Origin of the sequence: Desulfitibacter sp. BRH_c19, from assembly GCA_001515945.1 — a bacterium.
In the GTDB taxonomy this organism is placed as follows: Bacteria; Bacillota; DSM-16504; order Desulfitibacterales; family Desulfitibacteraceae; genus Desulfitibacter.
The window spans coordinates 230,686-276,163 of the sequence record LOER01000046.1 but is presented as its reverse complement, the minus strand read 5'-3'; the positions used below and the strand labels follow the sequence as shown (position 1 = coordinate 276,163).

Below are 45,478 nucleotides of genomic sequence, written 5' to 3'. Positions count from 1 at the left end.
CTGGCTTTTTGCTCGGAATATCATTTTCAAAGAATGTTTTCGTTCCTTGCAGGTGTTACACTATCGGAATACATTCGCCGCCGACGCCTCACTCTTGCAGCATTTGAATTTAATAATAATAGCATTAGGATAATTGATGTTGCAATTAAATATGGATACAATTCACCAGATTCTTTTACAAGAGCTTTTCAAAGTCTACACGGGATAACACCGTCAGAAGCGAGAAATAGTGGTCAATCACTAAAAGCCTATCCACGAATGGCCTTTCAGTTATCAATTAAAGGAGGAAGTGAAATGAACTATCGAATTGAAGAAAAAGAGGGATTTTGTATAGTTGGTATCAAGAGAAGGGTTCCTATAATTTTCCACGGGGTTAATCCAGAGATTGCCTCTATGTGGAAAACTTTAAATGATCAAACGATAAATAAACTTAAGGAGCTTTCTAATGTCGAGCCTTTAGGGCTACTTCAAGCATCCACGAACTTTTCTGAAGGCCGAATGGAGGAAAAAGGGGAACTTGATCATTACATCGGCGTTGCTACAACTAATGAATGTCCAGATAACCTGACACAACTTAAAGTTCCTGCCTCAACATGGGCTGTATTCGAATCAGTTGGACCATTTCCTGATACACTGCAAGATGTCTGGGGACGCATCTATTCCGAATGGTTTCCATCCTCAAATTATCAACAAACAGAAGGGCCGGAAATCTTGTGGACCGAGAATAAAGACGTAACTTCACCTACTTTTAAAAGCCAAATATGGATACCGATTTTGAAAAAGTAGTTTTTACTCACTAATTGTAGTATCAAATGCCAAAGAATGGTATTGTTATTAATACAAGGTCATCGCTATAAGAAAGACAGTAGTTTCCAATGGAACCCAAAAGAAATGGTATTAACATCCTAAGGGCAAAAAGCTCTAGATTGAAAAAATCAAATATAGAGTGGTTCATTATATCAGTAGTAACTTAGACATACAGTAAAGTATTTTTATGATATAATTTATTTGTTTAAAATTTAATTAATATTTAAATAAGCATTAACGAAGGAGTTGTTATTTTATGTCTAAAAACAGTACGTTAGAGATTGTAGCAAATCGGGAGGTAGATACAAAATAATTCGGTGTATAAACCTCCCAAAAGTTACAATTAAACCTTTAGGAGGAATAAAAATTGAGCAAAATAGACATTAAAAATTTAGGGCTCAGTCAAAGGTTTGTTAATGAGTCTACTTTATACGGAGATCTTTATATTGGGCGAGTAATTTCCCAGTACAAAGATTTATACAAGGTTGCCACCGAAAATGGTGAGCTAAGAGCAGAGATTTCTGGGAAATTTCGTTTTGATGTAAGAACTTTGTCTGATTACCCTGCGGTGGGTGATTTTGTTATGCTTGATCGAAATGAAGATGCTAGCGGAAATGCAATTATTCATCACGTCCTGACTAGGAAAAGCGCCTTTATTAGAAAAGCTGCAGGAACATCAAATGATGAACAGATTGTAGCTGCGAATATTGATACGGTTTTTATCTGTATGTCGCTTAACAATGATTTTAAGCTTCGTAGAGTAGAACGCTACCTTGGAATTGCATGGGATAGTGGTGCAGTTCCAGTTATTGTGCTCACTAAGGCTGACCTATGCAATGATCTCGATCAAAAGCTGTCAGAGCTTGAAACTGTTGCTTGTGGGGTTGATGTTCTTGTTACTTCAAGTATGAGTGAGGATGGATACTTATCTGTCAAGAACTATCTTGGTAGTGGCAAAACTATTGCATTCATAGGATCGTCAGGTGTTGGAAAATCAACCTTAATTAATAGGCTAATTGGCGAAAATGCTCTTGAAACCAAAGAAATCAGAAATGATGATAAAGGTAGGCATACTACTACCAGGAGAGAGATTATTCTACTTCCGAGTGGAGGCGTAGTTATTGATACTCCGGGGATGAGAGAAATTGGGATTGATAGTGCTGATCTATCAAAAACCTTTGCTGATATTGATGAACTATCAACAAGATGTAAATTCCATAATTGTACTCATTCTAGTGAGCCAAACTGTGCGGTACAAAAGGCTATAGACGATGGCGTTCTGTCTGAAGATAGGCTTACAAGCTATTTAAAGCTAAAAAAGGAAGCTAAGTATGAGGGATTAAATTCCAAACAGATTGAAACTGAAAAGATTACCGCAATGTTCAGGGAAGTGGGCGGAATGAAAAATGCACGAAAGTTTATAAAAGGCAAAAATAGAATACGATAGCTCGTCTTGATAAACTGTTACCGTTTGTTATGGGCGCAATAAAACAAAACTTGGCTTGCGCCAAGTCCTTAGACGCAGGCGCAAGCCTTAGTCTTTGTGAATACTATCTACCTTGTTTGAACTTATACTTGCTGATAGTACAAAAAAAGCTCGCCAAAGGCGAGCTTTTTGGTGTCATCAATGCTGCAAACAAGTTTTTTTTAAAAGTCCTCTTCAATATGAGGTGGATAGGTAAGGATAATTCTTTCCAATATGTCATTTGAATTAACTTTTTCAGGATTAACAATACCATCTTCCATATTAAAATCAAAGATTATGGCCGCTCCTTCTTCAATTTTAAATACACCAACTAATTCGCCATAACCATGGCCGCTTTCTGGTTCAGTATATTTTGCTCGATAAGTATCAAATACCCGTTCTGCATCATCTCCAACTTTTATACCTAGATTAATTTCTGCTCCTTGCGCATCTGAACTAATCTCCAATACCTTTCAACAAGGTTAAACGACTTAGAAGAAGGGAAATAGGACAATAACTCGAATTAATTATGAATATGAATAAAATTATATTTAGGGAGGAAGAATGCCATGAAATTTTGTTGGGTTACAATAGCGGTTAAAAATATGGAGGATTCCTTAAAGTTCTATCGAGAAATAGTAGGTCTTGTAGTGGATAGAAAATTTGAGGCTGGGCCAGGAGTTGAGATTGCGTTTTTAGGGGACGGAGAAACGAAGGTCGAGTTAATTTGCAATGAGGCCAATAAAGAAGTTAATATTGGACAAGATATTTCACTAGGTTTTGAAGTAAAATCAGTTAAAGAAATGATGGCATTTGTTCAAGAAAAAGGCATAAGTATTCATAGCGGGCCATTTCAACCAAATCCACATGTTAAGTTCTTCTTTGTGATTGATCCCAACGGAGTAAAAATACAATTTGTAGAAAATATTTAAGAAGCATTTTAAAATTTGAATGTACTATTATGTAGATGTATGCTATAACGTGGTTTACGGCAAAGTGTAGATATAAAAAAGAAGTAGGTTAACAAAAAGTAGCTCCTCTTCTAATCGACAAGAGGGGCTTTTTTATGTGGAAGTAGCGAAATACATATGCTGAAATTACAAGAATTAATAAACGCTTTGAAAGGAGGTGTTAAGAAATGAATATGTTTTTAGAACTATTTTTAGTTGTCTTAGTTATGACTATAAGTAATGCCATAGGAACGTTAAAGACTATTTTTACAGCGAAAAAATATTTTAGACCTGTTTATGTCATAGTTTTTATAGATGCGATTATCTTTGCGACAGTAATTACCAAAGTGACTTCAGATGGCGAATATTTATATATATTAGCTTTTGCGGTAGGAAAGATGCTTGGAGTCCTAGTTGGGGGAGCAGTCGAAGAAAAGATTGCAATCGGAATGATCGAGGCTGATATCACGGTGAGTGATAAGGATAGGATGATTACTATCTCGGATCAGTTGAGAAAAGCCGGTTTCTCGGTAAATACCATGGTTACTTACGGAATCAATGGGAACAAGAGATATGTTATTGAAATTACGGCCAAAAGAAAAGATATTGGCCATATTAAAAAAGTATTGGATAGTGTTGATTGTAATAATCCCACCATGACCATCAAAGAAGTCTCCAATGTTTTTGGAAAGGTATGTAGTAGCAGTAACTAAGGCTTAGAAATTGTATACCCCTAAATGGAGGATAGAGGATCTTTCAAATATTAAGATGGAGCTAATTCTGTTTACTGGTAATTTATCATTGCAGAGTTTAAAGCTTGGAAGAAACATTGACTCTTTTCTTCTGAGATTGATAAACAGGATTCTTGAACTTAGGTGGAGTTAACTTTAGGAGGCTTAGTGGCGGTAGTCACTCGGATAAAAAACCCTGATTATTTAGACTAATTTTATTCCTGAGTCACTACTGTTCAGCTGCTGAAAGATATTCAAGTATTAAATCATGAATGATGGTTGGGATTCTTTCATAGACATCCTTTGTTAAGACTCTTTCAGTTACTTTATGCAGATCTTTGCCCCATGGACCAATGTTAATGACTGGCATTTTCAAGCTAGAGAGTTCTTTAAATGGAATATGATAGATGACATCCCAGCCAGGACTATTGACTTTTATTGATTTAATATCTTCTTCTTTACCCGCCCAAGAAGCATAGGATAAATCAGAGATGCCCATAAAAAAACCTTGGGATTCATATGTTAATTTATATTTCTCCCATGCAATCCTGTTGATGGTTTTTTCAAAGGAAAAGGGTATCTTCTGATCAATAAACTCGTTATTGATATGTGGATAGTATGGACCAGATAGCGCTACAATAATCGACGGACCTTCTAAATTAATCCACTCAATAATAAATTCAATGAGACGTGTAGTTGCTTCTGGAAGGTTAATTATATTTTCATGTAATATTTCCACCATTTCCTCTTGAAAAGCACTATAGGCTTCTTCAAAGAGTACTTTGTTGTTATCCATCGCCAGATTATAAATCATCTCAAAAGTATAGACTTTAGGAGTAAAGGATATTTCCTCTGGTTCTTCTCCAATTAAATTACAATAATTTTCATAAGCATCTTGAAAGTGAATTAAGGTATCTCTTGAGGTTCTTTTAGATAGAGAAACCAATGTATCCATAATTTTCTTAGGAGACCTGGTAAAGGTCAACCAGTTGAAATAACCTGTAGCGGCCTCTGGAATGGAGGCGTCATAGGCTTTTTTTCGATCTTTGAGATTAACCCAAACTGGGGGTGGGGTGGCTTCATGATCATGCACATCACAAAGCTGTACATTGAGTTCAGTTTTTCTCTGTAAATCTGCAAGTACTAAGGATGGATTAAAGCCATTAAATGGTTCTCCAATATGACTCTTAACGCCTTTTACATAAAGTACAGGCATAATCTTCCCAACAGAACCTTCATAAAATATGGCCTTGCCTTTAGTATGATTAAAATAAGGTTCACTATTAATTGTTAGAATATACTCTAATTGATATTTTTCTCTTAAAGATGTCATTAAAGGAATTGCACTAAGCATACCTCTTGATAGGGTTTCTTCATCCGGCACACTAAGCAAAAGAATATTACCGGAAAAGTCTTTTTCTTCTGAAAAATGAGCACTTAAGACCAGCTGAATTGCAGCACCAGACTTCATATCTGCAGTACCGCGACCAAAAGTCCATTCTCCAGAGTCAAGATCTTTCCTCGCTTGCAGGGGGAGGTGACGCTTCTTAAATGCCACTTCTAATTCATCAGGTCTTAGGGCAATAGATTTTAACGTTCCATATTCTTCAATATCTATAGCGTCGTGATGATGAATCATGACGATAGTCTTATTACCTTTTCCATTTACTAATGACCAAACAACACTTCTCTGATGAGGGTCATTATCAATGGGATAAGTGCCACAGAGATCACTATTTTCATAGAAATAGGGTTGTTCCTTAATCCAGTGTAGAATCTGCTCCTCAATATAGGTTTCCCTTAAAGTATTGGTATCACTTTGTGTTGCCAAAAGGCGAAGAAATAATGGACGAATCTTCTCTTCAAACATAATGACTCCTTTCTGTAAATTACTTATATTCGTTTGAAACGGAATGAGTATAAAGCATTACGTTTGTGCGGGTTATTTCTGCTTATAATCATAATAATGAAAGGTACAATAGCTCGAACTATTTCTACGTGTTATTCGATATTAACTTGCATATTCCTGCTAATAGCATTTCACCTTTCTCTTATGCCCACTATATTTTTCATATTTCAGAACTGCCGGTTGTAGCTTCAGGATGGCTATTATCAGGGATTGGTGGACTAAGTGGCCAACTTTAGGAGCATGGAGGAGGGGCAAGGGGCATTGTCTTTGCTGTGTTAGTAGCAACTTTTATTCCTATGGTTGTGAATAATGTAGGTGGGGGCAGTACTGGTTGGGCATGGCTTGTTCCCCAATCATGGTTTCGCATTACCATACCATTTGGGGATAATAACTTTTGGCTTCTAGCCGTTTTTATTATAATATCTGCTATACCTATGATACTAGCATAATAAAGGGACCATCTTAGCTTGGGCTCTAGGTATGGCCTTTATTGGCGGTGCAATTGGCATAATTACACCCAATATATCTGACAGTATAAGTGAAATGTTAGTAAGTATGAGTGCTTGGGCAGAAATGATGGCAAAGCTTGGTAATAGAGAAGGCTTCATTGGCAGCTTCTATCTATATATTAGGGCTTATGGGTGGGATGCCTGTCTATGGAATTATAACTGTACTCAAGCTTAAAAAGGAAGAAGCAGAGCATTTTACTGAGATAGTATTGGCAAAACCAGCGATAGTGAACTCGTTCACCAAAGCTGAACATTGGGGAATCAGATGGAGACTCTATTCCACCTGATTTAGAGCCCACTTATAGAAGTGGGGGTCTTAACCCATATAAAATATTTGTGGAATTAACGGCATGATCTACCATATAATTAACTTTTTGCTATATCTGATAAAAAAACTCTTTATAATAGAGGTAAGAAGCAAGTCTTTGTCAAATCCATACTATAACAGCAAAACTATTAAGCTTGTTGGTACAAACTTAGGTATGTAACATTACAGCACCAAGGCTGATAGTATTAAATCTAACAAGAATGAATAGGATATAAGAGGTAGATATATAACTCTAAAGACTAAGCGGAGGAACGCTAATTTATAAAAAGGAGGAGTGAGAGAATGGAGAATAGGAGACTAGTAATGATACCAGGTCCAACACCGGTCATAGACTCTATTCAGAAACAGATGGGAAGGCCAACAGCGGCTTTTGGTGATCCAGACTTTGTAAAGGATTACAAAGAGGTAATAGCTGACCTTAAAGAAATGTGGGGTACAGAAGGTGAAGTCTTTGTTATAGCTGGTAGTGGAACTATTGCCATGGAGATGGCAATTGCAAACACTACCAAAAAGGGTGACAATGTATTAATAATATCTCATGGTTACTTTGGTGACAGGTTTATTGACCTATGTGAAAGAAAGGGTATACATGTCGATGTATTATCTAGTGAATGGGGTAAAATAGTACCCGTGTCGGAAATTGAAAAGAAGTTAAGTGAAAAAACATACCAGGCACTTACTGTCACCCACGTTGACACAGCAACAGGAGTCTGCGCTCCCATCGAAGAGATTGGTAAGGCAGTTGCCAAATTCGAGGAGACCTTATATATAGTTGACGGAGTTTGTGCAACAGCAGCTATACCAGAGTCGGTTGATAAGATGGGAATAGATGTATTATTAACTGGATCTCAGAAAGCATTTGGAGTACCACCAGGGCTGGCTATTGTTTGGGCTGGACCGAAAGCCATGGAAAGAAGGGGTGTTTTAGGAACAATACCAGAATTTTATGCAGACTTTGATAAATGGCTACCAATTATGAACAATCCTGCATTGTATTTTGCTACACCTGCCGTTAACTTGGTATGGGCAATGAAGGAAGCAATCAGAATAATTAAAGAAGAAGGCTTGGAAAATAGATATGCAAGACATATAAAAGTTGCAAAAGCTATGCAGTCTGCCTTAGAAACTATAGGGCTAAAAGTATTAGCAGAACCTGATTGCAGGGCAGTTACATTATCAAATCTAATTTATCCAAAGGGTCTAGATGATGCAGAATTTAGGAATATTATGCTAAAAGAAGGAGTAGTTGTTGCTGGTGGACTTGGACCATATAAGGGCAAAATGTTTAGACTAGGCCATATGGGAAACACAGACACCCATGAGTTGGTAGCTGTTATGGCTGCAATAGAAAGAACCTTGTATAAAATGGGTGTTAATATCGAACTTGGCAAAGGTGTGGGAGTTTTACAAAAGGGACTGCTTGAATAGTAATAAAATAGTAATAAAACCGCAAGAACCTTGACATCCCCATGTCAAGGTTTTTGCTTGCTAATTATTGAAAGAATATTGAATATAAGAAAGACTTTAAGTAGTTTTATGATATACAAAATGAAGTTTGTTCATTATGCATTGAAGTGAGGAATCAAAAGTGTTAATATAAAACAGATTATGGTTATTAAATTTAGAATTTATAAATAATAATGCGACTTAATAAAGGGAGATGCGAAGCATGATAAAAAATATAATAGTAAGAAGGCCCTCACAAAACTTTGCTGATGGTATTACAACATCTGGTTTGGGAAAGCCAAATTACGAGTTGGCACAGAAACAACATGAAGATTATATTGAAGCGTTTAAAAAATGTGGATGTAGCGTGATTATATTAGAAGCAGATGACAGGTATCCTGATTCAACATTTGTTGAGGATGTTGCAATTGTAACAGAAAAATGTGCCATAATTACAAAACCCGGTGCAGATTCTAGAAAAGGAGAGGAAATAGAGGTAATTGGAGCTTTAAGGGCTTTCTACGACAACATAGAGTACTTAACAGATGATGCATGTCTTGATGGTGGGGATATTTTACGGATTGATAATCATTTTTATATAGGAATTTCAAAAAGAACAGACTCAGAAGGTGCAAAGCAACTTACTGGGATATTAAATAAATATGGTTATACTGCTTCAACAGTACCAGTAAAGCATATTCTTCATCTTAAAACTGGTGTAGTCTATGTAGAAAACAATACGCTGATTGCTACGGGCGAGTTCATAGATAATGTGGCATTCAAAGATTTTAAAATGATAAAGGTAGATGAAGATGAGGCTTATTCAGCAAACTGTATATTGGTAAATGGTTATCTTATAATTCCGAAAGGTTTTAAAAAGACAAAAAAAGCTCTCTTAGGTGCAGGCTTTGAAATTATTGAAGTTGATATGTCAGAGTTTGAAAAAATGGATGGAGGACTTACATGCCTTTCATTAAGAATACCTATGGAGAATTCACCAAATCACCCTTGACTCTCCCGTTAGGGGAGCATTTATATTGAAACCATAAACAAATAATGTGTATGGAGTGAGAAATTGTGTATCGAATAGGACTATTCTCAAAAATCAACAAAGTAACTGTCAAAACTCTAAGATATTATGATGAAATGGGGTTACTAAAACCTGCTTTTGTAGATAGAGAAAATGGTTATCGGTACTATACTTCTGAGCAACTGCCAAAGCTCCACAAGATTATAGCTCTTCGTCAAATCGGGTTTTCAATCGATGAAATTCTAGCAATATTAAACGGCCGAAATATTGCCGGAGTTTTTATGGAACGAAAACTGGAGCTTGAAGAATTAATTGAAGACAACCAACAACAGCTCTCACAAATTACGCATTATCTTGAAAAAATGAAGGAGGATTTCAATATGAGTTATGAAGTTGTATTAAAAGAGCTTCCGGAGGTTCTCGTCTATTCTAAACGGATGGTTATCCCAAATTATGATTATTACTTTGATATTATTCCAAAGATAGGGGAGGAAGTAAGCAAGGCTAACCCTGATCTGAAATGTGCTGTACCAGAATATTGCTTTATTATTTATCATGATGGTGAATATAAGGAAAAGGATATTGATGTGGAGTATTGTGAAGCAGTTACATCTATGGGAACTGACACAGGCACCATCAAATTCAAAAAGATAGATAGAGTTCCAACTGCAGCTTGTGTATTACATAAAGGACCATATAGAACAATTGGTAATGCTTATGCCCATTTGTTTATGTGGATAGCTGATAACAATTATACACCTTGTGAAAACCCTAGAGAATCATATATTGACGGAATCTGGAATAAGGAAAATGAGAACGATTGGCTCACAGAGTTGCAGGTGCCAATAATTAAAAAATAGGCTAATTTCTATATTTAAGAGAATCACTCCTTCGAGGGTGATTTTTTATTCTAGGTATATCCGCTAATAGTATCTTAAGAAGAATTTTGTATACAAATACATTTTACCTTTACAGGAATGGATTTAACTCTTATAGTAAAGATAATTTATATCTTTATGATTGCAGTATTTAAGATTGTTAGCTGATTATTTTGGAGAAATCTAGACGATAAGTGTATTTTGTAATATATTTGAGTACTATAAACAATAGGGAAAGTTAGATTATAATATTAGATTAGACTCTCACTAGTGACTGGGGGGAATTTATAAAGATATAAGTTTTCTTACTCTGTATGATGAGGAGGTAATAGAATGGAAAGAAAGATCAATAAAGTGTTAGTAGCTAACCGTGGTGTGCCAGCGGTAAGAATCATGCATACCTGCCGGGATCTAAAAATAAAGAATGCTGCAGTTTATAGTACTCCAGACCGTCTTTCACAGCATGTCCACATGGCAGATTCTGCAGTACATATTGGTGATGCGCCGCCGGGTGATTCATATCTAAATATTGATAAAATCATAGACGCTGCCCTAAAGACAAGCTCAGATGCTGTACATCCAGGGTGGGGTTTTCTCGCTGAAAATGATCTTTTTGCTCGAAAAGTGATGGAGGCAGGGTTAATCTGGATCGGGCCGCCACCTGAAGTGATTCGCGCAATGGGGGATAAAATTGAATCAAAAAAAGTAGCTGCATCCATAGGTATTCCTGTAATACCAGGAAGTGATAACCTTACTACTGTTGAAGAGATCACACATTGGATGGAAAGTGAGAGAGTTGACTTTCCCATTATGATTAAAGCCTCTGCAGGGGGTGGAGGTAAGGGAATGCTCAAGGTTGAAAACAATGAACAAATTGGGGAAGCTCTTTCACAGGTTCGCTCCGAAGGAATGAAGTCTTTTGGAGATGATAGGGTGCTTGTAGAAAAATATATAGAGCGTGGACGACACATTGAAGTGCAGATTGTCGCTGATGAATATGGTAATGTTGTTCACCTTTATGAACGAGAATGTACCATTCAGAGACGCAACCAAAAAATCGTTGAGGAAACTCCATCTCCATCGTTAGATACAGGATTACGTCGAGAATTTTGCAATGCTGCTGTAAGACTGATGCAAAAAATTGGATATGTATCTGCAGGGACTGTTGAGTTTATTTTTGATGCACCCAAAAGGAAGTTTTATTTTCTGGAAGTAAACACTAGGCTACAGGTAGAGCATGGTATTACTGAATTGACTACTGGGTTGGACATAGTTGGTATTATGATAGACATAGCTAAGGGGAAACCCCTGCCATTTATGCAATCTGATATAGTATCAAATAGATGGTCACTTGAAGTCCGCTTAAATGCTGAAGACCCTCGCCAATTTAGTCCATCCTTTGGTACTATCACACGGATGCATTCACCTCAAGGACCAGCTGTTAGAATATCTCCTGGGTTCTATGAAGGAGCAGAAATACCTCCATACTATGATTCCTTAGTTATGCTCATTATGGCTACGGGTGCTGATCGTAGGGATGCAATTAGAGTTATGGACAGGGCTATCAGTAAAAATCTTCGCGTTGAAGGGGTTAAAACCTTGGCCCCGTTACTCTTAAGTATAATTCGGCATCCTAAATTTATAGAAGGTGAATTTTCTACTCGTTTTATAGAAGAACATATGGAGGAACTTGTTTCCAAGTTTATTGAAAAAGATAGTGAAGATGAGATGCTTAAGGTAGCAAAGTATGTAGCTGAAGTTTCAGCATTAGGCACTCCAAAATGGATTTGAGGTGTAATTTGATGAAGGATTATATATTTGTAGAACCAGGCATGGCACCCCGAGAGATTATCAATCGGATAAGATCTTTAGAAGGCATATGTTTAACCTCTACTTCGATGAGAGATGCTGGACAGTCTGATTATAAAAATCGGCTTCGTAGTTATGACTTAAATACCCTTGCTCCCCATTATAATAAGATGGGTTTGTTAAGTGTAGAAAGCCACGGAGGTGCAAGGTGGCACGTTGGGGTAATGAATAGAAAGGAAAGCCCATTCGAAGAAATGGAACAATTAAGAAAAGCAATGCCACGTGTGTTACTTCAGACATTAGTTAGAGAAACTAACCTGTGGGGCTACCGTCCATATCCTCCAAATATAATTAAATATGTTGCTGCTAATGTTGATATAGATGTATGGAGGTGTTTTTCCTTTTTAAATGATGTAAGAAATATGCGTGCATTGGCAGAAGAAGTCATGAAGAGGGGTAGACTCTTTGAACCAACCATATGTTTTACCCAATCAGATTGGGCAACAAACAGCTATTACCTTCAAGTGGTTGATGATATTGTTGGGCTCTGTGCAGGTACCAATGAAATTATTCTTTGTGTAAAGGATATGGCGGGAGTCGGCAGCCCGCAACGAATAAGTAGCCTTATAGATACCATCAAGCAAAAATATCCTGATCTTGTAATTCAATATCACAGACATGCTACGGATGGATTGGCGGTTCCTGCTCTAGTGGCAGCTGCCAAGGCTGGTGCAAAGGCTCTAGATGTTCAGGAGGATTCACTAACACGTTTTTACGGTCAACCACCAATTTTAGCAGTTCGAGCACTTTTAGAAGAAGAAGGGATTTCAGTAAACCTCAACTTAAATGAGGCAGAGATAGCTGTTCACAAAGTACGTGACTGGATTGGAGATTATGATTGGGCAGAATCACCATTTAAAGGATTTGATTATACTGTAGTTGATCATAGAATGCCAGGAGGTGCATTTCCCAGTTCTTTTGAACAGGCTGAAAAAGGTCGATTTCTGCATCTTATGCCAGATATTTTAACTATGATGTCTCTGTACAATAGAATTATTAAATATCTTGATGTTACTCCTGGCTCTCAAATTACCTGGGTAACCTGTAGTGGTATTATAAATAAATACCAAAAGGAAAAGGGCGAGACAGGAGTAAGGCATATTATTCAACTTTTAAAAAAGTTTGTTGAAGAGGGTAAACAAGATATTGAGGCTATGAGCGAAGAAGAGCAGGAGGAGCTTTACCTACTTTTTAGACAAACTACAGGTGACTTTAAAAACCTTATCCTGGGAAAATATGGCAAACTTCCAATGGGATGGCCTGAGGACTGGGTTTATAGGAGTACCTTTGGTGATGAATGGAAGAAGCATGTGGCGAATCGAAGCGAACTGTCTCCTTTAGATTTATTAGAGGAAGAGAATCTTGGAAAGCTAAAGAGTGATCTTATTGAGGCCTTGGGTAGACAACCTGAAGAGGATGAGTTTATTCTTTATCTTATGCATCCTAAGGATAGCTTGGAGTTTATTCGATTCAGAGAAAACTACGGAGAAGCTCCATTAGTTTTACCGACATCTGTCTGGCGTGAAGGTTTACTAAAGCCTGGGTGCAAAGTTGAATTTGAGTTTTGGGGCAAGCCTTGTACTATAGAGCTTGTTTCAATAGGTAGTGAACATGAGGGTTATGTTCATGTTGTTATGAAGGTAAACAATCAGACTAGGGTTTACTCTATTAAGACTCCAAGAGCTAAGAAAGTGGAAACTAGGATGGCCAAAAGTACAGGGGAAGTGGGGTCGCCATTAAATGGAAACCTATGGCGAATTGGCAATCCTAAAAGGGGAGCTCTAAAGGTTGGTGATTTAGTACATAATGGGGAAGAAATTGCAAATATTGAAGCAATGAAAATGGAGAATACAGTAAAAGCTCCATTTGATGGTCAGGTTGTTGAAATTCACGGGAAGCTCAATGATATTGTCAAAGAAGGACAGTTGCTATTTGTTTTTGAAAAGCAGAATTAAATCACACTTGTGTGCAGGGGGTTATTTTCATGGAAACATTCATCAGGTTGAAATATATTGAACACTATCGAACATTATTAAGGTGTTATACGTCTGAAAATATATAGATTTTTGTAAATGGGGTGTTTATTTGAAAAAAATATTTTTAATAACGATCTTGTTATTGCTGACTGTAACACTATTGGGCTGTAATCAAAGTATAGTTGAAGATCCTTCGACAAGTGATGAACCTGGAATTATCGGATATGTTATGGATAAAGAAGGTGGAAGAATACTTGTAGTTAATCCAAAGGCATAAGATTTTAGTGCAACAGGAGGTATTTCGGAATATTATGATGCTATTTGGTTTGCGAATGCTCCTGAGGACATTGACGTGGGTGAGAAAGTGGAGGTATGATATGATATTGTTATGGACGCGAATTTAAGTGAAAAGGATGCATTGTATCAGGTACTAACATCTCAACTAATGAATATAGATAATCCTATAGTTGTTAAAAATATAAGGTATGACGATGATATGGATTAAAAGAAAAATGTATCAAGAACATGGCAAATTTATTAGTGTAATGGAGAAAATTTTTAAATGATGTATATCAATAAAGATAGTAATATAGGTACTAGAAGTGTAAGGATTGTACCGGTGATGAGTGTAACGATACCAAGTTCCACACCGACAAACCTTGTTATTGGAACCAACATGGTATCCATATTTCCTGCAGCACCCGAAGCTATAGGGCTTCCTAAACTTATTTGAACTAGAAATGGAAGTAATAGAACCGTTAGAAACTCCCTAGTGACATTTACTAAAAATCCGTAAGCCCCAGCTTCAATTCCGTAAGCCTGTGTCAACATCGCACCAGTCATGCTGTAATAACTCATACCAGCAGCAGCACCAACGCTGATATATATTGGCATATTTAATAAGATTCCAGCTAGTCCTCCTCCTGCTAGACTTCCAAGTAGAACTGCTGCGGAGACCAAAAAAATCCTCCAACTGAGTAATTTAAGGTACTGGAAAACCCACTTATTTACTCCGAAACTTGTTCCTACGCCAATATAAAGGATTACTAAAGAAAATGTGAGTGATTGATCTAATATATTTGCAAACTCTGTTATGTAAGCAGTCTTTGTCTGTAACACCCAAAATCCTCCAGCCATACCGACAATCAGGCAGCTAGGCATTATCCAGACTAAATAAGAAGATTTTTCTTCTTTAGTTTGTTCAGTACTCATCTCCTGTGCGGCAGAGATTTGTTCCTGGGCTAATTTAATTCTTACCTCATGTAGAGGAAGAAGCGATTTTTCGAATAATATTGTAAACAAAACACTACCGGTTATTGCAAATATTGCAATAACAAGACAGCGAATCCCCAGCAATCCTAAGCTGCTGACGAGGATATCATTGCTGCCAATTTTTGCTCCTAGGGTCAACATCAGTATAACTAAACCTATGTTGAGAATTGCATCTATGTAATTCTTAATTTGATGTGATACCTTGCTTAAACCAATGGAAACACCAACAGCTAGACAAATAAATGGAAATAAAATCACTTTTAAGCATCTCCCGAAATTTTTACTATTAATAATTCCCATGGCATGACCTGATCTTGGTTTTTCCTCAAATTCCAAGCCTCTTTCTCATTAAACGCTGGGGGAATGGGAAAAGAATTACTATAGTTAGGATTAATATTCCAACGTGAGTTAGTAAATACAAGCCTATTTCTCCAAAAACTAAAGAACGAAGCAAGACTACCACATGGAAAAGGGGTAAAAACCAGGCAGCAATTTGGACAAAGCCTGGGAGATTATCAATGGGAAAAAATACCCCTGAAAAAAGAAACATAGGCGTAACCACTAAAGTAAAGAAAAAAGAAAATGTGTCAATATTGGGTACAAGTCCTGTCCAAATCATCCCCAGTAGAGCAAAAACAAACCCTGCTAATACTAGTACTAAAGGAGTAAGTAACGCCCAAGGGGAAGCAACCAAGCCAAAGGCTGTAATAACTAATAGAATTATACTACCGTAAATTACTGCCTTAAAAGCAGCGTAGAGAATTTCTCCAGCAACCACTTCCTCAATACTTAAAGGTGCAGCAACCATTGCGTGATATATCTTTTGATAATGCATTTTTACAAAGGATCCATATGTACTTTCTGAAGCAGCTGCCCACATGGCGGATGAAGCTATGATTCCTGGGGCAATAAATTGAACATATGAGGTACCGTTGATTTCTCCGATAAATGCCCCAAGGCCTAAGCCCATAGCAGATAAATATAAAAGGGGCTCTATAAAATAAAAAGTCATATTGGTCAACCATGTCTTTTTAAACACAATTAAGTTCCGCCATAATACCTTAAAAGCCCACCTATTCACCGCCTAACAACCCCTTCCCAGTTAGTTTTAAAAATACATCCTCTAGATTTGCAGGACGAAGTAATTGATAAGAGATATAGGGGTACTGCTGTAGTTTGGTTGCAGCATATTGACCCTCGCTATTCAAATAAAGATATAGAGTATTGCCTAAAAGCTTGTATCCCTTAACATTTGAATCCAATTCCTCTAACAGGCATTGGTGCTTTTCAGCAGGCAGTTCCAACTCTAAAACATACCTTCCAATGTGCTTTTCAACTAATTCTCTCGGTGAACCTCTTTCGATAATCTCACCTTGGTCAATAATAAACAAATAGTCACAGAGCTGACTGGCTTCTTCTAAATAGTGGGTAGTTAAGACAATAGTAAGACCTTGCTGCTTTAATAGGCGTAAATGCTGCCAAATAATATGTCTTGCTTCAGGGTCAAGACCTGTGGTTGGCTCATCCAATATAAGCATTTCTGGGCTATTGATTAACCCCCGGGCTAGAGCAAGCCGTCTTTTCATTCCTCCTGACAATTGTTCCACGTTTATATCTTTCTTTTCCATTAAATTGAAAAAGGCCAGTAGTTCTAATGCTTTTTTTTCGGCTGTTCTTTTTTTTATGTCAAAATAACTAGCGTATATAATCAGGTTTTCTAATACCGTTAATTCCAAATCTAAATTGTTTTCTTGAGGGACAACTCCTAATTTCATCTTAATTTGACGTGGAGAATTAGTAACATCCATTCCTAGCACTTCCAAATGGCCTTTAGTCACAGGTAAGAAGCAATAAAGCATGGCTACAGTAGTAGTTTTTCCGGCACCATTTGGTCCTAGAATTCCAAAACATTCTCCTTGATAGATTTTAAAATCAATACCTTTTACTGCTTGCAAATCCCCATAGCTCTTTCGCAGATTTTTTGCCATTACGATTGGCTCTTTCATGGCAGACCTCCTAACAATTCTAATGAAAGTTTATCTAACTATAGCAATACTATAAACCAATTATGGTTTTAATACAAATATAAGGAAATTAACTTATAACAAGATATTTTCTTATAATTCAACTTAATTTTGGTGATGTATCAACATAAATGGATATTTACTAAGGGCCATGTAAAAAATACTTTTAATAGATGAAAGCAACATGAAGGAGAGGGCTCTATAGTGAATGTTATTGAAATAAAAAATCTCACCAAGTATTATGGCAAGGCGCGAGGAATTATTGATATAAGTTTTAATGTTGAAGATGGAGAAATTTTTGGCTTCATTGGACCAAACGGGGCAGGTAAGTCAACGACTATCAGAACTTTATTATCATTGATTTACCCAACCAGCGGGAGTGCCACAATTTTTGGTAAAGACGTTATCCAATTTGGTCCTGAAATAAAAAAGGAGATAGGTTACTTGCCAGCAGAAGTTTTTTATTATGACAAAATGAGAGTTATTGATCTTCTGAACTATTCTGCCAGTTTTTATAAAAAGGATTGCAGTAAAAGAATTCATGAATTAGCCGAAATCATGAATCTGGATCTTAAAAAAAGGATTGATGATTTATCTTTGGGTAACAAAAAGAAAGTTGGTATTGTTCAAGGGCTACTCCATGAACCCAAACTTATTATACTTGACGAACCTACTAGTGGGTTAGATCCACTTATGCAGCAAAAATTTTTTGACTTACTAGCAGAAGAAAACAAAAAAGGAGCGACTATTCTTTTTTCTTCTCACATTTTAAGTGAAGTTCAGAGATTATGTAAGCGTGTTGCCATTATTAAAGAAGGTAGAATCGTAAAGGTCGAAAAGATTAGTACCTTAAAAGAAAATAACCATAAGAAATTCCAAATAGAAACAAAATCAAAGTTAGATAAGAACTATTTTAATACTACTGGTGTCACTGATCTAGAGATAAAGGATCAGATGGTAAGCTTCCTGTTTAGGGGTAACATTAATTTCATCATGAAAAAGATATCCGAAATAGAGATCGCTAATCTTTGGGTAGAGGAACCAAATCTTGAAGAGATATTTATGCATTACTATGAAAAGGAGGCCTGATAGTCATGAATATGTTTTTACATGAACTAAAGGCATACAGGAAATTCACTATTATTTGGACCCTATCCCTAGTTGGGATAATTGTGCTTTTCCTTTCAATGTTCCCCTCATTTTCGCAGGAGGCAGAAGAGTTCAAAAAGTTAATGGAAGGTTTTCCAGAGGCAGTAAGAATAGCATTCGGGCTTGCTGTGGAAAATATAGGTTCTATTATAGGATATTATTCTTATGTATTCTTATATATTTCACTTGTCGGAGCAATTCAGGCCATGAGTTTAGGTACATCCATTGTATCCAAGGAAGTGCGTGAAAAAACTGCAGATTTTCTTTTGACTAAACCTGTTACCCGTACACAGATTATGACTTCAAAGCTTTTGGCAGCTTTAACCTCATTAGTAATTACTAATCTATTTTTTATAACGGTAGCAACAACTATGGCATTCCTAGTAGAAACAAAAGAGTATAGTACAAAAATATTCTTGATGATTTCTCTGACATTGTTTTTTCTTCAGCTTATTTTCCTGGCGTTGGGAATTATAGTTTCTGTTGTGGTAACTAAGATTAAATCAGTACTTCCGATCTCTTTGGGTACTGTATTCACATTCTTTATCGTTAGTGCGGTTGCATCTATTATTGGAGATGATGCTTTACGTTATATTACTCCATTTGAATATTTTGACTTAGCCTATATTGTGCAAAATTCCAGCTATGAGACTTCTTTTATTATTGCAGCAATAGGTTTTATTGCTGCAGCTATTACAGCTAGTTATTTTATTTATTCCAAAAAGGATATCCATGCAGTTTAGATTATCAGTTTGATTGGGGACATTCCTCGACCATAAAGGAATACCCAAAATAATGGTGTGTCCCCTTTCATTTACAGGAGGTTGTAAACTTATGAATGTGTTTATTAGAGAAATGAAAGCCAATAGGAAATCCCTTATTATATGGAGTATTGGTGTGTTCTTAATGGTTGCTAGCAGTATGGGTAAATATGCTGCTTTATCAGCCTCTGGTCAATCTATAAATGACTTACTGGGTCAAATGCCAAATTCCTTAAAGGCTATTATGGGTTTAGGCACTTTCGATTTATCAACTGTCATTGGGTATTACGGAGTACTGTTTATATACTTGGTAGTAATGGCAACTATCCATGCTGCAATGCTTGGAGCCAATATAATTTCAAAGGAAGAGAGAGATAAAACAGCAGAGTTTTTATTAGTAAAACCTATTTCAAGAAATAAAATAATAACATCAAAACTATCAGCAACTTTAGTAAATATATTAGTATTGAATCTTGTAACGTTTGTTTCCTCTATTGTTATGGTACAAAAATATAGTAATGGCGAATCGGTAATTGGTGACATAACAGTATTGATGATTGGAATGTTTATGTTACAGCTAATATTCTTATTTATCGGTACAGCAATAGCAGCTATAAGCAAGAATCCAAAGACTGCTACATCGCTATCTACAGGAATATTATTGATCACATTTATACTATCGGTAGCCATTGATATAAACAGCAGGATTGAAAATTTGAAATACCTTACACCTTTTAAATATTATGAAGCTAAAAATCTATTGCTTGATGGAGGTTTTGATGCTGTCTATGTAATACTGTCCGCTGTAATTATTCCAGTACTATTCAGTACAACCTATGTATTTTATAGAAAAAGAGATTTGAATGTATAGTATACCACAGTCGTTTAAGGTAATGGATAATCCGATAAAACTTGGGTGTTCTACAACGTCTTCATCCATTCGGCTGCAACTAGGGCGTATAAGCAATTCCTGAGGGAGAAGCAATGGAGGGTTTGTTCCTCCGGATTAACAAGCCAACAGTATTGTACTTGAACTCCTTGGTAAATAAGCAATTTTTGCAGTTTAAGCATTTTTGGTTTTACAGTTATGCTTGTGGCCATGATACTGTTTTCTTTGAAGAAGTATTTACTGTACTGTAACAAAAGATATTCCATTGGATAAGCAGGAAATTCAGGCTTTGCGGATGATAAAATCATGAAATGGCTTAAACCTGGGACAGAAAATCGAAGCACATTTGAATTGATTCCACCGTTGCCCAAACTTTATCTAAACCATTTTACATTACTCTGCTATAATTAGATTAGTTATTTAAACATATAAAATAATGCAATACATACCATTAGGTGAAGCAGATGAAATAGGTGCTTCAGCTCACTTACTCATAATCGGTACTAATGCATAAGAAGTTCTCTCCCCATCTTGTTATTACCGAGGCTACATACGGTGATCGCCATCATGCAGATCGTAAACAGTGAGGAAATAAGTGACGATGAACTGATCGAAGGTTGTGACGAATTCGAGTCATTTTTGTGGGAGGCTATGGCTGGAACGTGTGCAGACTTACCAGGATTCTGATCCGCAGGTTGATATTTTCTTACAGGAACTGATGGAATGGATTGTTCGAGAATGTCAAGTATTGGATGACTTACTGGATTGGACAGAGATATTAACTCACTATGTAAGCCGGCGGTTTCGGGCACTAGTGGAGGAAATCAGAGCAGCGGGAATTGTCTAATATAATATTTTTATTAGGAGTGGCAGTATGAGACAAAAGTTTATGGCAGAGATTAAAAAGCATGAGGGTATAAATGGAGCCTACGTTGAAATTCCATTTGATGTAGAGGATGTATTTGGTGCAAAGCGTGTCAAAGTTAAAGCTTATTTTGACGGGAAAGAATATCGAGGTTCTATAGTTAGGATGGCCGGGTGTTACATGATTGGATTAACTCAAGCCCTGCGTAAAGAGATAGGTAAAGAATCCGGTGATATTATTACCGTTGAGGTTGAGAAGGATGAGGAAGAACGTATAATAGAGATGCCAGAGGATTTCAAAATAGCATTGGGACAGAACCCTAGTTCTAAAGATTATTTTGAGAAACTATCATTTTCGCGTAAAAAAGAATATGTTACATGGATAACGGGGGCGAAAAAGGCTGAAACAAGAAATGCAAGAATGGAAAAGGCTTTGGTAATGCTTGCTGAGAATAAGAAATTGAAGTAAGATATCTTAATTCAGGGGGAGATTTTACTCCCGCTGAATTTGACACAGTTCTTAACTTAGTAAAATGCACTATTATAACTACGTTTAAATCTTCTTTGAAACATCCCACTAATATGATCCCATTTTCTCCGTTGTTTATTATTTTATATTTGGCGTCTTTAAGTCCCATAGATACTTGTGACCGATTGAGGAATGAAATGTACCTCGACCGGCTTTTTTTATGATATAAATTGACCCCTGTAAGAACAATCTAAATATATTGACCGCTTGGTTAGCATATGATATGATTATGATGACCAGACGGTTAGTATAATGAAAAGGTGGTATGGACCTTGCCTTTACAACTTTATGAAAAAAAACAAATCTTGGATGCCTGTCTGAGCGTGTTTGCCCGCTACGGATATGAGAAAACTTCTACTGCAATGCTGGCGGAGGTGGCGGGCATATCAAAGGCACTTATCTTCCATCATTTCAACAGCAAGAAAGAGTTATATCTTAGTGTTTTGGATAGATGCTTCGAAAAAGGAAGGATTGAAATGGGCTTTGAAAATCTGTTGGAATACCAGGATTTTTTTGTAGCCAAAGAAAAATTCAGTATCATCAAATTCGATTATTACAAAAAAAATCCCGACTTGTATAAGGTTGTGAGAGAGGCCTTTTTTGCAACACCGAATGAATTGAAGGCGAAAATTGAAGAAAAGTACGGGTTGTTGATTGCCAATAAGGACAAGGAGTGGAAGATTCTGTTTGAAAAAGTTCCGCTCAGGAAAGGCGTGGACCGTGGGCAGGCCTTCAAACTGGTAATGCTCACACTAGATTATTTTGATAACAAGTATTTATCGGAATTGACAGATGATGGCGATTTGGATGAAACGTATCTCCGAAACTTTCTTAATGAGAGGAATAGTTTTCTTTCTATGATTCGATATGGGATTCAAAGGTCAGAGGACACACCGTACTAGAAATTAAAGGTTGGTACTTCTTACTTCCAACTTTTAGAACTGGAATGTCTCAAACGAATAAAGGGGTGATTTTTATAGTGAATATGGTTAAAAGCTTTAAAGAGTTGACTCCTGAACTTCAAGACTTTGCAGGTGGAAAAGGTGCCATGCTGGCTAGAATGTTTCAGGGTGGATTTCCAGTACCGGAAGGCTTTGTTGTTTTACCGTCGGTTTTTCAGGATGAAAGATTAACTGATGAAGCCTGGGATGAGGTGCGAGTTCATCTGCAGACGGTCAGAAAAAACAAGGCAGAAGTGCTGTTTGCAGTAAGATCCTCTGCTTTAAGCGAGGACTCTGCCCAAGCAGCATTTGCAGGTGAGTTTGAAACTGTTCTCAATGTCAATACGGACGAGGAAATTCTAAAAGCCATCCATGCGGTTTATAAGTCAAGACAATCGGAAAGAGTAAAAGTATATAGCTCTGTTCAAGGTATGGACCAGACTCACCAGATAGCTGTAGTGATTCAATTAATGGTGCCGTCTGAAATTTCAGGCGTTTTGTTTACGGCTGATCCGATATCAGGAAGCTTTGAAAATATGATAGGAAATTACGTATATGGATTGGGTGAGCAGCTTGTATCGGGAGAGGCTGATGCATATCCTTTTAAATTGATTCGGCCAAAGGGGAAATATAAGGGTCCCGATGATTTTAAGAAATATGCTTCAAATCTATATAAATATGCTGCCAAGCTTGAGAAGGAATTGGGAAGTCCTCAGGATATTGAATGGGCTGTGGCAAAGGGGAAACTGTACCTCCTGCAGGCAAGGCCGATAACCACATTGACATCAGGAAATTTGGACACTTATGAAATAAACGAAAGTTTAGCCGGAGATGCCCTTTGGGTAAATACAAATGTAGGAGAGGCAATTCCTGATGTTATTACGCCACTTACCTGGAGTATAGTTAGAGACCTGGACATTGAAATCAGTTTTATTCCAGGATACTATCTATGGTCCGGCAATATTTGTGGAAGAATCTACTCAAATCTTAGCCAAAGATTATCTGCCATTACGGCATTATATGGTTGGGATGCCAAACGTGCCATGCAACTACTAATCGGTGACGTATTTGGCCATATTCCTGAGGACTTAAGTGTGCCTGTTTACCCATTTTCACGATTAGGTTTGATTAAGCTGATGTTACCGGGGGTAAGGCATTTAATCCAGGGTACTCTAAGAGCCTCTAAAAATATGCCGCAGTTTCTCAAAGACACACCGATTTGGTGCAGGAGGATGACAGAACAAATCAAAATAATAAAGACAAAGGAAGAACTGTTGGAGTTATGGAAGAAAGAACTTGAGCCCTATAACTCTAAGGCTTGGTGGAGTCTAATAACAGGTGGGAGTAAAGCTGGGATTGCTTTGGCATTCAATAAGAAGCTTACAAAGTTAATAGGAAGTGAAGATGCTAACACCCTCCTGTCCAACCTAAGGAGAGATTCAGGTTTGGCAAGTCTTGGACCGGTTGTGGGCATTGCAAAGATTATTAAAGGGGAAATGACTCGTGAGGAATACTTGGTGGAGTATGGTCATCGAGGACCCCATGAGTTTGAGTTATCCATGCCTGATCCCCTAGAGGATGATACTTGGCTGGAGAAACAGATAGAGGAATTTAAAAAGTCAGATACTGATGTGGAAGGGCTACTAAAAAAGCAGCATACTCAATATGAAGATGCATTGAAGAGGTTTCAAGAGCGTGTTCCTAATAAGGTAAAATGGCTTGAGAAGCAAATAATCAAAGCATCTGAAGGTGCTCGTGTCAGAGAAGCAGCTCGTTCAGAATTTGTAAGGGTTTTTAGAGTTATGCGGACATTTATGCTCAAGACAGGAGAACTTACTGGAATAGGAGATGATGTGTTTTTCCTTTATATTAATGAAGTTGAAGATTTGTTGTCTGGTAGATATGATTCAGTAAAGCATATTCCTTCAAGGAAAGAGAATTTTGAGAAATATAAAGCTCTACCGCAATTTCCATCAATTATCAGGGGGCGTTTTAATCCATATGAATGGGCAAAAGACCCTAATAGAAGGTTGGAATATTATGATGCTACTATGCATACTGTTAGTGCATCGGATTCTGAAACTCTTAAGGGTTATGCTGGAGCAGCTGGTAAAGTAGAAGGAATTGTACGAATCCTTTTGAATACAGAAGAAGGGGAAAAACTTTTGCCAGGTGAAATATTAGTTGCTACAACGACCAATATTGGATGGACTCTTTTTTTTCCCAAAGCTGCAGCAATTATTACAGACATTGGAGCACCACTATCTCACGCTGCTATCGTAGCCAGAGAACTTGGTATCCCGGCTGTTGTGGGATGTGGCAATGCCACAACAAGGCTTAAAACAGGGGACAGGGTATTGGTTGATGGGGGACATGGAGTGGTACAGATATTGGATTGAGGTAACCCGGTTTTTTGGCTGTTAAGGGGCTTGACTAACTATATAATTTGTACTACTATGCTACACATCAACTGAAACTGGAGTTTTTTTACTAATGAGATGAAAAATTTGGAATTACCTAAAATTATGAGGTGCGAAATGAAGAAAGTGCGTTTAACTATTAAGTAAATCAAATAATGATCTTAAATCTGTGTACACATATAAATAGGTGTGCGCTTTTTTAAGATGTGATAGTTAAAACACTAACAGGAAATTTCAAATGTATTTAAATATATGCTTCTGATTTATTAGGCTATATAGATTAAGATTGCTGCAGTAAAACACCTGTGTGTTTAAGTGCAGCTTTTTTGTGTTTTGTTTTACGCTTATCATCTCTTAATATTGGTGAGAAGATCGGTCGGGAGATGATAGAGTGAATTTATATTTAAAAAACTTCTGTAAGGATTACCATGTAAAAAAAGTACTAAAAGCCGTAGATGGAAAAATAAATGCTCAAGATAAAATTGGACTTATTGGTGCAAATGGGGTTGGTAAAACAACACTTGTTGCAAGTTAGCCTTTCTAAGCGGTAAATTGTCTGAAACTATAGAAGAGCAAGAAAAGAAACAATTAAGTGATGAATTTATCAAAACTGCAAGGAAAATTAAAAGATACAAGGATAGTATTCATGTTTAAACTTTATGTAGCTAATTTTGCCATCCATTTCTTAAGTATAATAGTTAGAAAATCATTATGGGATTGGCTATAGCTTCTTGGTTTGGGATTCTACAACTTTCAGTTATAAACCCTTCATAAATAAATTCTTTGTCTTCTATGGAGAATAATTCATCTGTCTTGATAAGCTCTGGTACTTTTTCATTGTAGAGAACATTACTATTAATTAAAATTTCGGAAACAAACTGTGAGCAAAAGTAGTGGTTTGGCCTTTTTATTGGCTTGTTGAGTAAAATGCCAAATAAACCTATAAAATTATATTTATAGTTCTCTTTTTCTCTCAGAAATTTTTCAACCTGTTTCTGCAAGGAAAAATACTGTTCTTCGGTTACTCTAACACTATATATCAAGCACTCACAGCCGGGAAGATTCTTGTAAACCCCTTCATACAAGTTTTCTTCGACAAATCCACCTGAGAAAGGGTTATCAGGGTCAGTCCTGCCAAATGAATACATTTTAGTAAAGCTGTTATCAAAACTAATAGATGCATGTGCATATTTTATTTGAGAAAATGTGGAAATTAATTTCGAAAGCCAAGTTCCTGTTTTTGTAAAAATTAAGTAAATATCTTTTTGTTGATTCATATAAGTATAATTAACTCCTTTTTATTGTCAATAACAGCCATTTTCAAAGGCTAATATGTTGGTATATGACATGATTATTACCGCGATATAGGATATTCGAAATTTTGCTAAGCATAATTCCTCACCTCTATACGAACATTGTAAGCCATATTACTTTGTCAGTCAAGGTAATTTACTTAAAAACATAAGAAGCAAAGGGACAGGTACAAAGCTTCTGTTCCATTGCTTCTTTCGCCATCCACTAATTTAGACGAAGAGGCTTAGCAAATAGTTTCAAAAATAGTTGCATTTGTAACACTATTATTGATTTTAGCTTTATTATTAGAATTAATCCTGAGTTACCACATAATTATAGAATGATACGGGACCTTCTGGAGACTCGTATATGGAGCAAGGGGAGAGGTATGTAGATTCTGTTTCCTAGAAGTGGTACAATATGGATAAGATGACGAGTAATGAAAGAAATTTATGTCCGGTATACGTCTATAACAAATGGGGTGTAAAAAATGCTAAAAAGGTTATTGCGGGTTATGAATGACGTATTATTGCGGCTAGTGTCCAGTCTAAGAAGGTTTCCTGCACCTTTAGTTCTAGCCTTGGCCATTGTCATGCTTTTAATTTTTATGAATCATACTAAACCAAGCGATGACGTTTTAGCCCATGTGGCTATGGTCCTGGCCTTAGGTATTCCTCTGACTTTGTGTATCAAAATGTTCTTTGAAAGAATTGCTGTGCAAAAGGCGACAGCTATTAAGTATATGCTTTGGCGGCTCTAGTCTTGGTTGGCTATTATAACTTTTTGCTTCCTGACATGGATATGGTGTCAATAACAAGGTACATAGCCTTCAACCTAGCTTTATATTTGCTTTTTATAGCTATCCCATACTTGGGGCGTGAAGATGGCTTTGAGCTTTACGTGATTAAGCTCTTTACTGGTTTTATTGTAACGTATTCTTATTCATTAATTCTTTTCGGAGGATTAGTTGCGATTCTTTTTACTATTAATACCTTGTTTTCTGCCGGTATACCTGAGGAAGTATATTTTGATCTTTGGTTATTGGTGGCCGGTATCTTTGCTCCTGCTTATTTTTTAGCTGGCATACCAGCTTATGGGGTAGCATATAAAAGTGAGGACTATCCCAAGTTTCTTCAGATTTTGTTGTTATATATTGTGATGCCTCTATTATCTGTCTACACAGCTATTTTGTATGTTTACTTTGTCAAAATTATAGTTATCCGTTACTGGCCAGCAGGGATTGTATCCCATCTGGTTCTCTGGTATGCCTTTGTTAGTACTATAGTTATTTTTTTCATTTATTTGTTAAAAGAAAAAAATACTTGGGCTCGAACATTTATCGCTTATTTTCCTAAATTAATTTTGCCTTTATTGCTTATGATGTTTGTGGCCATGGGGATTCGGATTAATGCTTATGGGATCACGGAAAATAGATATTTGGTTATGGTTGGAGGGCTTTGGATAACAGGTAGTATGCTTTACTTTGCATTTAAAAAGAACACCATGAACATTAAGATAGTTATATCCGTTGCCATTATCGCCGTTTTGGTGGTTTCAGGACCTTGTAGTTCTTATGCTGTCTCCAAATACAGCCAGAACAATCAAATGGAGAAGCTTCTAATTAATAACAATATGCTTGTAGATGGGAGTATTGTACCTTCTGAAGAAATTTCTCAAACTGATAAAATAAGTATCAGCTCTATAGTCCAATATTTTAATAGATATTATAGTCTTACTGAACTGAAGGTTGTTCCCCAAGATTTTTCCTTAAATCAGATGCAAGAAGTTTTCGGTTTTGACCTAACTTATAGTTATAGTGGTCAAAACTTCAGCCACCACCCTAAGGAAACTAGAGAATTGGTTGAAATTCGAGAGTATGATTACTTTTCGCCTTCATATTTTGGGTTAAATGATGTTTTTGAGATAAAACAGGGGTCACTAAGTGTTTCCTATGCTTCACAAATCATCAAAATATCTAAGGAAGGGCAAGTTATATATGAGAAGGACATTGCCCAAGTAGCCTTGGATATTCATGCTGCTAACATTGGAGAAAATGTTTTGGAAAATAAAGATATGACTTTTGTGGATGAAAATGAGCAGCTAAAAGTAATGTTTCTTTTTCAGAATATCAATGGAAAAGAGGATGGAGGAAACGGGCAGCCTAGGATAGAATGGCTAAATTTCTCAGTACTATTTACAGTTTACTAAGTTACTCTCCGTTATAAGATTTAATTATTCGTTATAATTTGTGCTCCAAAAGGGGCCCATCCTACAATATAGATTCTAAAGGGTCAGGTTTAATTCAAAACCTGACCCTTTGCATCTTTATATTTTTTATTTCTTGCCCAGCAACACTATCCCAATACTGACTGTTACGAAAGCCACAGCGAATATAGAAACCCTTTTTGTTGTTGCCTGTTGTGAGTATGAGTTATGTGAGACAGATTTGGTGACGTATATTATTAAGAAAAACGTAAATAATATTTTTAGCAAAGTAACTTGACAGCCACAGTAATATGACTTAAAATTTACCTTAGGAGGTGAGGAATTGTGCGTAAAACAATTTCAACTGATCTTATCCGTGGAAATACCGACACGATCATCTTAAATATACTTCGCCAAGGTGATAGTTATGGATACGAGATATACAAAAAAATTATTGAGTTGAGTGGCAATCAGTATGAATTAAAGGAAGCCACATTGTACACGGCTTTTCGTCGATTAGAGCAGGAAAGCTATATTCTCTCTTATTGGGGTGATGAAACTCAGGGAGGTAGACGCAAGTATTATCGTATAACTGAAGAGGGAAAAGAACGATATGAACAAAACAAAAAAGATTGGAACTTTGCAAAGGAAATTCTAGATAAATTAATCAAAGGAGGTCTTGATGATGACAAATAAACAAAATCCTATAGATAGTAAAGTGAAAAAATATATTAATAACTTATTCTTTGAAGTTGGAGCAAGTCAACAATTATTTGATCTAAAGGAAGAGCTTACGACTAACATGAAAGAAAAAATTGGAGATTATAAATCACGAGGCATGGAAGATGAACAGGCATTTAAAGAGGCAGTAATTTCAATGGGTGATTTAAGCGGATTGGTTGATGATATGCGTAAACTAGGACAGGATACGGCTAAGCAATCGGTTTATTCTAGTATGACAGCACGTATTTCAACGGCTGGAATCATTGCCGGAGTTTTGCTTGCGCTATTTGGGATATTTACGGTTTCAATGTTGTATTTTATGTCTGAAGATGCAGTAGCTGTTACAGGTAGCGGAATATTTATAGTTGCAGGTGGAGTATTAATAACTTACAGCTTGCTGACAAGAGAAACCCATAATAAATATGCAATGAACAAGATACGCGCAGCAAGCTATGCTTTATCCATAGGATTACTGTTTTTTAGTATATTTACAGCTGTCATCACACGTTTTGCTACTGGTGAGATGTATGTCGCAATTGCTTCCTTAATGGTCTTCTTTTTAATAGGTATTGGATTGTTTTTATTTTTGATCTTGACGGGGACTAATCGGCGAAAAAATTGATCATAACAGTGTGTTGGGAATTCTTACCTCAATTCCAGTTAAATGATGATTAAGAAAAGAAATGCTCCGAGAAGCAAGGGGACAGGTACCTTGCTTCTGTTTAGGGAAGTAGGAGAAGCAAGGGGACAGGTACCTTGCTTCTGTTTAGGGAAGTAGTATAATGTGGAAGATGTGAGGTGCAATGCCAAGGTAACCTTGACCTAATCAAACGGTAAAATTGCATCAAACTTGGGATACATATAAAAAGCTGAAACTTCTAAGTCTCAGCTTTTTATATGAAAAATCGTTCTATTCGGGCCGGCTTTTTGACTGGTACTAACGACGTAGTGCTTCAACGGGAGGAACTGATGAGGCTGTTATAGCTGGGTAGACACCGAAAAGCAAACCACAGCCTAAAGCCACACTAATAGCAATTTTGATAGCCTGCATGCTGATAGCCGTTTCAAAACCGTACTGAGTAAACATATTAGTTCCCCAAATACCAACAATTATTCCAACTATGGCTCCAATAGCACTCAAGTATAGAGCCTCCAAAATGAACTGTACTAATAAATCGCTCTGTTTTGCTCCTATTGCCCTACGGACGCCGATTTCTTTGGTGCGCTCTGTTACGGATACTAGCATTATATTCATAATACCTAGACCGCCAACTAACAAAGAAACTGCAGCAATACCGCCTAGCAAGAGAGTCATGATTTGATTGGCCTGATCCACTTCTTTAACTAATTGGTTTAAATTAGTAATGGCAATTAAATCTTCTGGTTTAGCTGCAAGTAGATCATCTTCATCTTCATTATCATCTTCTCCAGGGGGCATGCCAGGGTTTACTGGCATCTCTTTCATTCCACCAGGCATTCCTTCTACATCTGTGGGTGGAGCGGGGGTAAGTGAGGGGCCACCAAATCCAAGCTCCCTACTAAAGATTCGTCCCAGTTGGGTTTGGGCTAATTCTGCCTCCTGGTTAGATCCGGCTTTACCCCAAATTGCTTCTACAGTACGCTTATTTGCTATTTGCTGGGCAGTTGTATAGGGCATTACAATTTTATTGTCAATACCTTCTGCCATGCTTTCTCCTTTGGGTTCTAAAACTCCTAATATTTGAAACGTGCGGCCATCCATGGAAAGGGTCTGACCTACGGGATTGCGTCCACCTGCCAATTCAACAGCCACATTATAACCTAATACTACTACAGGAGAACGATGTTCTACATGTAATGTAGTGAAGAATCTTCCAGATAAAAGGTTATGATCCCTTATTTGCGGAAATTGTTGATTAACGCCTAAAATATCTGCTAGATGTCGGTCTCGCCGCCACTGCATCACATCTTCAGTATTTATTACGGGGGTCGCCATTTCTAAGCTGTCTACCCGATCTACCAGATCTACTACAATTTTCGGGTCGAATTCTGCTATTTCATCAAGAGCTTCTATAGTTATAACATTGGTACCCAAGCTTTCAAACTGGCTCACTACTGCTTGACGAGCACCCTCGCCAATACTCATAAGACTCACTACTGAAGCTACTCCAATGATAACTCCTAGAATAGTAAGCCCTGAGCGTAGGGGATTGCATATGATGCCCCGGGCGGCCATTTGGGCACTAAACCAAAACCTAATAAGATAAGACCATAATTTATTAAACAATGCATCACCTCATTTCTGTACTTATTACCGTACATATTCTTAATCTTGACTGCCGTCACCATTATTTGACTGGGTAGGCAAGGGTGAATTATTATCTATAGACCGCCCTTGCAATATATCATCGGCACTACCTACAACTAGCTGGTCGCCTTCTTTAAGACCTGAGATTACTTCTACATAACGATTATCCATAAGACCTAATTCTACATCTACTACTTCTATTTGATTATCATCCTTCAAAACCTCTACTTTGTATTGGCCATATTCTTCAAACACAGCTTCTACTGGGGCTAAAAGAACATTTTCAGTACTGCCTCCCTTAATATAGGCATTGGCCTGCATACCAGGACGCATCTCCGGTCCCCCTTCTAGTTCAATGTTTACATAGAACATAGGTATTCCATCCCGATCTGTTCCTCCAGCGGATACGTGAGATACTTCCCCGTAAAATGTTTCTCCGGGCATAGAGGGTAGTGTAATATTTACTTCAGCCCCCTGTTGTACATTTAATATCTGCATATCATCAACCTGAACATTCATTCCCATTTGTTCTGTATTAAAAATATGACCAAGATAGTGTCCCGCTTGCACAGTAGCACCTGGCTCTGCATTAATATATGCCACCACGCCAGTCATGGGAGAGGTTATTTCTAGTTGATCTAGTTTGCTGTACATTTGTCTTAACTCATCTTCATACTGACGAATAATTTCAAGGTGTTCCCTGATTAAATTTCTAGCATCCTCTCCAGCCAAAGATACTATAGGATCTCCCTTTTGTACCTTTTGCATATTATTAACATAAACTCGGGTGACAATAGCATCAGCCTTGCTAAGTATTCTTTCTTCATTAGCATAACCCTCTACTTTGGCATAGTAACGGGTCCATCTGGCATTGTATGGATCAAAATTTTCTGGGCTAGATCCACTCGGCATAAATCCAACTTGAGCAATCAGGTCAGGTCTTATTAAGCCTTCATTCTTTAATTCCACTTCAACCCAGTAAACATTGATATAATTGGTTTCATCTTTATCACCTTTCATTGTCACAGAATCTATAAGGTCGGAGGCCCTTTCAGGTACCAAATCAGGAATAACTTTTTTAACTTTACCTTCAACTATTGAGTCAAACTGACTAAACCTTAAATAACAAGGTTGCCCTTCTTCTATGCCTGCAAATTGTCCAGGTAGTACTTTAGCAGTTAAATTTACAATAGAATCTTCTACCACCTGGGCAACTGTTTGTCCTTGATTGACTTCATCACCTTCATCAATTTCTAAATTAACTATTCGGCCATTTATTGGTGCATGCATTGTTATACCTTCAGCTGCATTAATTGTATGTATTTCATTAGTTGCAATATTTAATAGATTGGCCAGATCATTTATTTCAGATTCCAGTCGTTCTTCATTTCGTTCAATCTCATCTAGTAAATCTGGTGCAGAGAGTTTAATTAGAACATCTCCCTTTTTTATTTCATCGCCGTCGCGTATAAATATTTCATCTACTATATAATTTGTGGTATCAACATTTCTATTACCAAGCACTTGAATGGAACCACCTGCAGTAGACTGCAAAGAACCAACGGTTTCCACACCCACGGCAATGTCTCCTCTTTCTACTTCTTGAGTTGCGTAAATAGGTCCATTAGCATCAGAATCCTGGGGGGGTGGTACTATCTCTTTATAAGCATAATAGCCACCTCCCAAGATAATAGCCAGTATAACAACAATCATAAAAACACGCTGCAACATAAGAATCCCCCTTCTTTCCTAAATTCCTTATCTCCTCTTTGTAGTATTAAGCATCGAATGGCTGTTCCAGAAGCTCTTCCTTTTCAATGCGGCCATCTAACAGGTAGACAGCCCTTTTACTGTGACAAGCTATACTATATTCATGGGTAACCTGGACAATAGTCATGCCCTGTTCTCTGTTTAGCTTTTGAAAAATATTCATAATAGTTTTACCAGTTTTAGAATCCAATGCTCCTGTAGGTTCGTCTGCTAGAATAACTGCAGGTTCACCCACCAGGGCACGGGCTATTGCTACTCGTTGTTGCTCCCCACCAGAAAGCTGTGAGGGCATGTGCTTGCTTCTTTCTGTTAAACCTACTGCCTCTAAAGCTTTTTCTGCCCGTTTGCGTCTATGTTTACTTGCTATGCCCCGATAGATTAAAGGTAACTCAACATTAGCACGTGCATCTAAATCAGCTAATAAATGAAAACTTTGAAAGACAAAACCAATAAATTGATTGCGGATTTCAGCCTGGTGACTGTCGTTCAACTTTTCCACCTGTTTGCCTGCTAATTCATAAGAACCTGATGTAGGACTATCCAGACAGCCTACTATATTCAAAAGGGTAGATTTTCCTGAACCAGAAGGGCCCATAATAGAAATAAAATCTTTTTCGGCTATGCTAAGATTAATATTGCTAAGGGCATCCACCTTAAGCTGACCGCTCTTGTATTGCCTATGTATGTTTTCTAATTTAATTATAGACACTAGTGTTTACACCTCCCTATTATTTGATAGACGAATTTATACGGAAAATTGTTCCAAATAAATTACCAAATATAGCTACTAATCCTATCATAGCACATACAAGGACAGGTGCTCTTGAAAATTCATACTCTTAAGAAAAATAATCCTATCAAGATGATAGGATTACTGATCTAAAAGGTATATTCCGTGATGAAGGACTTATTATGGCTATAAATAAAAGTAGTAGTATTGAAATGGGTGATCATTTTATTCATCTAATCTTTTGATTATGTTGGCTGGAATTCCTGCTGCAAGGCAATATGGGGGAATATCTTTGGTCACCACAGAGCCTGCCGCAATAACGCTTCCCTTGCCAACTTTTAAATTCGGGAGTAGTGTGACATTAGCTCCTATCCACACATAGTCTTCTACTGTGATTCCTTTGGATTTCCCAGGGCGATAACCTTCTTTATTAGAGGTTAGTGAATGATTTAGGGTTTCAAAAAGAACCCTTGGACCAATGGCAACATGATTGCCTATTATTATTTTCGCAGGTGGAGGGCAGCCAAAACGCACCCCGCTGTTGATAAATACTTTGTCACCAATGCTGATGTTTTTTGCCGCTCCAATAGGACGGATTTCTAAAGGACCCCAGACTATGGATCGATAACCTATGCTAACTCCACTTAGACGTAGGAAACTAGAATAAACTCGGTCAGAAATCAAGTTGCGAGGCAGCTTATTTCCTAGGCCTAGGAAAAAACTCTCTCCTAAATGAGAAAACATTAGGATTATAGCTCTCATGATTCGTTTTCCTATAGTATGTCTTTTAAGTTTTCCTAGGTAATTATCTATTTCTTGAAAACCCATTTTTACCTCTCATACTTAACGGTTATTTTCATACGGTTATCTGATTCTATTATGGCAAGAGAGGCTTTCAAATATGTAAAAGTAAGTTTCAAATGTTGATTTTTCTTATTATCTACCGTATAGTATAATGGATGTATGGAAAGCAAGGGGACAGGTACATTGCTTTTGTTTTCAGTCAGTAGTATAGGTGGAAGAGGTGAGATGGGATGCCAAGGGTAGCGAGGGCGAAAAGTGAAACAGGAATATATCATATTATATTGCGAGGAATAAATCGGCAGAGTATATTTGAGGAAGCAGTAGATAAGGAAAGATTTATTGAAACAATAGCTTATTATAAGGAAAAATGTGAATATAGAGTATTTGGATACTGCCTTATGGATAATCATGTACATTTACTGATTAAAGAAGAAAAGGAAGACATCTCACAATCAATGAAAAGAATTAGTTCAAGTTATGTTTATTGGTATAATAGAAAATACGAGCGATGCGGACACTTATTTCAAGAAAGATTTAAAAGCGAATCTGTGTGTAGTGACGCTTATCTATTGACAGTATTGAGGTACATACATCAAAATCCGGTAAAAGCCCAAATTGCATCTGATATTTCAACATATAAATGGAGTAGCTATAAAGAATATATTATGGAAAAGAAAATAGTAGATACTGACTACATAATGAGCCTATTTTCAAACAAACCGGAAGGAGCACAGCAATTATTTGAAAAGCATGCAAAAGAGCAAAATGATGATACTTGTCTAGAAATAGCTGAGAAAAAAAGTGTTATTAGTGATGATATGCTCCGGCAAATAATAAGGCAGCAATATAAAATTGAAACAGTAAAATTTTGTGATGAAGCAAGAGAAAGGCAAGAACAGATGTTAAGAGAATTGACAAAAGTAGATGGAATAACGACACGGCAGATTGCAAGAGTGACAGGAATTTCACCAAACCGCTTATGGAGGCTATGAAGCAGCGTACCTGTCCCCTTGCTTCGTCCCCTTGCTTCCTCGCTAGTTAAGGGTAAAATGATTATAAAGCTTATTGTTGTTTGGGGAAGACGAAATTATATTTATAAATTTTTTATCGATTTTCTTAATTTCTTTAATTATCTTTGCTAGCTCCTCAATATATATAGCGTATATAAAATGTGACTCTTCAGGTAACTTTCTTCGATTACATAGTTCATATTCTTTTTCGTTGAAAATTCTTAAACCACTAAAATGGTAACATATTAAGGGGTATTCGTTGAAAAATATTCCGTTATTGTCAGCGTAAAGTTTGTGCCCTTTTTTTATACTCCATGGACCAGTATTGATTCCCTTATTTTCCGATACTTTGATCCTAGAAGTCATAGATGGCAAATGATCTAGATATTTCTGATCACTCCACCTATTTTTTTCGTATTTATCATAGCACCAGCGTAGACAGTTACGTCTCCACCAGTCTAAACATTTTTTTCCATGTTTATCACGTTTAAACCCGATTAAGCCAGCGGAGTATTTACCTTTCCGTCTTTCCGGCTTAGGGCTAAGCCATAGTTGAGTTAAGTAGATAGATTGATTCCCCCACTCTTCATATATAGTCTTGATATCTTTCAAGAAAAATAGATCAGCATCAACATATAAAATTGATTTTAAATTGTAGTTATTTTTCATTAAAAAGGAAATAAAGGGAGCTTTTAAAGTCCAGCAAAATTCGTGAATCTTTCTTTGTTTTTCAATCTTTATTAATTTTTCATTTTTGATATTTTCTAAGCTGATAATAGTTACATTTTCTAGGTTGATTTTATTGAGAAGTTCGTATGCTATATTATCAGCACAACATATCCAAAGATGAAATTTTGCAGTATATCTTTTTAGTGAATTATATAAGACTAACCCTTGCACCAAATAATCTTTCGTGATTACGGTACATAGCTGATAGCAATTCTTAGTATTTTCTTCATTAAGTTTAAGATTAAAGTAATTTCTTATAAAATTGTTTTTAGGTCTATCTTCATTATAAAAATTAGGGTATATATTGTTAATCTGTTTCACAATTTCTTTAGAAGCATATATATAGGGCAAATAAATCCATTTTATCACATCATCGGATAAATTCATTATATAGCTGCACAAATCAAATTCATTACCATTGAAGTATCTAAAACCATAGCTATGATAAAAAATCAATCTTTGATTATTAACATAAATTTCATTATTAATTTTTTCTACTTTACTTTTTCGGACTATAGCAGGCGTTAAATTCACTCCAATATTCTTAATTACACCTATGTTTTTAAATTTATTAGTCCAGTCATTGGCATAAAACTGGTCACTCCAAAGACCATTTTCTACTTCATCATAGCACCACTCAATTAACTTTTTTCTAAACCATCTAAGACATCGCAAACCTTGCTTATCATTTTTGAATCCAATGAATCCTGTGTTGTATATTCCATTCGATTCGTTCCCGTTGCTGCTGACTACTTTCCACTTTTCTTTTGTTAGTAGAACTGAATAGTTATCCCATTCTCTAAATATTGGGTTAGGGCTTGAGTAAAAATATGTGTCACCATCTAACCAAACTATATGATCTGCGTTATAATTCCCTAATATATAAAGCATAGTAGAAGCCTTTGAAGTCCAAATATACTCCTTATCATTACGAGAGTTTTTTACTTTTAATAATTCTTTATCTACCTTTTCTATGTCAGATAAGGCTATAGGGGTTGCCTTTTCTAGGTTCATTTTTTCTAAAAGCACCTTTACATCATCGTGCAAGCAGATCATAAAGAACTGAAAATCTTCGTCACATTTCAGAAGGGAATTGTATAAGAGTAGTCCTTTATAAACATAATCTTTGCTAAACGTTGAACAGTAATAATGTTTCACTTTAATACTCCCTTTTTACTAAATTAGACTTCATTTTTGGGATTGGTAAGCGTACTTCATACAGTATATGTGAAACATGGAGAGTTGTTCGTTAAAGGATTTCTTCAATATATGTGTCAGTATCAAATTCACTATATTCTTTTGAGGACACAACAAGAATGATTAAAGGATCATTGTCTTCATTTTTAAAAGCATGTATCATATAGGGAGGTACCCTTAAAACAATGTTATCATTAGCAGATATATAAAACCCTTCACTAACCTCTTTAGATAAATCCTTCAAAGCTACTTGTGCTTTCCCACTAACAACTGTGAAATACTCAGAGGTTTTTTTGTGGTAATGGTTGCCCCTAACACTATTTTGGTGAGAATAAAGCAAATATACTTCCTCAATCTGACTACTATCTTGTATCTGGCTCTTCATGATTATTTTTTTTAGAATTCCTCTTTTATCTTCATAAGGATCAATGTAAATAAACTCACACAAGCTCCCCATAAAACTCACTTCTTTCCTAATAATTTACCTAAGAGATAAGATAACCCACACCAAAGTACTCTACTCCAGCACCTTCTAATCCACTTTTATTTAGTACTCTACGGCCATCTAGTACAACCGGTGTTTTCATTAACTGACTAAAATCCTCTGTAGGAATATCAATGAATTCAGTCCATGAAGTTACTAAAATAGCAGCATCAGCATCTTTTAATGCTTCTTTATAATTTGTTGAGTACCATACTGATTTCCGATCTTCTGGAATGATCTTTTGCATATTCTGAATGGCAATTGGATCCACACCGTACACTAATGCACCCTTTTTTAGTAAGCCATTGATAATGGCTATGCTTGGTGATTCCCGTATATCATCTGTGTCAGGTTTAAATGCAAGGCCTAAAATGGCAATCTTTTTACCTTCAAGGGTCTGTAAATTTTCTTCTAATCTATTTATGATTTTCAAGGGTTGTTCCATATTTATTCTTATAGTGGCATCAATAAGTTGTGGCTGATATCCTGAGCATTTACTATAGGAGATTAGCGCCTTTACATCCTTCGGAAAACAACTTCCTCCAAAACCACACCCTGCTTTTAGATAATTAATCATTTCTGGGTTTACTAGTTGGTTATTAATTTTAGGATTAAAACGTTTATCTAAGGTAACAGATTCCATCACTTCTTTAATGTCAATATCCTTTGTTTTTTCACATATAGATCCAATTTCATTTGCAAAAGAAATCAATGTTGCTAGAAGGGCATTAGCAGTATACTTTATCATTTCAGCTGTTCTTAAATTCACATTAATAATAGGTGAGTCGAAAAATCCTTCATACACGTGCTTCATTGTTTCAAAGCTACGATTATCGTAGGAACCAATTACTATTCGATCCGGATACATAAAATCTTCCACAGCTTTTCCTTCTCTTAAAAACTCAGGGTTCATGGTAAGCCCAAAGTCTCCTGCCTTTTTTCCTGAAGCACTTTCTAATACATTTTTAACTAGGGTATCAGTAGTTGTTGGAATAACTGTACTTTTTACACAAACCACGTGATAATGCTCTTTATCCATTAATATGCATCCAATTTCCCAGGCGGATTTTTCAATATAGCTTAAATCAATTTTATCATTACCAATGGGGGTACCTACTGCTATGATAGAAATTTCAGAGTTCATCACCGAGCTTTCTAAGTCTGTCGTGGCAACTAGGTTCCCTGTTGATATTACTTTTACCATTAGCTTTTCTAAACCCGGCTCGTAAATAGGTGTTTCCATATTGTTGATTTTATCTATTACTTCTTGGTTCTTATCAACACAGATAACTTCATGCCCTTTAGAAGCTAAGCATACTCCTGTGACCAGCCCTACATAACCGGTACCGATTATAGAGATTTTCATATAACTCCTCCTTATAAACCATGATTTTCTTTATACCATTTTAGCGTTCTTCTTAAACCTTCTTCTATGCCTACCTTTGGTTGATAGGGCAAGAGGGTTTTGGCTTTAGTTAAATCAGGACATCTTCTTTGAGGATTATCAGTTAGATAGTCCATTTCATTACTTTTCTTATATTCAATTTCAACACCACCTACGATCTGGGCTATCAATTCTGCCAAATCGATCATGTTAATCTCTCTTTCATCATTTCCAATATTAAAAGACTCTCCATTATGATCCGAAAGAAGAGAAGCTACAAAGCCACTTAAAGCATCTCTTACATAACAAAAACTTCTTGTTGGTAATCCATCACTCAAAATAGAAATCTTCTTTCTATATAAGGCATCACTACAAAAATCAGGTATTACTCTTTTGTCATCAAGTCTCAAGCCTGGTCCATATATATTAAACGGTCTAACTATTTTAACAGGCAAGCCATATTGTCGATAATAGTTGACAGCCAGGGTTTCTCCAAGCCTTTTAGATTCATCATAACAAGCCCGTGGCCCAGTACAGGATACATTGCCACTATAATTCTCTGGTGTAGGAATATTCTCTTTAGTGGGGTCTCCATAAATTTCACTTGTTGAGAAAAACAGAAAGCTTTTAATACTTTTATCCATTCCAAAGTCTAATAAATTCTTTAATCCAAGTACATTTGCTTCAATGGTTTCAATAGGGTATTTTCGGTAAAAGGTTGGTGATGCAATACTTGCTGCATGGATGATATAGTCTATATTTTCATCTACCTGGATTGGTCTTACTATATCAGCATTTATGATATGAATATATTTATTGTTATTAAAATGTTTAATCCTTTCAGGGGTACTTGAAAGGAAATTTTCTATACAGATAACTTTACAAGGGAGGCTGAATACATTTTCATTACAATAGTTTAATAAATCAAGGAAGTAACTACCAAGAAATCCTGCACCTCCACTAATTAACCATGTACTTCCTTCTATTACGTTTAAATAATCTTTTAAATCATTATAGATAATCTCAATATCTTCTAAAATTATGGAACTGACCTTTAACATATAATTCCTCTCCCATTTCACTTATATTTTTCTTTGTTTTTTTCATACCAGAGTATTGTTCTATTGAGCCCTTCTTCTAAACTTATTTTAGGCTTCCATTTTAATAGTTTTTGTATTTTAGTAATGTCGGGGTGAGGCCTCCAGACTTCCCCTGATCTGTAAGGTATAGCTCCATAATTAGGCTTCTTAACAGCTTCCATTTTTTCATAAACCTTGTTGACATAGTATTTTAACTGATAAATCATGCCAGTACCTATATTGAATATCTCATTTTTTATAGCGTCATTATGAGCAGCCAAAACAAAGCCATCAATTATATTCTCAACGTAACAATAATCCCTATATTGTTCACACCCAGTCAAATTTACATCTACTTTATTTAAAACTGATAAGATTATATGAGGAAAAAACTTGTGACTTCCTTCGTTTTCTCCAAAAATGCCAAAAGCTCTCAAAGTAACAATATCTATCTTATTTTCTGCAGCGATTTGGTGTGCCAACAAAGTAGTAGCTGCTTTAGTGCTTCCATATATATTGAATGGTTCTAAGTGACAGTCCTCTTTAATTATTTCTTTTTTATCTCCATACTCCATACAAGTACCTATATTTAAGAACTTTTTACATCCTGTAGAAATCGAAGAATTTAGGATATTCATTGTGCCTATGATATTGGTGTTAACAGCTATAAAATAATCTTTTTGCCTTGCATCTACACCGTAAGCTGCCATATTGAAAATATAATCGGGCTTTACTTTGTTCATACATAGATTAATTTTTCTCGAATCCCTTAAATCAGCCTTATAGATTGCAAAATCTTTTATTAGACTCTGAACCCTCCATAAATCTGACCCATCTCTGGCAATTATGGAAACTTGGGCATTTTCTTCAAGCATTCTTTTAACTAGGTGGGATCCTATAAATCCGCTAGCTCCAGTAATTAATACCTTTTTATTGGCAAAACTGCCACTCACAGCAGATACCTCCGTTTCCTTACCATCTAATCCATTGTCTCTTGTTATTAGACCATTGTTCATTGATTATCTGTAAATCTTTAATAGTATCAATACCTTTCCAAAAACCCTCATGTTGATAAACTGCCAATTGATTATCTCTTACTAGGGCTGTTAAGGGTTCATTCTCAAAGATTGTTTGATCATTATGGATATAATTAAAAACCTCTTTTCTTAGAATAAAAAACCCCCCGTTTATCCAACCATCTTGTAAAGGTTTTTCTTTAAAACTGGTAGCAATTCCGTCTTTTACATCTATAATTCCGTATAATGATCTATTTCTCACACCAGTAACAGTAGCGATTTTCCCCTTTTCTCGGTGAAATTGAATTAGTTTATTTAAATCAACATCGGAAACACCATCACCGTAGGTTAACATGAATTCATCTTCATCTATATAATTCTGTATCCTTTTAATCCTGCCACCAGTCATAGTATCTAAACCCGTATCGATAAAGGTAATACTCAAGTCTTCAAGCTTATTAAAAATTTGAATTTCTTTTAAATTGTTAGTAGTCTTCAATTTAAAATCATTATTTTTCCAATCAAAATTCATAAAATACTCTTTTATAGCTGCACCATGATATCCTAAACAAAGAATAAATTCGGTAATTCCAAAATACTTATAAATTTTTATGATATGCCATAATATTGGCATTTCACCGATCTTGACCAAAGGTTTACAAGTGAAGTTAGAATCACCACTCATTCTTAATCCTTTTCCACCGCATAGAATAACTGCTTTCATAGATACCCCTCCTACTTTTGCCTCAATTCATTATATGGTGTGAGATTTTTTTTGCTAATAACAAATAACTATTTCTGAAAGTCTTCTTGTATCAGAAAGTACAGCAGGGGTATGTCTACTTTGACAGCAATGGTTTACTTAGGTATAATTTCCGTAGATATAACAAAAAGGCTAAAAATTTCTTATAACTTAATATATTTAAATACTTTAAAAATATTAGGAGGGGAATTAAGATGGAAAAAGTGTTGGTAAGGCAACTTATAGGAGACACTATTAATTATGTTAATCAGGAAGTGATACTTGAGGGGTGGATAAGAAGTAACCGAGATCAAAAATCATTTGGTTTTATATCTTTAAATGATGGAACTCATTTTAATACCATTCAAGTAGTATATGAAAAAGAATTCCTAACAAATTTTGATGAAGTAGCACGGTTTAGAGTGGGGTCAGCTGTGAAAATTAAGGGAGTTTTAATGCTAACCCCAAAAGCAAAGCAGTCCTTTGAAATAAAAGCAACGGAAATCATTTTAGAAGGGGACTCACCAGAAAATTATCCTATTCAACCCAAAAGACATACAAAAGAATTTTTGAGAGAAGTAGCCCATTTACGTCCAAGAACTAATTTATTTACAGCAGTTTTTAGAGTTAGGTCCTTGCTTGCTTTTGCTGTTCATAAATTCTTTCAAGAAAGAGGCTTTATTTATGTTAACACACCTATAATTACTGCAAGCGATGCGGAAGGTGCCGGTGAAATGTTCAAGGTCACTACCTTGGATTCGAAAAATCCTCCACTTACAGAGGAAGGAAAAGTGGATTATTCTGAAGATTTCTTTGGCAAAAAAACAAACCTTACCGTAAGTGGTCAGTTAGAAGCAGAAGCATTTGCTCTTGCATTTAAAGATGTATATACTTTTGGTCCCACTTTTAGGGCTGAGAACTCTAATACAGCTAGACATGCAGCAGAATTTTGGATGATAGAGCCTGAAATTGCATTCGCAGATCTTCAGGATAATATGAAAGTGGCAGAAGACATGATGAAATATATAGTAAGCTATATCTTAGAAAACGCCCAAGAAGAAGTTGATTTTTTTAATAATTTTATTGATAAAGGCTTAAAGGATAGATTGCTAAAGATAGTAAACTCAAATTTTGAACATATAACTTATGGAAAGGCTATAGAATTGCTCAAAGAATCTGGGAAACAATTTGAATTTCCTGTGGAATGGGGAAAGGATTTACAAACAGAGCATGAACGGTACATAACAGAAATAGTATTTAATAAACCAGTATTTGTAACAGACTATCCGAAGGAAATTAAAGCTTTTTATATGAGGGTAAATGAGGGTGGGAATACTGTCGCAGCCATGGATTTATTAGTCCCTGGGGTGGGAGAAATAATAGGTGGGAGTCAAAGAGAAGAGAGAATAGATGTTTTGGAAAAAAGAATGGAAGAGTTCAGCATTAAAAAAAATGATTTGTCCTGGTACTTGGATTTAAGAAAATATGGTGGAGTAAAGCATGCTGGCTTTGGTTTAGGCTTTGAAAGAGCTATTATGTATATCACCGGAGTGAGTAACATTAGAGATGTTATACCTTTTCCAAGAACAGTTAAATCCTGTGAGTTTTAACTAAAGAAACATTACAAAAAATACTAGATGTGGTATGATAATGTGGTGTTATAATGTAATTTCACCAGAAATATTTAGGAAGTGATAAGTTGAGCACGGATAATGTACACAAGTTAGAAATAGACGGAAAAGAAATAATCCTTATTGGGACAGCCCATGTTTCCAAAAAAAGTGCTGATGAGGTTAAAGATATTATTCAGGATGAAAAGCCAGATACGGTTTGTGTTGAGTTATGTCAAGCAAGGTATCAATCAATTATGGACCCTGATAAATCGAAAAAAATGGATGTAATACAGATTATTAAACAGGGAAAAGCATTGATACTTTTGGTTAATCTGATTTTATCTTCCTACCAGAAAAGGTTAGCCAAACAATTTGGCATTAAACCAGGACAAGAAATGATTCAAGGAATTGAATCTGCTAATGAGCTTGGTGCTACCCTTTGTTTGGGTGACCGAGATATTCATACTACCATGCTGCGTTTATGGCGTGGACTGGGTTTTTTTGGGAAAATAAAACTGTTTTCTCAGCTTGTCCTAAGTATGTTTATTGATGAAGAAGTTAGCGAGGAACAAATGGAGGAAATGAAGACTCAGGATATGTTGTCTTCAGCTTTAAATGAATTATCCAAGTCTTTTCCACACTTTAAATCAATTATAATTGATGAAAGAGATAAATATCTAGCCCAAAAGATTAAGACAGCTCCTGGGAACAAGGTGGTAGCGGTACTAGGGGCTGGGCATATTCCGGGCATAAAAGAAGAATTATATAAAGAAAATGATATCGAAGAATTATCAAAGGTTACACCAGGATCTAAGATAACAAAAATAATAGGTTGGGGTATAGCAGTATTAATAATAGCTGTCATTGTATCTACATTTTCTGTTGATAGAGCTGCGGGTGTGGATCAAATGGTCAGTTGGATTCTCTGGAATGGATCATTGTCTGCTCTGGGTACTTTACTAGCATTTGGCCATCCGTTATCTATTTTAACTGCCTTTGTTGTATCACCTATTAGCTCTTTAAGTCCTTTGTTAGCAGCCGGATGGTTTGCAGGATTAGCAGAAGCTCTAGTTAGAAAACCTAATGTGGAAGATTTTGAAAATATGGCGGAGGATGTTCAAACAGTAAAGGGTTTTTGGCGTAATAAGGTAACACGGGTTTTACTGGTTGTGGTTTTTGCAAATTTAGGAAGCACTTTGGGTACTTTTATTGGTGGAGCAGAAGTCATCAGACGATTTATTAATACATTTTTTGGATAATTAATCAGAATGGATCATAAGGATCAGGGTTGATTATGTTTTATATAAGAATTTTGCATATTCCAATAAATTTAGGTATGAATTATGTATAGAATTTTTATCATATGCTTTATAAAAGGATACTTTACTTGATATACAATTGTTTTCAATAAACCATAGATGCCCTCTTTTATCTAAGCCAAGATCAATGGATAATTCTCCGCTAGATCCGTAACAATCCTCTATACATTTATAAATAATATTTAATAAATGGGTTATTCGAATTTTCAATTTGAAAATTTCTTCATCTGAATAGTTCATATACCCTTTAAAAAAAGACTCAAATTTCATGCAATTAGCGTGGGTTGTTATTGGTGCATTACTATTACTAATACGAACGGGAAGTGCAGATATAATAATATCTCCA

40 protein-coding genes and 2 pseudogenes (1 of these 42 cut by a window edge) are annotated in these 45,478 nt (G+C 36.1%); 24 read left to right on the top strand and 18 right to left on the bottom strand.

What is annotated here, in order from left to right; all coding sequences use genetic code 11:
• On the top strand, positions 1-786 hold a 786-nt coding region (locus tag APF76_10715), incomplete at its 5' end, for an AraC family transcriptional regulator (protein ID KUO49102.1).
• A 388-nt stretch (positions 787-1,174) separates the two neighbouring features.
• Positions 1,175-2,254 (top strand): ribosome biogenesis GTPase RsgA, encoded by a 1,080-nt coding sequence (locus tag APF76_10710; GenBank protein ID KUO49087.1) that lies wholly within the window; start codon positions 1,175-1,177, stop codon positions 2,252-2,254.
• Positions 2,255-2,454: 200 nt separating this feature from the next.
• On the opposite strand, the gene APF76_10705 is transcribed toward APF76_10710, so the two are convergent.
• A complete protein-coding gene (locus tag APF76_10705) occupies positions 2,455-2,739 on the bottom strand; it encodes a hypothetical protein (protein KUO49086.1) in 285 nt (94 codons plus the stop codon).
• Between the two features lie 102 nt (positions 2,740-2,841).
• Between APF76_10705 and APF76_10700 the strand changes: the two genes are divergently transcribed.
• Both APF76_10700 and APF76_10695 read left to right on the top strand, forming a co-directional pair.
• The gene (locus tag APF76_10700; protein KUO49085.1) at positions 2,842-3,204 is read left to right on the top strand and encodes a glyoxalase; all 363 of its coding nucleotides are present in this window, start codon (positions 2,842-2,844) and stop codon (positions 3,202-3,204) included.
• A gap of 206 nt (positions 3,205-3,410) precedes the next feature.
• Positions 3,411-3,935, top strand: a complete 525-nt coding sequence (locus APF76_10695) for a hypothetical protein (GenBank protein KUO49084.1) — start codon at positions 3,411-3,413, stop codon at positions 3,933-3,935.
• Positions 3,936-4,182: 247 nt separating this feature from the next.
• Here APF76_10695 and APF76_10690 read toward each other — a convergent pair whose 3' ends face one another.
• Positions 4,183-5,823: a hypothetical protein gene (locus tag APF76_10690; protein KUO49083.1), complete on the bottom strand. Its 1,641-nt coding sequence runs from the start codon at positions 5,821-5,823 to the stop codon at positions 4,183-4,185.
• A 646-nt stretch (positions 5,824-6,469) separates the two neighbouring features.
• On the opposite strand from APF76_10690, the gene APF76_10685 reads away from it, so the two are divergent.
• The 6 genes from APF76_10685 (at position 6,470) to APF76_10660 (ending at position 13,877) form a co-directional block, all read left to right on the top strand.
• Entirely contained in the window at positions 6,470-6,658 is a 189-nt protein-coding gene (locus tag APF76_10685) for a hypothetical protein (GenBank protein ID KUO49082.1), read from the top strand.
• A gap of 323 nt (positions 6,659-6,981) precedes the next feature.
• A complete protein-coding gene (locus tag APF76_10680; GenBank protein KUO49081.1) occupies positions 6,982-8,127 on the top strand; it encodes an aminotransferase V in 1,146 nt (381 codons plus the stop codon).
• A 241-nt stretch (positions 8,128-8,368) separates the two neighbouring features.
• Positions 8,369-9,157 (top strand): N(G),N(G)-dimethylarginine dimethylaminohydrolase, encoded by a 789-nt coding sequence (locus tag APF76_10675; protein KUO49080.1) that lies wholly within the window; start codon positions 8,369-8,371, stop codon positions 9,155-9,157.
• A gap of 65 nt (positions 9,158-9,222) precedes the next feature.
• Positions 9,223-10,035, top strand: a complete 813-nt coding sequence (locus APF76_10670; protein ID KUO49079.1) for a MerR family transcriptional regulator — start codon at positions 9,223-9,225, stop codon at positions 10,033-10,035.
• Between the two features lie 351 nt (positions 10,036-10,386).
• Positions 10,387-11,844 carry a carbamoyl-phosphate synthase subunit L gene (locus APF76_10665; protein ID KUO49078.1) on the top strand — a complete coding sequence of 486 codons (1,458 nt, stop codon included), beginning with the start codon at positions 10,387-10,389 and terminating at the stop codon, positions 11,842-11,844.
• Positions 11,845-11,855: 11 nt separating this feature from the next.
• Entirely contained in the window at positions 11,856-13,877 is a 2,022-nt protein-coding gene (locus tag APF76_10660; GenBank protein KUO49077.1) for a biotin attachment protein, read from the top strand.
• Between the two features lie 579 nt (positions 13,878-14,456).
• On the opposite strand, the gene APF76_10655 is transcribed toward APF76_10660, so the two are convergent.
• From APF76_10655 to APF76_10645, 3 genes are read right to left on the bottom strand one after another with little or no spacing between them, the layout of a single operon-like run.
• Positions 14,457-15,506 carry a hypothetical protein gene (locus APF76_10655; GenBank protein ID KUO49076.1) on the bottom strand — a complete coding sequence of 350 codons (1,050 nt, stop codon included), beginning with the start codon at positions 15,504-15,506 and terminating at the stop codon, positions 14,457-14,459.
• Positions 15,496-16,251, bottom strand: coding sequence for an ABC transporter permease (locus APF76_10650; protein KUO49075.1), 756 nt, complete (start codon positions 16,249-16,251; stop codon positions 15,496-15,498). The genes APF76_10655 and APF76_10650 overlap by 11 nt, the downstream gene beginning before the upstream one ends.
• Positions 16,244-17,176, bottom strand: coding sequence for an ABC transporter (locus APF76_10645; protein ID KUO49074.1), 933 nt, complete (start codon positions 17,174-17,176; stop codon positions 16,244-16,246). The genes APF76_10650 and APF76_10645 overlap by 8 nt, the downstream gene beginning before the upstream one ends.
• A gap of 222 nt (positions 17,177-17,398) precedes the next feature.
• Here APF76_10645 and APF76_10640 point away from each other — a divergent pair, with 222 nt between their 5' ends.
• The 3 genes from APF76_10640 (at position 17,399) to APF76_10630 (ending at position 19,975) form a co-directional block, all read left to right on the top strand.
• Positions 17,399-18,283: an ABC transporter gene (locus APF76_10640; GenBank protein KUO49073.1), complete on the top strand. Its 885-nt coding sequence runs from the start codon at positions 17,399-17,401 to the stop codon at positions 18,281-18,283.
• Positions 18,284-18,288: 5 nt separating this feature from the next.
• Positions 18,289-19,086, top strand: coding sequence for an ABC transporter permease (locus tag APF76_10635; GenBank protein KUO49072.1), 798 nt, complete (start codon positions 18,289-18,291; stop codon positions 19,084-19,086).
• Between the two features lie 91 nt (positions 19,087-19,177).
• Entirely contained in the window at positions 19,178-19,975 is a 798-nt protein-coding gene (locus tag APF76_10630) for an ABC transporter (protein KUO49071.1), read from the top strand.
• A gap of 50 nt (positions 19,976-20,025) precedes the next feature.
• On the opposite strand, the gene APF76_10625 is transcribed toward APF76_10630, so the two are convergent.
• Positions 20,026-20,337 (bottom strand): hypothetical protein, encoded by a 312-nt coding sequence (locus tag APF76_10625; GenBank protein ID KUO49070.1) that lies wholly within the window; start codon positions 20,335-20,337, stop codon positions 20,026-20,028.
• Between the two features lie 320 nt (positions 20,338-20,657).
• Between APF76_10625 and APF76_10620 the strand changes: the two genes are divergently transcribed.
• The 4 genes from APF76_10620 to APF76_10605 all read left to right on the top strand — a co-directional run bounded on the left by APF76_10620 (position 20,658) and on the right by APF76_10605 (position 24,726).
• Entirely contained in the window at positions 20,658-20,840 is a 183-nt protein-coding gene (locus tag APF76_10620; GenBank protein KUO49069.1) for a hypothetical protein, read from the top strand.
• 27 nt (positions 20,841-20,867) lie between these two features.
• Entirely contained in the window at positions 20,868-21,326 is a 459-nt protein-coding gene (locus APF76_10615; GenBank protein KUO49068.1) for an antitermination protein NusB, read from the top strand.
• Between the two features lie 332 nt (positions 21,327-21,658).
• Complete coding sequence (locus APF76_10610; protein KUO49067.1) at positions 21,659-22,288, top strand: TetR family transcriptional regulator; 630 nt, start codon at positions 21,659-21,661, stop codon at positions 22,286-22,288.
• Between the two features lie 74 nt (positions 22,289-22,362).
• Complete coding sequence (locus APF76_10605; protein ID KUO49101.1) at positions 22,363-24,726, top strand: phosphoenolpyruvate synthase; 2,364 nt, start codon at positions 22,363-22,365, stop codon at positions 24,724-24,726.
• 785 nt (positions 24,727-25,511) lie between these two features.
• On the opposite strand, the pseudogene APF76_10600 reads toward APF76_10605, so the two are convergent.
• Positions 25,512-26,024 (bottom strand): annotated as a pseudogene (locus tag APF76_10600).
• 506 nt (positions 26,025-26,530) lie between these two features.
• On the opposite strand from APF76_10600, the gene APF76_10595 reads away from it, so the two are divergent.
• From APF76_10595 to APF76_10580, 4 genes are all read left to right on the top strand, one after another.
• Positions 26,531-26,800: a hypothetical protein gene (locus tag APF76_10595; protein KUO49066.1), complete on the top strand. Its 270-nt coding sequence runs from the start codon at positions 26,531-26,533 to the stop codon at positions 26,798-26,800.
• 2 nt (positions 26,801-26,802) lie between these two features.
• Positions 26,803-28,248, top strand: coding sequence for a hypothetical protein (locus APF76_10590; GenBank protein KUO49065.1), 1,446 nt, complete (start codon positions 26,803-26,805; stop codon positions 28,246-28,248).
• A gap of 342 nt (positions 28,249-28,590) precedes the next feature.
• Positions 28,591-28,941, top strand: a complete 351-nt coding sequence (locus APF76_10585; protein ID KUO49064.1) for a hypothetical protein — start codon at positions 28,591-28,593, stop codon at positions 28,939-28,941.
• Complete coding sequence (locus APF76_10580; GenBank protein KUO49063.1) at positions 28,931-29,590, top strand: hypothetical protein; 660 nt, start codon at positions 28,931-28,933, stop codon at positions 29,588-29,590. Before APF76_10585 ends, APF76_10580 begins: the two co-directional genes overlap by 11 nt.
• Positions 29,591-29,905: 315 nt before the next feature.
• Here the strand turns inward: APF76_10580 and APF76_10575 are convergent, their stop codons facing one another.
• From APF76_10575 to APF76_10560, 4 genes and pseudogenes are all read right to left on the bottom strand, one after another.
• Entirely contained in the window at positions 29,906-31,234 is a 1,329-nt protein-coding gene (locus APF76_10575) for a cell division protein FtsX (GenBank protein ID KUO49062.1), read from the bottom strand.
• 39 nt (positions 31,235-31,273) lie between these two features.
• Complete coding sequence (locus APF76_10570) at positions 31,274-32,986, bottom strand: hypothetical protein (protein KUO49061.1); 1,713 nt, start codon at positions 32,984-32,986, stop codon at positions 31,274-31,276.
• A 46-nt stretch (positions 32,987-33,032) separates the two neighbouring features.
• Complete coding sequence (locus tag APF76_10565) at positions 33,033-33,734, bottom strand: macrolide ABC transporter ATP-binding protein (protein ID KUO49060.1); 702 nt, start codon at positions 33,732-33,734, stop codon at positions 33,033-33,035.
• Positions 33,735-33,983: 249 nt separating this feature from the next.
• Positions 33,984-34,388: pseudogene (locus APF76_10560) on the bottom strand.
• A 401-nt stretch (positions 34,389-34,789) separates the two neighbouring features.
• On the opposite strand from APF76_10560, the gene APF76_10555 reads away from it, so the two are divergent.
• Positions 34,790-35,551: a transposase gene (locus APF76_10555; protein ID KUO49059.1), complete on the top strand. Its 762-nt coding sequence runs from the start codon at positions 34,790-34,792 to the stop codon at positions 35,549-35,551.
• A 42-nt stretch (positions 35,552-35,593) separates the two neighbouring features.
• On the opposite strand, the gene APF76_10550 is transcribed toward APF76_10555, so the two are convergent.
• The 6 genes from APF76_10550 to APF76_10525 form a co-directional block, all read right to left on the bottom strand.
• Positions 35,594-37,456 (bottom strand): hypothetical protein, encoded by a 1,863-nt coding sequence (locus APF76_10550; GenBank protein KUO49058.1) that lies wholly within the window; start codon positions 37,454-37,456, stop codon positions 35,594-35,596.
• Positions 37,457-37,547: 91 nt separating this feature from the next.
• The gene (locus APF76_10545; protein ID KUO49057.1) at positions 37,548-37,952 is read right to left on the bottom strand and encodes a hypothetical protein; all 405 of its coding nucleotides are present in this window, start codon (positions 37,950-37,952) and stop codon (positions 37,548-37,550) included.
• A gap of 28 nt (positions 37,953-37,980) precedes the next feature.
• Complete coding sequence (locus APF76_10540; protein ID KUO49056.1) at positions 37,981-39,345, bottom strand: hypothetical protein; 1,365 nt, start codon at positions 39,343-39,345, stop codon at positions 37,981-37,983.
• 11 nt (positions 39,346-39,356) lie between these two features.
• Positions 39,357-40,424, bottom strand: a complete 1,068-nt coding sequence (locus tag APF76_10535) for a hypothetical protein (GenBank protein ID KUO49055.1) — start codon at positions 40,422-40,424, stop codon at positions 39,357-39,359.
• A gap of 17 nt (positions 40,425-40,441) precedes the next feature.
• On the bottom strand, positions 40,442-41,395 hold the full coding sequence (locus APF76_10530; protein KUO49054.1) for a CDP-abequose synthase: 954 nt from the start codon (positions 41,393-41,395) through the stop codon (positions 40,442-40,444).
• Between the two features lie 19 nt (positions 41,396-41,414).
• A complete protein-coding gene (locus APF76_10525; protein ID KUO49053.1) occupies positions 41,415-42,182 on the bottom strand; it encodes a glucose-1-phosphate cytidylyltransferase in 768 nt (255 codons plus the stop codon).
• Between the two features lie 233 nt (positions 42,183-42,415).
• Between APF76_10525 and APF76_10520 the strand changes: the two genes are divergently transcribed.
• Positions 42,416-43,810 carry an asparagine--tRNA ligase gene (locus APF76_10520; GenBank protein KUO49052.1) on the top strand — a complete coding sequence of 465 codons (1,395 nt, stop codon included), beginning with the start codon at positions 42,416-42,418 and terminating at the stop codon, positions 43,808-43,810.
• Between the two features lie 89 nt (positions 43,811-43,899).
• Entirely contained in the window at positions 43,900-45,072 is a 1,173-nt protein-coding gene (locus APF76_10515; protein ID KUO49051.1) for a conjugal transfer protein TraB, read from the top strand.
• A gap of 33 nt (positions 45,073-45,105) precedes the next feature.
• On the opposite strand, the gene APF76_10510 is transcribed toward APF76_10515, so the two are convergent.
• On the bottom strand, positions 45,106-45,478 hold the 3' end of the coding sequence (locus tag APF76_10510) for a hypothetical protein (protein KUO49050.1). It continues 740 nt past the right edge of the window; the window shows 373 of its 1,113 coding nt (coding positions 741-1,113); its start codon lies beyond the right edge, outside the window; its stop codon occupies positions 45,106-45,108.

Excerpts from the sequence above, each read along its gene's own strand:
- APF76_10700 (KUO49085.1), top strand. The coding sequence starts at position 2,842 with ATGAAATTTTGTTGGGTTACAATAGCGGTTAAAAATATGGAGGATTCC.
- APF76_10695 (KUO49084.1), top strand. The coding sequence starts at position 3,411 with ATGAATATGTTTTTAGAACTATTTTTAGTTGTCTTAGTTATGACTATA.
- APF76_10690 (KUO49083.1), bottom strand. The coding sequence starts at position 5,823 with ATGTTTGAAGAGAAGATTCGTCCATTATTTCTTCGCCTTTTGGCAACA.
- APF76_10680 (KUO49081.1), top strand. The coding sequence starts at position 6,982 with ATGGAGAATAGGAGACTAGTAATGATACCAGGTCCAACACCGGTCATA.
- APF76_10675 (KUO49080.1), top strand. The coding sequence starts at position 8,369 with ATGATAAAAAATATAATAGTAAGAAGGCCCTCACAAAACTTTGCTGAT.
- APF76_10665 (KUO49078.1), top strand. The coding sequence starts at position 10,387 with ATGGAAAGAAAGATCAATAAAGTGTTAGTAGCTAACCGTGGTGTGCCA.
- APF76_10660 (KUO49077.1), top strand. The coding sequence starts at position 11,856 with ATGAAGGATTATATATTTGTAGAACCAGGCATGGCACCCCGAGAGATT.
- APF76_10645 (KUO49074.1), bottom strand. The coding sequence starts at position 17,176 with ATGAAAGAGCCAATCGTAATGGCAAAAAATCTGCGAAAGAGCTATGGG.
- APF76_10635 (KUO49072.1), top strand. The coding sequence starts at position 18,289 with ATGAATATGTTTTTACATGAACTAAAGGCATACAGGAAATTCACTATT.
- APF76_10630 (KUO49071.1), top strand. The coding sequence starts at position 19,178 with ATGAATGTGTTTATTAGAGAAATGAAAGCCAATAGGAAATCCCTTATT.
- APF76_10615 (KUO49068.1), top strand. The coding sequence starts at position 20,868 with ATGAGACAAAAGTTTATGGCAGAGATTAAAAAGCATGAGGGTATAAAT.
- APF76_10595 (KUO49066.1), top strand. The coding sequence starts at position 26,531 with ATGCTAAAAAGGTTATTGCGGGTTATGAATGACGTATTATTGCGGCTA.
- APF76_10580 (KUO49063.1), top strand. The coding sequence starts at position 28,931 with ATGACAAATAAACAAAATCCTATAGATAGTAAAGTGAAAAAATATATT.
- APF76_10570 (KUO49061.1), bottom strand. The coding sequence starts at position 32,986 with ATGTTGCAGCGTGTTTTTATGATTGTTGTTATACTGGCTATTATCTTG.
- APF76_10555 (KUO49059.1), top strand. The coding sequence starts at position 34,790 with ATGCCAAGGGTAGCGAGGGCGAAAAGTGAAACAGGAATATATCATATT.
- APF76_10545 (KUO49057.1), bottom strand. The coding sequence starts at position 37,952 with ATGGGGAGCTTGTGTGAGTTTATTTACATTGATCCTTATGAAGATAAA.
- APF76_10540 (KUO49056.1), bottom strand. The coding sequence starts at position 39,345 with ATGAAAATCTCTATAATCGGTACCGGTTATGTAGGGCTGGTCACAGGA.
- APF76_10535 (KUO49055.1), bottom strand. The coding sequence starts at position 40,424 with ATGTTAAAGGTCAGTTCCATAATTTTAGAAGATATTGAGATTATCTAT.
- APF76_10525 (KUO49053.1), bottom strand. The coding sequence starts at position 42,182 with ATGAAAGCAGTTATTCTATGCGGTGGAAAAGGATTAAGAATGAGTGGT.
- APF76_10520 (KUO49052.1), top strand. The coding sequence starts at position 42,416 with ATGGAAAAAGTGTTGGTAAGGCAACTTATAGGAGACACTATTAATTAT.